This window comes from Paraburkholderia sp. BGA-UO-ETr-F21 (assembly GCF_059567925.1).
Window position 1 is genome coordinate 114,677 of record NZ_JCAQOY010000003.1, and the last position, 47,896, is coordinate 162,572.

Annotated in this window: 45 protein-coding genes and 1 pseudogene (1 of these 46 only partly in view); 15 read left to right on the forward strand and 31 right to left on the reverse strand. The window is 59.7% G+C overall.

The genetic code is table 11. The features are described 5' to 3' along the window. Window positions 1–414, forward strand: partial view of a putative bifunctional diguanylate cyclase/phosphodiesterase gene (locus AC57B1_RS01130; protein ID WP_408183400.1) — the 3' portion only. 1,296 nt of this gene lie to the left of the window's left edge; the window shows 414 of its 1,710 coding nt (coding positions 1,297–1,710); its start codon lies off the left edge, out of view; it ends in the stop codon at window positions 412–414. A gap of 125 nt (window positions 415–539) precedes the next feature. On the opposite strand, the gene AC57B1_RS01135 is transcribed toward AC57B1_RS01130, so the two are convergent. Further along, window positions 540–755: a hypervirulence associated TUDOR domain-containing protein gene (locus AC57B1_RS01135; RefSeq protein WP_408297101.1), complete on the reverse strand. Its 216-nt coding sequence runs from the start codon at window positions 753–755 to the stop codon at window positions 540–542. 187 nt (window positions 756–942) lie between these two features. Here AC57B1_RS01135 and AC57B1_RS01140 point away from each other — a divergent pair, with 187 nt between their 5' ends. The 3 genes from AC57B1_RS01140 to AC57B1_RS01150 all read left to right on the forward strand — a co-directional run bounded on the left by AC57B1_RS01140 (window position 943) and on the right by AC57B1_RS01150 (window position 4,260). Beyond that, a complete protein-coding gene (locus tag AC57B1_RS01140; protein ID WP_408345212.1) occupies window positions 943–1,752 on the forward strand; it encodes a mechanosensitive ion channel family protein in 810 nt (269 codons plus the stop codon). Between the two features lie 145 nt (window positions 1,753–1,897). After that, window positions 1,898–2,581 (forward strand): biliverdin-producing heme oxygenase, encoded by a 684-nt coding sequence (locus AC57B1_RS01145; RefSeq protein ID WP_496416314.1) that lies wholly within the window; start codon window positions 1,898–1,900, stop codon window positions 2,579–2,581. Window positions 2,582–2,601: 20 nt separating this feature from the next. Next, a complete protein-coding gene (locus AC57B1_RS01150; protein WP_408345218.1) occupies window positions 2,602–4,260 on the forward strand; it encodes a sensor histidine kinase in 1,659 nt (552 codons plus the stop codon). Window positions 4,261–4,354: 94 nt separating this feature from the next. Here AC57B1_RS01150 and AC57B1_RS01155 read toward each other — a convergent pair whose 3' ends face one another. From AC57B1_RS01155 to AC57B1_RS01170, 4 genes are all read right to left on the reverse strand, one after another. Then, window positions 4,355–4,792, reverse strand: coding sequence for a response regulator (locus AC57B1_RS01155; RefSeq protein ID WP_408345375.1), 438 nt, complete (start codon window positions 4,790–4,792; stop codon window positions 4,355–4,357). 10 nt (window positions 4,793–4,802) lie between these two features. Then, on the reverse strand, window positions 4,803–7,178 hold the full coding sequence (locus AC57B1_RS01160; RefSeq protein ID WP_496416315.1) for an ATP-binding protein: 2,376 nt from the start codon (window positions 7,176–7,178) through the stop codon (window positions 4,803–4,805). Window positions 7,179–7,252: 74 nt separating this feature from the next. Beyond that, a complete protein-coding gene (locus AC57B1_RS01165) occupies window positions 7,253–8,353 on the reverse strand; it encodes an extracellular catalytic domain type 1 short-chain-length polyhydroxyalkanoate depolymerase (RefSeq protein ID WP_496416316.1) in 1,101 nt (366 codons plus the stop codon). 90 nt (window positions 8,354–8,443) lie between these two features. Next, on the reverse strand, window positions 8,444–8,869 hold the full coding sequence (locus tag AC57B1_RS01170; protein ID WP_408345227.1) for a CopG family transcriptional regulator: 426 nt from the start codon (window positions 8,867–8,869) through the stop codon (window positions 8,444–8,446). A gap of 617 nt (window positions 8,870–9,486) precedes the next feature. Between AC57B1_RS01170 and AC57B1_RS01175 the strand changes: the two are divergent. From AC57B1_RS01175 to AC57B1_RS01185, 3 genes and pseudogenes are all read left to right on the forward strand, one after another. Next, window positions 9,487–9,648 (forward strand): annotated as a pseudogene (locus AC57B1_RS01175) (IS30 family transposase); the annotation flags it as partial. Between the two features lie 582 nt (window positions 9,649–10,230). Next, window positions 10,231–10,749, forward strand: coding sequence for an arsenate reductase ArsC (locus tag AC57B1_RS01180; RefSeq protein ID WP_496416351.1), 519 nt, complete (start codon window positions 10,231–10,233; stop codon window positions 10,747–10,749). Window positions 10,750–10,786: 37 nt separating this feature from the next. Continuing rightward, entirely contained in the window at window positions 10,787–13,996 is a 3,210-nt protein-coding gene (locus AC57B1_RS01185) for a sensor domain-containing protein (protein ID WP_496416317.1), read from the forward strand. Between the two features lie 175 nt (window positions 13,997–14,171). Here AC57B1_RS01185 and AC57B1_RS01190 read toward each other — a convergent pair whose 3' ends face one another. Both AC57B1_RS01190 and AC57B1_RS01195 read right to left on the reverse strand, forming a co-directional pair. Next, window positions 14,172–14,828: a hypothetical protein gene (locus tag AC57B1_RS01190; protein WP_496416318.1), complete on the reverse strand. Its 657-nt coding sequence runs from the start codon at window positions 14,826–14,828 to the stop codon at window positions 14,172–14,174. Between the two features lie 23 nt (window positions 14,829–14,851). Further along, the gene (locus tag AC57B1_RS01195) at window positions 14,852–16,858 is read right to left on the reverse strand and encodes an alkaline phosphatase family protein (protein WP_496416319.1); all 2,007 of its coding nucleotides are present in this window, start codon (window positions 16,856–16,858) and stop codon (window positions 14,852–14,854) included. Window positions 16,859–17,516: 658 nt separating this feature from the next. Here AC57B1_RS01195 and AC57B1_RS01200 point away from each other — a divergent pair. Both AC57B1_RS01200 and AC57B1_RS01205 read left to right on the forward strand, forming a co-directional pair. After that, window positions 17,517–18,041 (forward strand): arsenate reductase ArsC, encoded by a 525-nt coding sequence (locus tag AC57B1_RS01200; protein ID WP_496416320.1) that lies wholly within the window; start codon window positions 17,517–17,519, stop codon window positions 18,039–18,041. Window positions 18,042–18,238: 197 nt separating this feature from the next. Further along, entirely contained in the window at window positions 18,239–20,464 is a 2,226-nt protein-coding gene (locus tag AC57B1_RS01205) for a phospholipase C/P1 nuclease family protein (RefSeq protein WP_496416321.1), read from the forward strand. Between the two features lie 217 nt (window positions 20,465–20,681). Here the strand turns inward: AC57B1_RS01205 and pstS (AC57B1_RS01210) are convergent, their stop codons facing one another. Together pstS (AC57B1_RS01210) and pstS (AC57B1_RS01215) are read right to left on the reverse strand one after the other, a co-directional pair. After that, complete coding sequence (gene pstS, locus AC57B1_RS01210) at window positions 20,682–21,713, reverse strand: phosphate ABC transporter substrate-binding protein PstS (RefSeq protein ID WP_496416322.1); 1,032 nt, start codon at window positions 21,711–21,713, stop codon at window positions 20,682–20,684. A gap of 147 nt (window positions 21,714–21,860) precedes the next feature. Next, window positions 21,861–22,886, reverse strand: a complete 1,026-nt coding sequence (gene pstS / locus AC57B1_RS01215) for a phosphate ABC transporter substrate-binding protein PstS (RefSeq protein ID WP_496416352.1) — start codon at window positions 22,884–22,886, stop codon at window positions 21,861–21,863. A 275-nt stretch (window positions 22,887–23,161) separates the two neighbouring features. Here pstS (AC57B1_RS01215) and AC57B1_RS01220 point away from each other — a divergent pair, with 275 nt between their 5' ends. Together AC57B1_RS01220 and AC57B1_RS01225 are read left to right on the forward strand one after the other, a co-directional pair. Continuing rightward, on the forward strand, window positions 23,162–24,043 hold the full coding sequence (locus AC57B1_RS01220) for a GGDEF domain-containing protein (protein ID WP_496416323.1): 882 nt from the start codon (window positions 23,162–23,164) through the stop codon (window positions 24,041–24,043). Between the two features lie 459 nt (window positions 24,044–24,502). Next, a complete protein-coding gene (locus AC57B1_RS01225; RefSeq protein WP_496416324.1) occupies window positions 24,503–25,426 on the forward strand; it encodes an H-NS family nucleoid-associated regulatory protein in 924 nt (307 codons plus the stop codon). Window positions 25,427–25,496: 70 nt separating this feature from the next. Here the strand turns inward: AC57B1_RS01225 and AC57B1_RS01230 are convergent, their stop codons facing one another. The 3 genes from AC57B1_RS01230 to AC57B1_RS01240 form a co-directional block, all read right to left on the reverse strand. Continuing rightward, on the reverse strand, window positions 25,497–25,757 hold the full coding sequence (locus AC57B1_RS01230) for a hypothetical protein (protein ID WP_496416353.1): 261 nt from the start codon (window positions 25,755–25,757) through the stop codon (window positions 25,497–25,499). 52 nt (window positions 25,758–25,809) lie between these two features. Next, entirely contained in the window at window positions 25,810–26,118 is a 309-nt protein-coding gene (locus AC57B1_RS01235; protein ID WP_496416325.1) for a hypothetical protein, read from the reverse strand. Window positions 26,119–26,644: 526 nt separating this feature from the next. Then, on the reverse strand, window positions 26,645–26,941 hold the full coding sequence (locus tag AC57B1_RS01240; RefSeq protein ID WP_496416326.1) for a hypothetical protein: 297 nt from the start codon (window positions 26,939–26,941) through the stop codon (window positions 26,645–26,647). 644 nt (window positions 26,942–27,585) lie between these two features. Between AC57B1_RS01240 and AC57B1_RS01245 the strand changes: the two genes are divergently transcribed. Together AC57B1_RS01245 and arsC are read left to right on the forward strand one after the other, a co-directional pair. Then, on the forward strand, window positions 27,586–28,680 hold the full coding sequence (locus AC57B1_RS01245; RefSeq protein ID WP_496416327.1) for an ArsO family NAD(P)H-dependent flavin-containing monooxygenase: 1,095 nt from the start codon (window positions 27,586–27,588) through the stop codon (window positions 28,678–28,680). Beyond that, entirely contained in the window at window positions 28,677–29,099 is a 423-nt protein-coding gene (gene arsC, locus AC57B1_RS01250) for an arsenate reductase (glutaredoxin) (protein WP_496416328.1), read from the forward strand. Before AC57B1_RS01245 ends, arsC begins: the two co-directional genes overlap by 4 nt. Before the next feature lie 92 nt (window positions 29,100–29,191). Here the strand turns inward: arsC and AC57B1_RS01255 are convergent, their stop codons facing one another. Next, window positions 29,192–29,500, reverse strand: a complete 309-nt coding sequence (locus AC57B1_RS01255) for a hypothetical protein (RefSeq protein ID WP_496416354.1) — start codon at window positions 29,498–29,500, stop codon at window positions 29,192–29,194. 214 nt (window positions 29,501–29,714) lie between these two features. Between AC57B1_RS01255 and arsD the strand changes: the two genes are divergently transcribed. Continuing rightward, window positions 29,715–30,083, forward strand: coding sequence for an arsenite efflux transporter metallochaperone ArsD (gene arsD / locus AC57B1_RS01260; protein WP_496416329.1), 369 nt, complete (start codon window positions 29,715–29,717; stop codon window positions 30,081–30,083). A 13-nt stretch (window positions 30,084–30,096) separates the two neighbouring features. Next, window positions 30,097–31,851, forward strand: a complete 1,755-nt coding sequence (arsA, locus tag AC57B1_RS01265) for an arsenical pump-driving ATPase (RefSeq protein WP_496416330.1) — start codon at window positions 30,097–30,099, stop codon at window positions 31,849–31,851. Window positions 31,852–31,993: 142 nt separating this feature from the next. On the opposite strand, the gene arsB is transcribed toward arsA, so the two are convergent. The 18 genes from arsB to AC57B1_RS01355 all read right to left on the reverse strand — a co-directional run bounded on the left by arsB (window position 31,994) and on the right by AC57B1_RS01355 (window position 47,735). Next, entirely contained in the window at window positions 31,994–33,067 is a 1,074-nt protein-coding gene (gene arsB, locus AC57B1_RS01270) for an ACR3 family arsenite efflux transporter (RefSeq protein WP_496416355.1), read from the reverse strand. A gap of 2 nt (window positions 33,068–33,069) precedes the next feature. Continuing rightward, a complete protein-coding gene (locus tag AC57B1_RS01275; protein ID WP_496416331.1) occupies window positions 33,070–33,645 on the reverse strand; it encodes an arsenate reductase ArsC in 576 nt (191 codons plus the stop codon). Between the two features lie 314 nt (window positions 33,646–33,959). Continuing rightward, window positions 33,960–34,139 (reverse strand): hypothetical protein, encoded by a 180-nt coding sequence (locus tag AC57B1_RS01280; RefSeq protein WP_496416332.1) that lies wholly within the window; start codon window positions 34,137–34,139, stop codon window positions 33,960–33,962. An 8-nt stretch (window positions 34,140–34,147) separates the two neighbouring features. Continuing rightward, a complete protein-coding gene (locus AC57B1_RS01285; RefSeq protein ID WP_496416333.1) occupies window positions 34,148–34,639 on the reverse strand; it encodes a hypothetical protein in 492 nt (163 codons plus the stop codon). A 231-nt stretch (window positions 34,640–34,870) separates the two neighbouring features. Further along, window positions 34,871–35,119 (reverse strand): hypothetical protein, encoded by a 249-nt coding sequence (locus AC57B1_RS01290; RefSeq protein WP_496416334.1) that lies wholly within the window; start codon window positions 35,117–35,119, stop codon window positions 34,871–34,873. 97 nt (window positions 35,120–35,216) lie between these two features. Next, entirely contained in the window at window positions 35,217–38,036 is a 2,820-nt protein-coding gene (locus AC57B1_RS01295; protein ID WP_496416335.1) for a phage tail tape measure protein, read from the reverse strand. Continuing rightward, on the reverse strand, window positions 38,029–38,472 hold the full coding sequence (locus AC57B1_RS01300) for an HK97-gp10 family putative phage morphogenesis protein (protein WP_496416336.1): 444 nt from the start codon (window positions 38,470–38,472) through the stop codon (window positions 38,029–38,031). The genes AC57B1_RS01295 and AC57B1_RS01300 overlap by 8 nt, the downstream gene beginning before the upstream one ends. A gap of 384 nt (window positions 38,473–38,856) precedes the next feature. Further along, window positions 38,857–39,693, reverse strand: a complete 837-nt coding sequence (locus AC57B1_RS01305; protein ID WP_496416337.1) for a hypothetical protein — start codon at window positions 39,691–39,693, stop codon at window positions 38,857–38,859. 52 nt (window positions 39,694–39,745) lie between these two features. Further along, the gene (locus AC57B1_RS01310; protein ID WP_496416338.1) at window positions 39,746–40,072 is read right to left on the reverse strand and encodes a hypothetical protein; all 327 of its coding nucleotides are present in this window, start codon (window positions 40,070–40,072) and stop codon (window positions 39,746–39,748) included. 634 nt (window positions 40,073–40,706) lie between these two features. Further along, complete coding sequence (locus tag AC57B1_RS01315) at window positions 40,707–41,540, reverse strand: hypothetical protein (protein WP_496416339.1); 834 nt, start codon at window positions 41,538–41,540, stop codon at window positions 40,707–40,709. Between the two features lie 372 nt (window positions 41,541–41,912). After that, window positions 41,913–42,326 (reverse strand): hypothetical protein, encoded by a 414-nt coding sequence (locus AC57B1_RS01320; RefSeq protein ID WP_496416340.1) that lies wholly within the window; start codon window positions 42,324–42,326, stop codon window positions 41,913–41,915. Between the two features lie 70 nt (window positions 42,327–42,396). After that, window positions 42,397–43,281 carry a hypothetical protein gene (locus AC57B1_RS01325; protein WP_496416341.1) on the reverse strand — a complete coding sequence of 295 codons (885 nt, stop codon included), beginning with the start codon at window positions 43,279–43,281 and terminating at the stop codon, window positions 42,397–42,399. 30 nt (window positions 43,282–43,311) lie between these two features. After that, on the reverse strand, window positions 43,312–43,569 hold the full coding sequence (locus tag AC57B1_RS01330; RefSeq protein ID WP_496416342.1) for a hypothetical protein: 258 nt from the start codon (window positions 43,567–43,569) through the stop codon (window positions 43,312–43,314). Between the two features lie 29 nt (window positions 43,570–43,598). Continuing rightward, a complete protein-coding gene (locus AC57B1_RS01335) occupies window positions 43,599–44,162 on the reverse strand; it encodes a hypothetical protein (RefSeq protein WP_496416343.1) in 564 nt (187 codons plus the stop codon). 144 nt (window positions 44,163–44,306) lie between these two features. Continuing rightward, window positions 44,307–44,507, reverse strand: coding sequence for a hypothetical protein (locus AC57B1_RS01340; RefSeq protein ID WP_496416344.1), 201 nt, complete (start codon window positions 44,505–44,507; stop codon window positions 44,307–44,309). Further along, on the reverse strand, window positions 44,504–44,899 hold the full coding sequence (locus tag AC57B1_RS01345; RefSeq protein WP_496416345.1) for a hypothetical protein: 396 nt from the start codon (window positions 44,897–44,899) through the stop codon (window positions 44,504–44,506). The genes AC57B1_RS01340 and AC57B1_RS01345 overlap by 4 nt, the downstream gene beginning before the upstream one ends. Further along, window positions 44,896–47,394 (reverse strand): DUF3987 domain-containing protein, encoded by a 2,499-nt coding sequence (locus tag AC57B1_RS01350; RefSeq protein WP_496416346.1) that lies wholly within the window; start codon window positions 47,392–47,394, stop codon window positions 44,896–44,898. The genes AC57B1_RS01345 and AC57B1_RS01350 overlap by 4 nt, the downstream gene beginning before the upstream one ends. Beyond that, window positions 47,391–47,735 carry a hypothetical protein gene (locus tag AC57B1_RS01355; protein WP_496416347.1) on the reverse strand — a complete coding sequence of 115 codons (345 nt, stop codon included), beginning with the start codon at window positions 47,733–47,735 and terminating at the stop codon, window positions 47,391–47,393. The genes AC57B1_RS01350 and AC57B1_RS01355 overlap by 4 nt, the downstream gene beginning before the upstream one ends. Between the last annotated feature and the right edge of the window lie 161 nt (window positions 47,736–47,896).

Sequence of the window (47,896 nt, forward strand, 5' to 3'; positions counted from 1 at the left end):
CCGTCATACCTCGAGGTGGAAATCACCGAGGGTGTCCTGCTCGGCGACACCGAGCAAGCTTTGCAGACGCTCTTTGCGTTGCGCGATCTCGGCGTGGAAGTGGCGGTGGACGACTTCGGCACCGGCTATTCGAGCCTCGCGTATCTGACGCGTTTTCCGCTGAATCGCCTGAAAATCGACCGCTCTTTTGTGATGCGCATGAGCACCGATCCACAGTGCGAGGCGCTGGTCGGCGCGATTATCGCCATGGCGCATGCGCTCAAACTGCGCGTGACGGCCGAGGGCGTCGAAACGGCGGAGCAGGCGGCGCAACTGGAAGCGCTCGGTTGCGATGAAGCGCAAGGCTTCTGGTTCTCGCGTCCGATTACCGTGGGCGCGCTGCGCAATCTGCTGAGGCCGTTGGGCACACACTGAGGCGCGCGCTTGACGGCGGCTCGTTAGCGGGCCAGCAAGTTTTTCCGATCACGGCGCCATAGCTCGCATTTCAATCCATGTGCTTAGCTATCCGTATTAAATGGCGTCGGGCACACGCGTCTTATTCATTTCCCGATCCGGTGCAATGCGTCGCCGCGATGAACGGCCCGCTTGCCGCTTTTCTCACTTTCCACTTCGTAATGCGGATCGGACTTCGACGCATTGACGGTTCTGCCGTCCACGCTCGTATGGGAAGAAATGACACGTACGACCTTGCCATGCGTGACGCCTTGCGGCGTATTCCAACTTACGCGATCTTCCGGCTTCAGATGTTGAGACATGAGGCGCTCCTGTGCGTGGGCTAACGCGGCTTGAAATCCCCTTGCTTACAAGGCTTTGCATGATTGCACTGCTTTGGTTCGCAACATCGAGCAAACAGCGTGCCTCCGCCCACGAAACGAAGGGGGCAGGAACATATCCTGCTTCATGCGTCAGGATATTTCTATCGCAACGGAACGAAGACTCAAGATGAATGATCTCCTTACCCGACTCTTTCACTTCCAGCCGTCGTTGCTCGTCACCCTGACTCACGACGCCCTTCATATCGTGCTGGCTGTGCTGATCCTCGTGATCGGCTGGTGGCTGTCGAATCACGTCGGCGCGATGTTCGCTCGCGCGCTCGCGCGTACGCATGCCGACCCGACGCTCGCGCCGATGCTGGCGGCCATGAGCACCTGGGCTGTGCGCGTGCTGGTTTTCATCGCGGCGCTGAGCGAGGTCGGCATCGCGACCGCCAGCGTGCTCGCGGTGCTCGGCGCGGCGGGCCTCGCGATCGGACTCGCGCTGCAAGGCACGCTGCAAAATATCGCTGCGGGGATGATGCTGTTGATGCTGCGGCCGTTTCGCGTCGGCGACGTGATTGAAGGCAGCGGCGCGGCAGCGGGCATCGTGCGTGAAGTGGGGCTTTTCACCACGCGCATCGAGCGCGGTGACGGCAACGCGGTGTTCGTGCCGAACAGCCAGATCTGGAGCAATCCGGTGATCAACTACAGCAGCGGCGGCACGCAGCGTATCGAGGTCGAAGTGGGGCTCGCGCAGCGCAAGGACGTCGACGCCGCGATCGGCGAATTGAAGAAACTGGTCGCCGACGAACCGCGTGTGTTGAGCGGCGCCACGCTCGCGCCGATCGTCACGGTGGCGGACTATCCCGACGATGGCGGCGCGACGCTGCGCATCGCGGCATGGGTTCGCACGCCGGATGCGTCGCTCACCAGCGACGACCTGCACGACCACGCACAGGCCGCGCTCGAACAGGCCGGTTGCCCGGTTGCCGCTTAGTGTGCGGCGCGCATCGATCGTGCTGATTGATGGATGCACAACGATTGCCTCGTGGCTGGAACACACCACAATGCGCGAGGCACCCCGTGCAAAACGCGTCTCGCGCCACCAGACAGCCGCCTCTATAATCAGACTCTGCTCATTCATGTTGAACCGGACCCGTTTGATCGACACACCTGAATCCGCCAGCCGCTCACCGAGCGGAGAGGACGGCGCAGACGGCGCAGTCGGAGTGCTGGGCGCGCTGCGCGCCGCGACCGCGCAACGTCATGAACTGCTGCACGAGATCATGCCGCTGTCGGTGGACAGTGTGGCGTTGCGCGACTACCTCGCGCATCTGGCGATTCTGCGTGACTGGTTGGCGCCGCTCGAAGCCTGGCTCGACACTTTCAGCGACGGTCCGCAATCGCCGGCGTCGCCGGCACGCATGAATCGCCTTGCGCTGATCGACGCTGATCTCTCGCACGAATCGATCGAACCGCAAGACCGGCTCGGCACGGTGTCATCGAACACCACGAGCAACTGGCGCGGCGACGCCAGCGCGGCTTACCGCTGGGGCATCTGCTATGTGATCGAAGGGTCCCAGCTAGGCGGCGCAGTGTTGTACGCGCGTCTGCAAGCGCGCCTCGCTCCGCATCCTCTCGGCTATCTGAACGCGGGGCGCGAGTCGCTCGGCGCGCGCTGGCAGGCTTTCCATCGGGCGATAGCCGCTGAAGTCGACACACCCACGCTGATTGACGAAGCGTGCCGCGGCGCGGCCGATGCGTTCGACCGTTTGATCGAGCTCGCTCGGCACCGTGTCACGGCTGTCTGCGTGAGTGCCGATTGAAGCGCGACCGGAACACGCCTATGGATAGCCGCCACCAGGATTCCTCCTCGCCGTCTCACCAGTTCGACGCAGCGGTCGCATTCGAGGCGCTGCCCGATGCCTATCTGATTCTCAACCATCGGTACGAAATTCTGCTCGCCAACGCGCGCTATCTCGACCTGACGGGGCAGTCGTTGAGCGATCTGCAAGGTAAATCGATTCTCGACGTGAATCAGTTCGGACCGGCAGAACAGCGGGAAGCGCGGCGCGCATGGCTGATCGGCGCATTGCGCGATCTGTCGCCGGGCGACTCGAAATGGTCGCCGCTGTTTCGCTACGAGATGCCCGAGCACCGTGACGCCAAGCCCAATGGTGAGGCAGCAGGCGAGCAACGGGTGCCGCGCTACTGGAAAATCAAGGCGAGCCTGCTGGGAGCGCGTCATGGGCCAGGCGGCACGATCGCGCTGCGCGTGAGCGAAGTGACCGAGCGGGTCTCCGATTATGAACGCGATCAGCGCGAACGCGCGAAGCTGCGCTCGCAAGCGCAACTGCGGCAGCTCCTCGCCGATGAAGCCAAAGCGCAATTGCGCGAGCATCAGGAGCGCTTTCAGATTGCCATGGCGTTTTCGCAACTGGGCGCATGGGAGCTCGATCCGGTAACCGGCGCGATCGAATGCACCGATCAATGCAAGTCGAACCTGGGTCTGGATTCGAACGCGTTGCTCACTGAGCAGCGCCTGTTCGGCGAAGTCGTGCATCCCGAAGACCGCAGCCGGTTGCGCGACGCGATGAATCATGCGCTGGCGGCTCACGACCATTTCGAAGTCGACTTCCGCATTGGCTGGGCGAGCGGCGCGGTCCGCTGGATTCTGGTGCGCGGTGTCGGACGGTTCCTGCCGGATGGCACGTTGAGCACCGTCATTGGCTTCACGCTCGACATCACGTCGCGCAAGGAGGCGGAGCTCGAGCAACGCGAGATCGCCGCGTCCGAGAAACGCGCGCGTGAACACAGTGAGCGCCTTGCCATGGCAATGGATCATTTCGTTACCACGGTCAGCCACGAACTGCGTTCACCGCTCTCGGCCATCATGTCATGGACCGACCTGTTGCAGCGCGCGGCCGATCCTTCGCATCTCGCGCGCGCCACCGGCGTGATCAGCCGCAACGCACGGCAGCTCTCGCATATGGTGGACGATCTGCTCGATAGCGGCGCGATCGTGACCGGAAAACTGTCGGTCAATTTGCAGCCCGTCGATCTCGGCGCGCTGGCCGGGATTGTCGTCGAAGATATGCGCATGCATGCCGAAGCCAAGGGCCTGCGGCTGATCGCGGACGATCTGACCTCGGCCATGGTGCTCGCCGACGAAGGCCGGATGAAACAGGTGGTCTGGAATCTCGTGTCGAATGCGGTGAAGTTCACCGCGCAAGGCACGATCGAACTCTCGGTTCGGGCGGACGGCGAGCGCGTCGAACTCGCGGTGCGCGATACGGGACTCGGTCTGGATGGGGAGTCGCTGGAGCGGATATTCGACCGCTTCCAGCAATTCGGCGCTGACGGGTCGGGACGCGTGGCGGGTCTAGGGTTGGGACTGTGGCTCGTCAAGAACCTGGTGGACCTGCACGGCGGCACGATCACCGCTGAGAGCCCAGGCTTGGGGCAGGGCGCGACGTTCCGCGTCAGGTTGCCGGCATACCGCTAGGCGGCTCAGTTTCGCGCGGTGTGCCCGGCTTTGCTATTTGGGCTTTCCACGCCGGCAAGCGCCGGCGCTTCGATGAAGTCGCCCGGCGCGTTGGTCAACGTGGGTATGGTGGCGGCTCGTTCAGCACAGCCCAGAACATGCCGAGGTCGTTGATGGCGGCCATGAAGTCGTCGAACGCGACCGGCTTTACCACGTAGGCATTCACGCCCAGATCGTAGCTGCGCAACAAGTCGCTTTCTTCCCGCGACGAAGTCAGCATCACCACCGGAATACGCTTGAGGTTTTCATCGCTGCGCACGGCCTTCAGGACTTCGTGACCGTCGATTTTCGGCAGCTTCTTGTCGAGCAGAATCACGGCGGGATTGTCTTCCGAGCGATTCGCCCATTGCCCTTCGCGGCGCAAATATTGCAGCGCTTCCTCGCCGTCGCGCAGCGACACGACCGGATTCGCGAGGCGGGTTTTCTCCAGCGCGATCAGCGTGAGTTCCACGTCGTTCGGATTGTCTTCAACCAGCAGGATCGGTCTTAGCACGCTCTGTCCTTCATTTCGGTTCATCTTTCGACTCTTTCGGCACGGGGCGAAAGCGCTTGCCCGGTGACAATGCAGTCAGCCGTGCCACTGCCGCCGCCGCGGACTCTTCGCCCTGGCTTGCGTCGGCAATGAATACATGAGGCAGCGAGAAATACACGGCCGCGCCTTTGTCGATCTCGCCGGTCGCCCAGGCTTTACCGCCGTGCCGCTCGACAATGCGTTTAACGCCAGCAAGCCCGATGCCCGTGCCGTCGAATTCTTCAATGCGATGCAGCCGCTGGAACACGCCGAACAGTTTGTCGACGTAGCGTATGTCGAAACCGACGCCGTTGTCTTTGACGAAAAAGACGTCCTGGCCAGCCAGTTCGCCTTCACCCGCATAGCGGCCAATTTCGATTTCCGCGTGTTCGCGGGTCGCCGTGAATTTTACCGCGTTCTCGATCAGGTTCCGAAGCACCACGTGCATCAGCATGGCGTCCGCGTTGACGTGACCCAGTGGGCCGACGCGCCATGCAATGTTGCGCGAGGGCGCATCTTTGACTTCGTCGGCGATCAGAGCGTCGGTCATGACTTGCAGATCGACCGATTGCGGACGCAGCGCCGCGCGCCCCATCTGCGAAAAAGCCAGCAGATCGTCGACCAGTTTGCCGCCGAAGCGCGCTGACGAAATGATTCGCTCGACGAAATGACTGCCACGCTCCGACAGACGCTCGCTTTCCATTTCGCGCAGCAGATCGGCGAACCCGACGATATGCCGCAGCGGGGCGCGCAAATCGTGCGACACCGTGTACGAGAAGCCTTCGAGTTCCTTGTTGGCGCGCCCGAGTTCGAGCGCCAGTTGCGCGAGTTCTTCCGCGCGACGCAGCACGATGCCGAGCAGCGCGGTGCGGAATTCGACGGCGATTTCGAGTTCGGCAGGACGCCAGGCAAGTGAGCGTCCGCGCACGGTATCGGTCCAGACGTCGAAGCTCTGGCGTGGCGAGAGCGAGGCGGACAAGCCCGCCAGCTTCGCGCGCGGATCGCCCGCCCATTTGATCGTCTGAACGACTTCTTCGCGAAACCACAGCACGTAGTTGCGAAACAGCTTCGAAATCGACACGGCGAGCAGGCCCGCGTAGTGCGGATTGGCCGGCAGGACGGGGCAGGCCGTGGCAAGCGAGTCGGTGTCGAAGGTGTCGTCCACTCGCGTGTCGAGCCACTCGACGAGCTTCGCGACTTCCGGCTCGGAAGGCGTGGTGCCGACCAGCAGCACGCGCCCGTCGAAGACGATCGCCGCGCCGTCCGATGCGGTCAGCCCGAGCAGATCCTTCGGGTCGTTGGCGAGCGCGTCCGTGAAGCTGTCCGTGTTGGCCATCGCGGCCAGCAGGCGCGCGAGCGTGCGACGCAGTTCGAGCCGGTATTGGGCTTGCGCGTGTTCCTCTTTCGCTTCGATCTGCAGCGACAGGATCTGCGCGATATGCTCGCACGCGGTGCGCACCTCGAAGGGCGGCACACGCGCGCTGTCGTGATGGCAGGAGATCAGCCCCCACAGTTTGCCGCGCACCACGATCGACATCGACATGGACGACAGCGTGCCCATGTTCTTCATGTATTGCACGTGTACCGGCGAGACGCTGCGCAGCGACGCGTAGGTCAGATCGGTCGGTTTGCCTGTCGAGGGATGCAGCGGCGGGACCAGCGGCGAGGGCCGATAGTCGGCGTCGGCGATCAGGCGAATGCGGTTGCGCACATAGAGCGCGCGCGCTTGCGCAGGGATGTCCGAGCCAGGAAAGTGCTGGTCCGCGTAGGAGGCGTAGCCCGGTTCGACGTGCTCGGCGATCACTTGGCCGCTGCCCGTGCTGTCGAAGTTGTAGACCAGCGTGCGGCCGTAACCGGTGATGCGCTGGACTTCGTCGGCGGCGAGTTGCGCGAGGCCCTCGACGGTTTGCACTTCCTCGAGACGGTTGATGAAGGTGCGCACCAGCGGGTACATCGACGAGAACACGTCGAGCGTGCCGCGCGCGGGCTCCAGCTCGACGATCGCGATGCCCTGGTGACGATGCACGATGACTGCGAACGGCGTGGCGCGCGCGCCGTTGGCATTGGCGCGCGGATCGCTCATCGAGCCGATATAAAGCGGGATGCCGTCTTCCTGATGCGTGGCCAGCGCCTCGACGATGAGCGCTGCCCATTCGTCGCCGACGATCCGCGCAATCGGCTGGCCTGGCGCTTGCTCGGCGGGCGAGCCCGTCAATGTTGCGACGTTGGCGCTGACTTGCAGCAGCGTGCCGTCGGCCGCGATGCTGAACAGAAAGCCGTGCGGCTGGATGCCGCCTGGAATGTGGATGGGTTCTCTCGCGCAGTCGGCTTCGACTGTCGAAGACGCGGAAGATGTGAGGTCTGCCATGCGTGCTCCACGAACGGTACGCTGCATTTTCGCATAGCAGGCGTGCGTTCGTGGTTCGCTGCTAACAGCGTGACTCAATCGCGGCGCGGATGGGCGAGAAAGAATTTCAGCATTTCATCGGCGGCATCGGGGCCCGACGGGTCCGTGTACGAACCGCGCTGACTGCCTCCGGACCATGCGTGACCCGCGCCGTGAATCGACCAGTACTCCGCTTCCACGCCGTTCGCCGCGACATGCCGTTGTCGCGTGTAGGTGCGCTGGCTGCTCGCCGCGCCGGATTGCGCGCTGACGGTGGTGGTGCCGGCGTCGAAGGAGGCCACGATCTCGGCCGCATTCGACGGATGCACCGTCGCGTCCGCATCGCCATGAAACACGATGAGCGGACGTTGCGGTGCGCCGCGCGCCCGATTGCGTTGCGTCTTGCCGCCTTTCATCGCGCCGAGCGCCGAGGGCAAGTCCTTCGCGCTGCCGTAGGGGAGACCCGAATGCACGCCCGCCGCCGCATAGAGATCGGGCGAAGTCTTCAGCATGATGTCCGCCATCGCACCGCCTGCCGAGAGACCTGCCACATACACGCGCGCCGGATCCACGCGATAGCGGCCCATCACCTCGCGCGTGATGCCGGCGATCAGCGACGGCTCGCCCTGATCGCGCTGCTGATCGGTGGGCTTGAACCAGTTCCAGCATTTCGAGTGATTGGCCGTGTGGGTCTGATTGGGATACACGACGATGAAGCCATGACGCTCGGCCATTTCGTTCATGCGCGTGCCGGCGGCGAAGTCGTCGGCGTTCTGCGTGCAGCCGTGCAGCATGACGATCAGGGGCAACGGTTCACCGTTGTAGACAGCCGGCACATAGAGCTTGTATTGGCGTTGTCCGGCCGCGTTGCTGAACGTATGCGTGCTGAAGGTGCCTGGCGTGTCGGCGTCGAATGCCGGTGCGGCAGGGGCGTGCGGAACGGGGCTCGCTTGCGTTTGCGCCTGCGTCCACGCTTGCGTCCATTCGTTCACGTTAGGCGGCGTGTACGGGGCTTGCGCGTGGTCCGCATGGGCCTGATTCGCGTTGTTGCCCGAGAGCGCGCGCTGAACTGCCGCGGTGGCTTCCTGCGGGCCCTTCGTGCGCAATAGCTCGAAGGCGTCTTTCATTGATTTCAGGAAATCTTCGTTCATCTTCATGATGGTTTGCATTGACCTGTGTGGGGCGTGAAAGAGCAAGGCGACCGATGGGTCACTGCGTCAGTCACGGTCATGAGTCGAGTGTCGTGCCTAGCTGATGCGGCCGGCAAGCGCCGCCTTGACCGCGGGCGATGCGTGAAAGGCGCCGAGCACCACCACCGATGCAATCGTGGCCGCCGCGAGTTCGGGCGGCACATCGGCTGCGATGCTGGCGAGGCCGAGCACATGAATGTCGAGTTGTTCGTGCGCGGCTTGCGCCGCTTCGAGATCCTGCCGGGAGAAGTGTTGCAGCCCGAGCACGAGCGCACGTCGCGTCACCGTTTCCGAGACCACCTGCGCATGGATGGCGAGCTGGTTGCGAATCGCCGTGCGGATCAGATCGGTGCGGTTCGAGTAAAAGCCTTCTTCGACCAGAAGATCGATCTGGCCGAGGTCGATCGGCCCCAGGTTGATGGTGATTTTTTCGGTCTCGCCGCCTTTGGGGCGGGAGGTGTCGATGAGGCTGAGTTTAGGCATTTTTACTCCGGGAGGCATCTTGAGGCCATCCATTTAACATCCAGTGGGATGGTTATACGCCTTTTGGCCAGAGGGGGTCAATGAGAATAAAGGGGGGTCGTTCGGGGGATGGCGCTGAGTGAGTGAATGCGCGCGGCGCGTTTTGTAGCGCCGAGCGAGATTGCGGGAGGGAGTGATTTAGGGGCCGATTGCTGCTGCTTGTGCAGAATCGGCCGTTCCGACAGTGGCGCGCGTGTTTGAATGGCGCGCGGCGGGCGCTACCGGTGCGCTCGAAACTGGCACCGGTTGGGTGATGCGGTCTTTAAGGTGTGTTGAACGAAACGGCGGAGTCTGACAGAGACTTTTACATCAAAACAATATCGTACTGTTTTGGTTAGAATGAAAATATCTATAAATATCAATTGGTTGTAGGCGAAAAAGCGCATAAAAAACGCGCCAGCTACCCATCTAGCTACCAATCGGGGCCGGGTATCAAGGATAAAAGGCCCGCACGGAACACTCCGGCGGGCCTCGATAACTGCTCCAGCTTAGAACCGGGTCAGTCGTTCTCGTCCTCGTCATCGGTGAGCCGCTCATGGTGGTAGGGCATTAGCACTGCGGCCGCCTCGATCCGCNTGCCGAAGGGCACTGACCTCTCGATCTACAGTCAGGACGAACTCGACGCCATCGCCGACAGCCTCAACAGCCGACCTCGCGCTACCCATGCATTTCATTCGCCATTCGAGGTCTTCGAACGTATGCTTGCAACCGCGTCGATAACCTCAGCTTCCATTCATTAGCCCCCTGTTGCGCTTCACTCTTGAAACCGCCCAGTCAATCCTCACCCCGGCCATTGATCCCGGTGTTGCGCTTCGCTCTTGAAACCGCCGTGCCATTGTTCATAAAACATTCACTAAATAAACCGCGCATGACGCCGTAATCAAGTCGCCCCCATGCGATATACATAAGGTGTGTTTTCGGTAGGCAGTACCCTGCAAGTTCGGGTCTTGGCCGGGTCGGTTCTGGTAGGTCCGCAATGCGCAATCTCAATGCCATACGGCAACTTGTTCTGGTCACTCCCGCAGCGGCCCTTGCCGGTGCCGCGAGCGAGCAGGATGCAGGCATTGACGAGCCAACGCCGCAGTGACGTAGATGGACCAGACGAAGACCGCAACGTTTGCTCAGAACGGTGTTGAGGCGGCGAGTGCCCTCGAAACTCAGGCGCAACACCTATGCAATGTGGGAATTCCCATTCTGACAGGAGCGCATCCAGGATGCGACAAGAGACTCCAATCGATGCCCGAAGCGTATGCAATATCCCCAGTGGAAATGAACCCACGCTGACACAGGCCACCGGCTTCGGTGCAGACGAGGCGGCGGACGTGCCCGATAGATATAAGGTATTGTTCCTCTGCAAGGAGAACTCGGCCCGAAGCATCATGGCAGAGGCGCTTCTTCGCGAACTCGCTGGCGACCGCTTCGAAGTATTCAGCGCTGGGTCTGAGCCCGCAGCCGAGATTCACTTGCTCACCATCGCTCAACTACGCCCCGGCATATCCGACATCCATCTGTTGAGCCCTAAGAGCTGGCTGGAATTTACCGGTGCGTGGGCTCCGCGACTGGACCTGGTTATTGCCCTGTCCGACTCCGTCGCGGAATATCACGCGCCAGCGTTTCCCGGCGCGCCCGAGTTCGGCGATTGGCGCTTCGCCGACCCGCTTGCCGAAGGCATGACTGACGAAGAGCGAGAACGCTCATTTGAGCGGGTCTTCTGGCAAATCCTCCGCCGCGTCGGGCTCTTCGCTGCCTTGCCGCGATATTTGAAACGCCCCTCTGACCAGAGACTGAACAATGGACGCTGCCCGTCACAAATCGACTTCCATCCGTCAGCGAGTCGTTGAGGGCGCAGCCAATGGTCAGCGTCGCTGGAGATGACTTATGTTCAAAATGAACGCCAACCGCGCGCAAAGCTCGGGGGCGCAGGGCAATTTGGGCGCGCGGAGCCGCGGACTTTCAGAAACCGCGCGGAGAACACTGCTTTCCATCCTGGCGGTCTGTCTGATTCTCGCGGCAATTGCCGCGAACACCATTCTCGCACTTCGCCAAACTGAGGAGCAGGACAGTGCCTTGCAGGCGCTGCAAACGTCCAGCAGATTGAAGCGGGACCTCGACCAGCTCCAGCAGATGATGCTCGATGAGCACGGCGAACTCTATACCCTCATTAGCACAAAGCCCTTCTACAGACGTTCTGCATACATCTTCCCATTGCGCGAATTGCTTGAACTGACCAACGATGTCCGCGATGCATGCAAGCGAAGAGCGACCTGCCTGTCACAACTCGACGACCTTGACGGTATGCTACAGCTGCTCGGAGAGCGAAGCGATGCACTATCCCAACGGGCCATGCAGCATCCCGGCAGTGTCGGGCTAGGCGACGCCGGATTGAGCGAAATCGACGCCTATTTCTACAGCGTTCTCGAACATGTAGTGGAAGTCAGAATGCAGGCTGACGCGGCTACTGATACAGCGGTAAGCAAGTCATCACGAGACGCCAGGTCGGCCTCAACCGCACTGCTACTCTGTGGACTGACAGCTGCTGTCTTATTGCTCGCGTTGATTTACCGGAACTCGCGCATAGCGGCTGAATTACGTTTGACGCTTCGCCAGGCCGACCAGGCGAGAGCGAAATATCAACGATTCTTCGATGAACATCCGCTGCCGATTTGGGTCTTCGACGATGAGTCGTTAGAAATTATCGCATCCAACCGCGCGGCCCAGCGCACGTTCGGCTACTCGGAGGCCGAATTGCTGGGTATGTCGTTGGGGGATGTCCGCCCTGACGAAGAGCGCGTCCGGTTTAACGAGGCGATGGCACAACGCCACGATGACGACGGCGACATAACCCGTTCGGTGGGCGTCTGGACTTACAGAACTAAAGATGGTGAACGCCTATCGATGGATGTTCATCACCTGAGTCTGGAAACAGAAGGCCATAGGGTGACCCTCTCGGTCATGGTCGACGTCACTCTCATGACGGTCGCACAAGCTGAACTTTTCAAATCGAAGCAAACGCTCGAGTACGTTCTCGACCATGTACCTCAGGGGATTGCCTGGAAAGATGCCAACCATCGCTATGTCGGTGGTAACGAGGTTTACGCGCGGGATGCTGGGCTCAAATCGCGACACGCCTTGATTGGGCTGAGCGACCGTGACCTTCGATGGGGTGACGACCCCGATGCGGTGATTGCCGAAGATGCGCGGGTCATGGCCGGTGAGCTGACATGGAAGCACCTGGAGCGTGCGGCTATAGCCGTTGACGGGTCAGAAGTCTGGATTTCAGAAACCAAGCTGCCCTTGGAAGACCAGAGTGGAGCGGTTATTGGTGTGCTCAGAGCCTATGAGAACATCACGAAACGCCGGCACGCCGAGGTCGCGTTGCGTTTGCAAAGTAGAGCCCTCGAGGCAAGCATTAACGGCATCATCATTGCGGAAGTTCGCGCTGGCCGGCACGTCATCATGTTCGTCAACGAGGCGTTTGAACGCATCACCGGCTACGGGCAGGCTGACGTTCTGAATGCTGACTGTGACGACCTTTTCCGCCTGAATGGAGAACCAGATAAATGGGGCGCCGTCCGGCGTGCCCTGAATGACGATACGGAGGCGAATGCGACCCTGCTCTGTACGAGGAAGGATGGGAAGCGCTTCTGGAACAACATCCTGGTCGCTCCGGTTCGAGACGAAGTTGGGACGGTAACGCACCACATAGGCGTGATGAGTGACGTTTCGGCGCTCGTCGAATATCAGCAGCGTCTGGAACACCAGGCGCGATATGACTCGTTGACTGAACTGCCTAACCGGACCCTGCTGGACGAGCGACTTGCGGAATCGATTGCGCGAGCGACCGCCACTGAAGGAAGCGTGTCAGTGCTCTTCCTTGACCTCGACCGATTCAAAGAGGTCAACGATTCCCTTGGGCATCGCGTCGGCGATGCACTGCTTGCACGCGTTGCCAAACGCCTGCAACGGCTCGTGCGCGCAACCGACCTCGTGGCGCGCTACGGCGGTGACGAATTCATTATCGTCGCGGAGCGCTCAAGTGCAGAGCAACTGATACCTATGCTCGACAGACTCGTTGCCGCCATGTCTGAACCATTCAATATGGGCATTCAGGAGTTATACGTCGAGGCCAGTATTGGAGTCAGCACCTTCCCCCAGGACGGACCGGACGCGGACACCTTGATTCGCAATGCTGATGCGGCCATGTACCTTGCAAAAGCACACGGGCGTAACGGCTACAAGTTCTATCGTGCTGAACTGAACGCTGCAGCGGCCGAGAAATTGCAACTTTCGACGCAGCTGAGGCGAGCGGTCAAGACGCAGGCGCTGCAACTGGCGTATCAACCTCAGGTAGACATGCTGACAGGACGCATATTCGGTGCCGAAGCGTTGCTGCGCTGGAACGACCCCGAGTTGGGAGTGGTCTCGCCAGCGACTTTCATTCCGATTGCGGAAGAGAGCGGGTTGATTCAGGTCATCGGGGAATGGGTGCTCCGCACAGCCTGCCAGCAAGCGAAATCCTGGCTCGACCAGGGCTTGCCGCCAATTCGGATTTCGGTGAACGTTTCTCCATTGCAACTGGAGCGTTCAGATTTAGTGACGGTCGTGAAGAAAGTGCTGCAAGATTCGCAACTGGCCGCCCATTATCTTGAGCTTGAAGTCACGGAAGGTGCGCTCATGCGCAACGCCGACGACGCAGCACGGACTCTCCGGGAACTGCGAAGCTTAGGCGTGAAAATCGCCATTGATGACTTCGGTACCGGATATTCGAGCCTAAGTTATCTGAAACGCTTCAGCGTCGACCGAATCAAGATTGACCGTGCATTTGTTCGGGAAATCGGAATTGACGAAGAATACGAAGCGCTGACACTCGCCGTGATTGGCATCGCTAAGGCACTGAAATTCGACGTGCTGGCTGAAGGCGTTGAACTCGACGTCCATAAGCGCTTCCTGATAGGCCACGGTTGCACCGAAGCCCAAGGCTTCCTCTACAGCCCAGCCGTGAGCGGCGGACAGTTCGCGGAGATGCTACGCAAATCGGATGAGGCACTTAAGCTGCATTCTACTGATGTAGTGGAAACTACGCAGTAAGCGTCAGCCTGGTAGCGTCGGTGCCGACCGCGTTTAACGTAGTTTATCGCCCGAGTCGCCTGACCAAACTGAGGTCCTCACTCTGCGCCGTCCCGCTGAACGGTCGAACCGTTACGCAACGAACTCAGATAAGAGCCTTATATAAGACTCTTGGAATCTGTGGCGCATATCCTCTTCAGTCCGCACTGGGCGCCAGCTCCTCGTTGGCATCAAAACGGATGTAGTCGCGGGGGTTAAAGGCGACATCCGCGTCGCGCACATTATCGTCAACGGTCACGACTCGCCATGCCTCTCGCCAGGCTCCATCCCTTGACTTCAGAGTTTCTGCGAGCGGGAGGCCGACCCCGTGAGACCAGCAAATCTGCGCCTCTCCATTCTGTTGTTGCAGGAGGTACCAGTCGCACCTCATCCCTGCCTGTTGGTCAGCGGGGCGGGACAATCTGGAAAGCCGGTAAATGCCGCCAGGTTGTTTTATCGCGTGAGCAAGTTGATTCCAGTCATAGAAGACGCCCAGCCGGTTGAGGTTGCTACGGTCGACTTCGTAGAAGAGCTTGCGTGCATGGTCGACCACTTCATAGCGTGGCTCCATGTCGGGGTTGCCGGGCTGCGCTATCTTCGTTGCGTACACCGACAGGCGTTCGTCCGTGTCACGTCTCACGGCGCTTTCGCCTTCGCGCCATACTTCTACGCGATGCGCGTTGGCGTGTTCGTCAAACCAGACTGCGACAAAGTGTTGATGTTCCGGCGGTGTCGCATTGCTGAATACGCTGGCCCAGGTCAGCGAGGGTGGAGCGCTAACCGCGGCGAGAACGGGAAAGCCAATTGCGGCCACCAGTGACGCGAGCCAAAGCCGCCTCATTGCCGCACCGCCTCAGCGGAATCGAAATAGGTATAGGTCTTGCCGCTGACCGTCAGTCGCCTGGTCTTCAGGAGGACCTTGTAGCGGGTCTTTGTTGCGTCGACATCGGTACCGTTCGGATTCGTGGGCAATGCCATCCGGATGCCCTGCGCTTCCCGCGCCGACTCGACCGTTACTTGCGCAACGTTGTATGCCTCCGCATGTTGCGCATCTCTGGTCGTCAGTGCCTCGAGCAGCGGGCGGCCATCTGCCTGGGGGAGCGGCAGGCTCATCAAAGTCGCGACCGTCGGTGCTACGTCCACGTTGCCGGTGGGCAATCTGTCGGTCATGCCCCGTGCGAAATCAGGGCCGCTTGCCACAAGGGTGTTGTGCACATCCGTTGTCCCGAAGGAACCATGCATGCCCCGGTTGATTTGCATGCTCTCGAATTCGATGCCCGGCATGCCGGCAATCGATACCTTGTCGTCGGACACATAGCTTGCGACGATATCGGGTCCGCGCCCCGCGTTTTCTACCTTGATTGTAGATAAAGGAACGGTGCCTGGCACGTCGCCGTAGCGCGACGACACAAAGACCGCACCGATTTCCTCACGACTCTGGAGAAACCTTGCAGCGCTTCTGACGGTCGTCGCGTCATGGTCCGGCACGTACACGTAATCGCTGCCGCCATTCGCGGCAATGACTAGCGCCCGGGGCGGGAGGGTAGCCGGCACCTTGAAGCTGCCCGTCGTGTACTTCGCGTTGGGCGTGCCGCAGACAGCACCTGTCGCGTCGTTCTGAGTCGGGTACACCGCAGTGCCGTCCGCCTTGATACCTGAGAGTGTCGGGCTCAGGATGCAGCCGCTGCCGTCATACGCAGTAAAGCCCGCGCGCGTAAAGAGGTCGGCTAGACGTACGTCGCCGGATATGGAGTACCCGTTGTCCGGGTCAACTTGCCCCGGCCTGCCGGCTACGATGCTTCGCAGAGGAAACAGCGCCGAGGGCCCCGAAACGCTGCTGTGCCCGTGGTCGCTCATGACAATGAGGTTCGTCGTCTTATCGAGGCCGAGGGCTTTGAGCTTACCTTGCAGTTGTCCGAGAAGGATGTCCTGCTGCTTCAGCGCGTCATGATAGTTAGCGGTACCAGGCCCGTATGGGTGCTCCGTGCTATCAGGATTGCGGAACCAGACCAACGAGAGGTCCGGCTTGCGATTGGGCAGAATATAGTTGAGGTACACACTCATCATGTACGCGTTGGCCGGCGCGGGTGGCGAGCCTGTCCTGTCGGTCGGGTCGGCAGTGACCTTGTCTGCCATTTTCACGGTTGCTCTAGCGGCAGTCGGGTCGCCGTTGTTGCTTGCAAGTTTGACCGTCCCGGGCGCGTACGCGAGCGGCGTCGTCTTTGGCAGGGCAAAACCCGCTGATTGCAGTTCTGCCACGAGCGATGCGGGGAATACAGTCTTCTCGTCAAGTATTACGCCACCTCGCTTGCGGTCCTGCAGGAAAGCGGGTCCGGACTTTCCAATAGCCGCTGTCTTAAGTCCGGCCGCTTGCGCTGCCTCGAACAGTGTGCTGACGGATAGCAACTGACCGTTGTAATACGCGTCCAGGTCCTGTAACACACCGTAGTCTTCAGTGAAAACCGGCTGAGTGAAATCCACCGAGGCACCTGCGCTGCTTGTTCCCTTTGGTCCTTCCTGCCAGAGCCAATTGCCATAGAAACCCGTGGTTTGCGGGAAGCTACCCGTGGCGATGCTTGCGGCGTTCATCATGGTGAACGTCGGATAGGTCGAGTGGTTGTCGGCGAAGTTGACGCCGGCTTGACGCAACGCGTAAAGGTTAGGCGTGTCTTCCTGGGTAATGGAATCGGGGCGCAGGCCGTCCCATACAAAGATAATCGTCCTATTGTGCGGATTCGCGCCACTGGTCATCGGCAGCGATGCGCAGCCGGCGAGCAGCAGACCTGATACGGCCGCGACGGCGACGAGTCGGTGCACGCTCCAGTGACTCTGTTTGTTTTGCATCTCAGGCCTCGACCTTTTCCGGTTTAAATCGCCATTGGATTACATCGATGGAGTGTGTCAGTTCCGTGACGGCGGATGCGACCGCCAGGAACCACAAGCTGACTCGATGCCGCGCTAGTGGGGGAGGCCTATGAGGGGTTGCTCGGGGTGTTCGCCGTCCGAATCGGTGCTACGCGGATACCGCGCATTGAATTCTGAGTGCATTCGTCTGAGCAAAGCGATATAGCCGTGCCCAAGATTGCTTGGAAGCAGTCGGCTTGCTGCCATGTTGGTTTCATCCCACAACAGTTCGAAGCTCTTGCATGCGTCGGTGAATGAAAGCCGACTGGCCAAAAGCGCCTTGAAGTCTGCTGCGATAAGGCCCACGGACCGGTACCGTGCCGGTCGAACAATTACCTTCAATGTCATATCTTGCAATCGGAAAGTGAAGCCACGTCTTGAGGACTGGTAGCAGGAATTTAGAACGGGATTTGCCCCAAGGCTGGGACGTCCATTGCTTAAAGGCGCGAGGCCGCCGCTGTCTTGCTGCTGTCGGGCCAGCATCGGTGGGAATGTTGGGGAGAAAAAAGGTCGCCACAGAAGACTTGTCACGGATACGCAAAACCTCGCGGGCACAATTGTCGCAAAACTTATTCGCCAGAATATGACGGGGGCTTCCATGGTTCAAAAATACAACGTACTGTTTTTGTGTCGTGCAAATTCCGCACGTAGCATCATTGCCGAAGCATTGCTGCGTGAAATTGGGGGCGACCGGTTCAATGCGTTCAGCGCGGGTATTGAGCCGGCTGCTGATGTGCATCCGTTGGCGCTTGAGCAACTGCGCCCAACGATTACTGCGGTGGGCAAGCTACGGCCGAAAAGCTGGGAGCAGTTTGTCGGCTCCTCTGCGCCGGAATTGGACATGGTTGTTGCGATGGGTGATGAAGCTGGGGAGATGCATGCGGCAGGGTTCTCCGGTAACCCGACTTTCTGTCGGTGGAACTTTGCTGACCCGCTTGCGGAATCGGCAAGCGAAGATGAGCAACGGCGCCTGTTTGAGAAGGTCTTCCGCCAGATATTGCGTCGCATCAGCCTGTTCGTGGCGCTTCCCCTGCATTCGATGAAATCAGCGGAACGCCGGGCCGTGGTTAATGCTATGGACGACCATGCACCGCCATCCAACGCTCCTGATAACAACGCCTGAACAGTCAAAGGCTGGCTGAGTAACCAGTTGTCTAGCCGGAGGATATTAGCGGGGGCCGCTGCAGTTACGCTGAGCGTTCGTGAAGCTGTCACATCGACCGTACACCCTTGTGTAAGAGCGCGCGAAGCTGACTGTTTCGTGTCCGGCGATGCGCACCTTAAACGGCCACTCCCGGTCAAACACGGCAAGGTGATGAGATGAGCCCACTGTTCGCGCAGCAGAACTTCCAGAGTCTCTCATTGAAGGATTTGCTCGAGGCCCGAGACTTGTATCATTGGCATCTGTCCAACAAAGCGAATGTTGTGGGCACTGCGGTTGGCCTCTACCTGATTCGGAAAGACGACGCTTGGCCCAGTGACCACGCAGCATCCGGCGATACCAGTTCGCCTAGCGGAAAGGGCATTCGCACATTCGATAACTCCGAGGTGCGTCCGTATTCATGGCCTGCGGTCATTGTGCTTGTACGGGACTGGGTGGATGCGACAGAGTTTGGTCATGGCAAGCTCGACCCAGACCACATGGTGCCGCGCACGCTTTATATGCCGGATGGTCGCGCGATTCCTGTGTGTGTGGTCGCGGTGCAGGAGACCGAACCGTCGAAGGCTGCTCCGGCCGATATACGTTGGCCCTCGACTTATATTGGTGGCGGATGCCCGCTCCTTGCGGACGCACAGGGTGTCGAGCGCACAGCAAGTGTGGGATGTCTCGTCACCGATGGTCATACAACATATGCGCTCACGAATCGCCACGTTTGTGGCGAGCCGGGAAGTCTTGTGAAAGCACGACTGCGTGGCGCGGTCGATGAAGTTGGCATAGCGTCCGAGCGACAACTGACGCGAGAGCCGTTCACTTCGGCCTTTCCTGAATTTCCCGGAAACCGCAGTTACCTCACGCTCGACATCGGCCTCGTCGAAGTCCACGACGTTAACGATTGGTCGAGCCAGCCATTTGGCGTCGAAGGGCGAATTGATGAAATCGCGGACCTTAATGAACTGAGCCTGAGCCTTCAGTTTATCGACCAGCCTGTGACTGCATTCGGCAGCGCTTCCGGATTGCTCGATGGAGCCATTAAAGCCCTCTTCTATCGACACAAATCGCTGGCAGGCTACGACTATGTTTCACAGTTCCTCATTGCACCGGCAGTGGGCTCGGCGCAAACCCAGGCTGGCGACTCGGGCACGGTGTGGTATCTGAAGTCGGGTGATAAAGAAAACGCCACGTTGCATCCGCTGGCGGTCGAATGGGGCGGCCAGTCGCTGCTTGAAGCCGACCGGCGCCTGAACTATGCGCTGGCGACAGGGCTAAGCACTGCGTGTCAGTTACTTGATGTCGACCTCGTTCGCGACCACAACACCGGTGCAAATCCATTTTGGGGACAGACAGGTCATTACAGCATCGCGACCGCTGCAATTGAGTCAGTGGAAAAAGGTCCGTTGCAGGACTTCCTGAAGGCGAATATTGAGCGCATCAGTTTTCGGCCGAATGAACTGACGCCAGCGCAGATTCGCGAGAAGCTGGCTAACGGCGAATTCGTCGAGCTCGCTGATGTACCCGACCTTGTATGGAAGAAGACGCCAGACCGCGTGCCGGGCGGTCGGGACTATGTGCAGAACGCAGGTCCCGAGCATCCGAATCACTACGCTGACATTGACAAGCCCGATGCGGACGGCAAGACCCTGCGCGATGCGACATTGAGCAGTATCGAAAACATGAGTGTCGCGGTATGGTCGAAGTGGTATGCGGATGAAGGAGAAACGGACAGCAGGTCAGAGGGTTTGTTGCCGTTCCGGGTGTGGCAGATATTCGATGAAATGGTCCACCAGTTGAAAGCGCGGGACGATACGAAATTTCTGTGTGCCGTCGGCGTCCTCGCTCACTATGTAGGCGATGCGTGTCAACCGCTTCACGGGTCATATCACTCCGATGGATATCGGGACGCTCCCGGCGCGACATCGAAGAAGTGGCCAGGTAAGGGCGTTCATTCAACCTATGAAGACAAGATGGTCGACAGGCATTCGACGGACCTGCTGGCGCAAATACTTCCTCAAGCCAGGGAATTCAACGGTTCGATTCCCGCTATCTCGGATGGGAGAGACGCAGCATTTGCCACAGTAACGCTGATGGGGAAGGCTGCTGACATTCTTCCTCCGAGGAAGCTCATTGACGAGTACATTCGCCTCGGCGGCGGCAGTTCAGCGAGCGTTGTCGACGGACTGTGGGAAGCCTTCGGAACTGATACCGCACAGCTGATGGGAGCTGGCGCTCGGTACCTTGCTGCGATGTGGGAGGCCGCATTCGCACAGGCAGATACATCATTGCCGGCGGGAGCTCGCGTGATATCGGAAGCGGAATTGGCCAAAGTGTATCAGGACAAGGAATTTGTGTCCTCTATGACATTGGATAAGATTGCGTCGTTACTTTGAGTGACGTGGAGTCCGATACGTTGCATAAAGCTCCATATCGCGAGAAATCTATGCGACGAGCGCCGACCTTGAAATATTAGACCGGCGCTCACCGATGAGACGCGCCACGACAGCACGGTGCGGCAGTACAGAAGGACCTTGCGTTCTGCCGAAGCCATCCAGGGCAAAGCATGACTCTGTGAGGGGAACATGTCTCCCGGCTCCGTATTCGTCAGTATCATTCAGTCACTGGCTTGCCAGACGCATCTTTCACCTTCGAGCGCCATTGCGTGCGAATCTCCGTTGTTACAGAATCGGGGAGCGTGATGTAGTCAAGGTCCTGTGCAGCCTGATTACCGTTTTTGAAGGCCCAATCAAAGAACTTCAGTGTTTCCTTCCCGTGGTCAGGCTTGTCTTGCGCTGTATGCAGCAGCACAAATGTTGCCCCGACGACGGGCCACGCGTCTTTGCCGGGTTCGTTTGTGAGAATCTGGTAGAAAGTCTTTGACCAGTCGGCACCGGCGGCTGCAGCCTTGAAGGTTTCCGTCTTTGGCTGAACTATGGTGCCCGCAGCATTCTTCATGGCGGTGTATGCCATCTTGTTCTGTTTTGCATATGCCCATTCGACGTAGCCGATGGCACCGGGCAATCGTTGGACAAACGCGGCGACCCCATCATTGCCTTTGCCTCCGGTTCCGGTCGGCCAGTTTACTGTCGCGCCTTCGCCAATCTTCTGTTTCCATTCCGGATTGACTTGTGCGAGATAGTGGGTCCAGATAAAGCTGGTCCCCGAGCCATCGGCGCGCCGAACCACGGCGATATCCGCGTCCGGTAGTTTGACACCCGGATTCAATGCCCCGATAGCCGGGTCGTTCCACTTTTTGATTTTTCCAAGGTAGATGTCGCCAAGCACCGGGCCTGACAATGTCAGCTCACCAGGCTTCACGCCCGGGACATTAGCGACTGGTACCACGCCGCCGACCACAGTCGGAAATTGGAACAAGCCGTCCTTTGCCAGTTCGTCGTCCTTCAAAGGTGCGTCGGAACCTGCAAAGTCTACTGTTTTGGCGATGACCTGCTTCAAGCCGCCCGACGACCCGATACCTTGATAGTTGACCTTCCCACCACCGGACTTCTGGTAGGCATCGGCCCACTTTGTATAGATTGGTGCAGCGAAGGTGCTGCCGGCCCCGGTGATGTCGGTAGCGAGAGCGGGGGCGCCGGAAAGCGCGCCGCTTAAACAGGCAACTGCAATAAATGCGGGTTTCATGAGCGATGTCTCTGAAAGATTTGTAGGGACGCTCGACCGAAGCTAAGCTCACTCAATGTCAAATTAGTGACCACTCCAGCCGGACTGTGTCTGGCCAGTTTGTTGCTTGCCGCTGGCGCCTTCGACCTCAACGACCGCGCGCTCAGACTACGGTATGGCGACCGGTCTGCCAAAAACGTCCTTTACCTTGGCTCGCCATTCGGAGCGGATTTCGGTCACAGCAGATTCCGGTAGGGGAATGTAGTCCAGGTCCTCGGCGGCCCGGTTGCCGTTCGTGAATGCCCAGTCGAAAAACTTCAACGTTTCCTCGCCATGGTCGACCTTACCTTGCGTCACGTGCAGCAGCACAAAGGTGGCGCCCATCACCGGCCATGCATCCCTACCGGGTTCGTTCGTCAGAATCTGGTAGAACGTTTTGGACCAGTCGGCGCCGGCAGCGGCAGCCCTGAACGTTGCCGCCCCGGGCTCGACCACGGCGCCGGAGGCATTCTTCATGGCCGTATACGCCATGTGATTCTGCTTGGTGAAGTCCCAGGCGACGTAGCCTATCGCGCCAGGTAGACGTTGTACGTATGTGGCTACGCCTTCATTACCCCGGCCACCGATTCCATGCGGCCACCGCACGGTCGCTCCTTCACCAACCCTGCTCTTCCACTCATGATTGACCTGCGACAGATAGTGCGTCCAGATAAGGCTCGTGCCAGACCCATCTGCTCGACGGACTACGGCAATGGCGGTGTCTGGCAGCTTCAACGCCGGATTCAATGCGGCGATGGCGGGGTCATCCCAGTTGATGATTTTGCCGAGGTAGATATCGCCGAGCACAGGGCCAGACAACGTCAACTCTCCCGGTTTAATCCCCGGAAGATTGACGACCGGTACGACGCCGCCTATGACGGTCGGGAACTGCAATAAGCCATGCTTCTGCAATTCGTCGTCAGATAGCGGCGCGTCCGACCCTGCGAAGTCGACTTCTTTTGCCATGATTTGTTTTAGACCTTCCGAGGAGCCGACGCCATGGAAGGTGACCGTGCCTCCGCCCGACTTCTGGTAGGCGCTCGCCCATTTCGTGTAGATGGGTTCCGCGAACGTGCTGCCCGCACCAGTTATGTCTGTAGCCCTTGCGGCGAGGGTAAAGAGCAAGCCGGCAACGCCAGCAATTAAAGTCGACATCGGGCTCACTGACACCTCGCTTCAATGGAAGTCGGAATTGTTTGAGCAAGACATGCGGGTTGGCTAAGGCGTGTCAGTCATCAAAACTATTGCGTCCGCACCTTCCCTGCCCCGCGGGAGGTCCGCTGGATGCTGCACTGCGCGGCTACCGCCTGAGTCGATGGAGGCGGGTTAAAACCCATTACAGGACGGTGACGCCGACTATGCAAATTGAAACGGCCTATCGCCGGTCACTTTGTCCCGGATTAGTTTGGGTTTCAGAAGTGGTTCGGTAGATGTGTCTAGTTCTAAAAACGCAGGATTCCACCTGCGTACCTGTCGCAAACGTCAACGTCAGAATTGCTCTGTTATCGGCGTTTCCTGCGTATGCCCGTCTTGCCATCGGCTGGACATTGCTCAGGTTGCGCCCCCCGGGCAGACCGAAGTATTGCTATCAGTCTTTGTCGGATGCGGCGCTCCTCGGTGCTGCTGTCGATGCATCGCGCAGTATCGCCTGCGTGGTGGGATGGGAGCATCAGTCCACCTTCCTGGCACCGACGCCGACGAACATTGCATTCCTCGGCGTTGCCATACCGGCGCTGCCATGTCTTTCGATAGGTGTCGTCATGCTTGCTCACGACCGGATGGCTGAGGGTATGGAACACCTGGCAAATGTCGACGGACTCACTGGTGCGCTTGTGCGCCGTGCGGTCCTTGCCCGGGCAGAGTCACTGCTGGAGGAGGCCAGAAAACAGGACTTGCGGCTGGCTATTGCAATTCTGGACCTCGACAAGTTCAAGGCAATCAATGATGTACACGTACATGCCGGTGGCGACCATGTGCTTGCTCATTTCGCATCCTCAATCTCAGGCGGCTTGCGCCGCAGTGATATCTTTGGCCGCCCTGGCGGCGAGGAATTCGCTGTTCTGTTCCCGGCGACAGGGCAGGATGACACCGTTCGTCTGATGGTCCAGCTTCGCGTGCGAGTCGGGGTGTCACGTCTTGCTCTTGCGTCAGCCGAAATCTCGTACACCTTCAGTGCCGGCGTAGATGAGTTCCAGAAAGGCGACACGTTGGCGAACATGTTAGCGAAAGCCGATGCTGCGCTATACGCGGCAAAAGCCTTGGGCCGGAATTGCGCTGTTGGTACGCGGTCGGCCGACGGTCAACGCATTTAACGTGCACAAGGCGAGCGCGCGAATCAGCGAGCCGACGGACCTGTATGAGAACCGCTGAATTTCAATTCTTTCTTCCCCTCTGCTTGCTCGCAGAACGCCTGCTGTGTTTCCCGCTAATTTAGGTAACCTTGACATACAACTGAATGCGCCCTCTCTGTGAAGGATGGCCCGCAAAGGGCCTTCGTCAGGCGGTCAGGATGCCCCGTCGGGAATACTGGGACAAGCTGACCTACTTCCCGCCTCACTTTTGAGGAGCTCGATTGTGCGGCGATGGGAGTACCGATGGAGCACCAAATAATGTTCGCGGCAAGGACAAGCCGTGAACGGACCACATTGAAGGCAATGGAGCGCGACGACGCAGTCCTGTGATTTTCGGTGATACGCCGCTCCAGTCAATGCACTAGCCTTTTCTAACGCGACCGTGGCATATTGCGGCCACATTCACATGGAGGCCACCTGATGGCAACGACTTTGGAAGCAATTCAAGCACGGCTGAAAAAACTGCAGGCACAGGCTGACGCATTGCTGACAAAAGAAACCGCGAAGGTCCTGGCGACTATTCATCGACTGATGGAAGAGCACGGCCTGACGGCGGCCGACATTGGCGGGCATGCTGGCGGCAAGCGGCGCGCGAAGAAGGTCGGAGCGAAGACTGTTGGCAAGCTGAGTGTCGCCGTCGCCAAATATCGCGACCCGAAGAGTGGCGCTACATGGTCAGGCCGGGGCCGTGCGCCCGCATGGATTGCGGGCGCGAAGAATCGCGACAAGTTCCTCATTGAATCCAGTTCGGCGACGGCGAAGCCAACTTCTGTCAACAAAGCGAAGGCTGCTGGCAATTACGTTCGCGGCCCGCAGCCGGCGATGTACAGGGACCCAAAGTCGGGCGCAACGTGGAGCGGTCGCGGGCGTGCACCGGCGTGGATTGCTGGTGCGAAAGACCGGTCCAAGTTTTTGATTGCAGGCGGCGCTAAAGCAACTGCTGCGACGACTGCGGGTACTGCGAGCAAGGGGAAGCCTGTCGGCAAAAATACGGCGTCGAAGTCAGTTGGTGCGCCTGGTGGCACGGGGCAGCCGAAGGGTCAGCAGCCGGCTAAGTATCGCGACCCGAAGTCAGGCGCGACCTGGAGCGGACGTGGTCCGGCTCCGGCGTGGCTAGTCGGTGCGAAAGACCGCACGAAGTTTTTGATTGATGGCGCCGGCGCAGCGGCCGATGCAAAACCGGCGGTCACGAAGGCTGTCGCCAAGAAGGCCCCGACTGCAAAGAAGGCCGTGAGCGCGAAAGTTCCAGCTAGGAAAGCGCCAGCGAAAGACACGCCGCGGCATAGCGTGGCCGAGCCTGCTCCGGTGACTTCAGTCGAGCCGAGCGCCGAGTCGGCGACCTAAACGATGTTGTCAGGCGCCCGGTGGAGCAGCATTCTGTTGGTCTCACCGGGCGTACCGAGCCGACGACGTCTTATTGGAACTGTCCTGTCTGACGTTGCGCCGCTCGCTGTTGTGCTTGTTGCTCGGCTTGCTGTTGAGCGTGCTGCTTCGCCAGATGCCTGCTGACCACGCAGCCGCCGACCGCGCCAACTACAGCGTGGTGCCCCGCGTAATGTCCTGCGACTCCGCCCACCACGGCTCCCTTGAGGCAGCCCGCGGCATTTGCCGTTCCTGCTGACGCGAAGGCCAAGGCCATTGCAATCAGGGCGATTTTTATCTGGCTAGCTTTCATTGCAAATACTCGGCGGTTGAATTTTCCAGATGTGGCGCCTCTTGGCGTGCTTTCAATATCCCCGCCATTCACGCTCGCGCCACTCGTGTTCACGCCATTCCTGGCGGCGCCATTCACGTTCACGCCATTCGCGACGTTCGCGCCATTCTCGGGCTCGCCAGTCGTCATCCCCGCCGTATGCAACGGCGACTGGCGGCGGACCATATACCACGGGAGGCGGCGGTGCGTAGACGGGCTCTGCTGGCGCATAGACTCCGACCGGAATGCCGATGCCCACGCCAATGTCGACGTGCGCCGACGCGGCGGTGGATGCTGCCAACGCGACGAGACCGAATGCAAATCCAACGATTTTGTTGTTCATTTTCCCTACTCCCCCGCACATTCGAGTGCGATGTCAGTGGCTACGGTTCGGAGTGTAGGAGGGCCCGTTGGACACATGTGCAACGGGGGAGCGAGATTCGTAACATGGCATTACTGACACCCGCGACGCGCGCGCAGAGGCGTCAGCACTGGGCAGGCTTCGTCCAGGTGCGCTTCTCAGCCACCGCGAAACTGTGGGTCGATGCTGTCTCCTTCTCGGCGATGGTTGACCAACGGTTTCGACGAGTTTGGTGCGCGACCTTGCGTAGGGTCGCCAACTCTGACAATCCGGCCTACATGCGATGAGGGCGATTTGCTGACGGCGCGCCTCATCGATTTCGCCTTTGTGCGGTGGCAAAACGTTCCAGGTTTTGTGCAGGTTGCCGCCTCGGCAGAAGAGACGTATCGAGCAACTTGCCGTAGTCGGGCTGCTCGCGAAACTTCGTGGCATACCACGCAGCCGGATTCGGCTCGCATTGTTCCTCGGAAAGCGCGGCCACCTTACGTATCAGTTCGAGAACTATCTCTCAACCAGCGGGGATGCGCGATGAACGCGATACGCCTGCGTCGAGGAGAAGCGCGTAGGCGCCTTTGTTCGACTGCATCGAACAGGCGAGCAAAATGAGCAGGCCGAGCATTTTTTCCCCGGACAGCTTGTTGTATTGGGTCTTTGGCTTTGCAGGGAAGATGTCCCAATGGGACAGTTGCCCTGCAAGCCGCTGTGGTCCCGTGCTGATGGTGCGCCATCGACGGAGCCAATATCTATCGACAATATTACCTGTCTGCTCGTGCGCTGCTAAATTTTTAGATGCTGCGTCGGCCAAAGCTATTCGCTAGATATGTCTTTAACCTCTTCTTTAATCTGAGAGTTTCTTCGACATATAAAGCCATAATTGGATGGAGCTCTTTTTATGGCGGGCTGCTGCGGGAGCGCAGTGCTCTCCGTAGCAGACGCAAATAGCGGAAAGGTTGTCCAACCGTGCACTTTGCTCTGACGGTTCCGACATCAGGTTTACAGCTCCTCGTGCATCAACGTGCCGAAAGTGAGTGTCTGTTAATCATGCATCAAGATTTCAGATAACCCAAGAGTGAGAGGGGCTGACACCGTGCAGCTTTCGTACGGCATTCACGTCCACACCTGGCTCGTCGTGTCGTCACTCTGTCGGGAGAGCGCGTTGGCAGCGCTCGGCAGATACCTCAATTTCAAAAGCTGTTACGCGTGAGGCATGGGATATCTGGCGCAGCAACTCCTTGAGTTCCTGCAGCGCGATGTGCCGCTCGGCGCATGACATGCCAGCCATGCCGGCATAAAGCTCTAGCCCCCCGGTCTATGAGTAGCTGCAGGCGTGCGGCGGATGGTCCGAGGCCGCCGGCAATCTCCCATAAGCCAGAAAGCGCTGCGCACCTCGCTAGTAGTGTTGAGCGCGACATATCCGGTATTATCGAAGTATCACCTGGACGAGTATCTATGTCTAACAACAGTGTTTCGGTAGCCAACCAAATCGATGTCGCCATCATTGGTGGTGGTCAGTCCGCCTTGGCGGTTGCCTATTTCCTGCGCCGTGCAGGTCTCGGCTATGTCGTACTTGACAACCAGCGAGCCGCGGGTGGGGCATGGCGGCATGCATGGGATTCACTTCACCTTTTTTCCCCAGCGAAGTGGAGTTCGCTACCGGGATGGCTGATGCCGGTGACCTCGGAGCAATACCCGTCGCGTCAGCATGTCATTCGCTATCTCACTGAATACGAGAAGCGCTATGAGATTCCGGTGCATCGCCCAGTGCAGGTAACGGCGGTGTCCCATCGCAGAGATGGGCTCCTTGTATCGACGGACCAAGGTGTATGGCTTGCAAAAGCAGTTGTCAGTGCCACTGGCACATGGAGCGGCCCTTATATTCCAGATTATCCAGGGCGACAGGACTTCGACGGTGAGCAGGTGCACTCAGCCCATTACAAGAGCCCGGATGCGTTCCGCGGCAAACGGGTGCTGGTCGTCGGAGGCGGCAACTCCGGCGCACAGATACTCGCCGAACTGTCGCGGGTTTGTAATGTGACCTGGGTTACGTTGGAAGAGCCGACGTTTCTGCCGGACGATGTCGACGGGCGCGTGCTGTTTGAGCGCGCAACAGAACGTTGGAAGGCGCATTTGGAAGGCCGCCCGGACCCGGCGCCTACCGGTGGGCTCGGCGATGTCGTCATGGTGCCTCCAGTTCGCGAGGCACGAGAGCGTGGTGTCCTGAAGTCGGTTCGCCCTTTCGCCCACTTCGTCAATGATGGCGTCGTCTGGGCGGACGGGACTCGATTGCACGTCGACGCAGTTATATGGTGCACCGGGTTCCGGCCGGCGCTTAAGCATTTGCGGGCCTTGAACGTGGTCAATGCCTCGGGCAGGGTCGACGTAGTAGACGGCCGCTCAGTTGTTGAGCGCAGATTGTGGCTTGTTGGCTATGGTGAATGGTGCGGATTCGCGTCAGCCACGCTCATTGGTGTGATGCGTAGCGCACGCTCCACCGCATCACAGATTAAAGACTACCTATCTTCCCTTGCGGAGCAAACGGCATGACTGTCACGATTTACCACAACCCCGATTGCGGAACCTCGCGCAACACCCTTGCGATGATTCGCAACGCCGGCATCGAACCGACCGTTATCGAGTATCTGAAAACGCCCCCATCTCGCGCAACGCTTGTAGACCTCATCGGGCGGTCGGGACTTGGCGTGCGTGATGTAATGCGCCAGAAGGGCACGCCGTATGCGGACTTGGGGCTGGATGACCCGCTGGTCAGCGACGACCAACTCATCGACGCTATGCTGGAGCACCCCATTCTCATCAACCGACCGCTTGTCGTGACCGACCACGGTGTGTGGCTGTGCCGCCCATCTGAAGTTATTCTCGACATCCTGCCCGAAGCCCGCTCGGTGCCATTCGTGAAAGAGGACGGTGCGGTTGTCGTCGACGAACATGGACATCGTGTGAAGTAGTTCGCCCATCCAGCGGAGTGCCTAACGGATGGACCGACTGAATAATCACCCTCGACTTCTGTGATGAATGGCAGCAGAGCGGTTGTCTGCCATCAACCGCCGATGAACGACATTTCGACTTTGGACCGGTTGTCTGTGGCGCTGATTTCACCACGTTGCTCTGAATAACGGTCGGCCCTCCGCATCCATTGGTTAGCAACCAGCTGACGCACCTCTTCATCGGTGTGGCTGTTTCGCATTGGGGCGCATGTGTCCAGGCCGCGAGAGGCGAACAGACAGGTTAAGAGCCGACCGTTCGCAGACAACCGTAGTCGTCGGCTCAGAAAAAGTGAATACGGCCGGCAATGCGCCGGCCGTACCCGCGTGAACGCGTGACTCGACAACAGAGCGTGTGCAGTCATCGTGTACAAGGCTACATGTCAGCACCGGCGTTCCCTTGACGCTTGTCAACGAAGCGGCTGCAGTCGATGGGCAAGTGATTTGATTCTCCACGCGAGGAAATGTCGTTCCATCGTCTGTGACTTGACTGAGGTCAATGACGCGTCCCTCAAAGGGACGAGCATGACGGAGTGGACCCGGCTGCAGTCTGGCCGACAGGCAGAAATCGTGGGAGCAATGATGAGTAAACTTGATGTGTTCGAGCCGGCTATGTGCTGCGCTACCGGTGTCTGCGGCGTGGACGTAGACCCGGCGCTTGTTCAGTTCAGCGCCGACCTTCAGTGGCTTGCTGAGCATGGTATCGAAGTCGTTCGGCACAGCCTTGGACACGATGCGGCAGCCTTTGCGGCAAATCCGGAAGTGGTACGGGAGCTGCATGCGGGTATGGACCGCCTGCCCATCGCAACGGTGGATGGCCGGATTATCTCCGTCGGGGTGTATCCGTCACGTGCCCAGTTGACTCAGAAACTGGGCCTCAAGGTTCCCTCCGCCGACAAACCCCATATCAGAGTCGGGACCTGCAGTTGCAAGCCCGGCGAATGTTAACCGGCGCACCGATATGACACTTCCTGCCGTCACAACTCGCCATCTCTTTTTCACCGGCAAGGGCGGCGTCGGTAAGACGTCGCTCGCCTGCACAACAGCGCTGCAGTTGGCTGAAAACGGTAAGACCGTGCTGCTCGTCAGCACCGACCCGGCATCCAATCTCGATGAGGTGCTTGAGACTCAACTTTCCGGGCGGCCGACGCCAATTGCCAAGGTTCCCAACCTCCACGCGCTGAACATCGACCCGGAACTCGCTGCGGCCGCCTACCGCGAGCGTATGGTCAGCCCTTATCGAGGCGTGTTGCCCGATGCGGCAATTCGCAGCATGGAGGAGCAGTTTTCCGGTGGTTGCACCGTCGAGATAGCGGCGTTCGACGCCTTTGCAGACTTGCTGGGCGGTAGTGCCACCGCGAATGCGTATGACCACATCATTTTCGACACCGCACCCACGGGGCACACGTTGCGTTTGCTGACACTGCCGTCGGCCTGGAGCAACTTCCTGTCGACAAACACAACCGGCAATTCGTGCCTCGGGCCTTTGGCAGGCCTCGAGCAAAACAGGCAACTGTATGCAGCGGCCGTTGCCGAACTGACCAACCGCGACCGCACTACTGTGGTCCTGGTGACCCGGCCGGAGGCATCTGCATTCCGTGAGGCGGAGCGAACCCGTATTGAACTGGCCGACCTCGGGGTTCGAAACCTTGTGCTCGCTGTCAATGGTGTTTTCAAGGCTGTTTCTTCTGACGATGACATTGCTTGCGCGATGGAAGAACAACAGGCTGCAGCCATAAGGGCAATGCCGCTGGGTCTCGCAGCACTTGCGCGAAGCGAAACGGGCTTCATTCCCAAGGGATTGGTTGGGCTGACCGCGTTAAAGGCGTATTTGCACCCGGAGCAGATTGCCGCGCCCAGGACAGATGCCTCGTTGAGCATGAAGTTGCCTGGCGGCCTTTTGCCGCTCATTGACGACCTTGAGAAGGCGGGGCACGGTCTTGTCATGACGATGGGCAAGGGCGGTGTCGGCAAGACGACGGTAGCTGCGGCAATAGCACTTGAACTGGCGCAGCGCGGCCATGCAGTCCTGCTTTCGACCACCGACCCGGCCGCACATGTGGCGTGGACTCTCCAGGAATCGCTGCCGAGTTTAGCCGTGAGTCGCATCGACCCGGAGCTGGAGGTCAATCGTTATCGCGATGAGGTTCTTGCCAAGGCCGGTGCTCATCTCGATGCCCAGGGAAAAGCGATGCTCGAGGAAGACCTGCGCTCGCCGTGTACCGAGGAGATAGCGGTTTTTCGCGCATTCGCGCGAACGGTGGATGAGGCCCGAGGCGCTTTCGTGATACTCGACACTGCCCCGACTGGACATACCATCCTGCTGATGGACTCAGCGGAGGCCTATCATCGCGAAGTCATGCGCACCGAGGGTGATATGCCAGAAGCGGTGCGCCAGCTTCTGCCACGTCTGCGCGACCCCGATTTCACGCGCGTTCTTATTGTGACGCTCGCCGAGGCGACGCCTGTTCATGAGGCGGAGCGACTGCAAGCTGACCTCCGGCGAGCCCAGATTGAACCGTATGCTTGGGTCATTGACCAAAGTCTGCTCGCAAGCGGCACCCACGACCCGGCACTCGCCGAACGAGGGCGCTACGAGGTGCCGTTCATAGAGCGTGTGGTGACGCAGGACACAAGGAGGGCTGTGCTGTTGCCGTGGCAGGCGACTCCGCCCGTTGGTCTACACGGGCTGGAAGAGCTGGCTCGCGGACATTGACCATAAAGCGGTCGTAGCGGACAGCATGCGCCGGCAGTCGCCGGACCGTGTGTCGGCCCGTGCTCACACGAGCACGAGGCCGTTCAACATATGGCGTATAGATTTCGACTGGCGGAGTCCCGGCATGAAGGCTACTGGGTTGTCACGCTCCCCGTTCGTACCAACGTCGCGACGCGTTGACCACTTTTACAACGGCCAGCATGACCGGCACTTCGATAAGAACACCAACCACAGTCGCGAGTGCTGCTCCCGATTTGAGACCGAAGAGGCTAATCGCCGTCGCGACCGCCAGCTCAAAGAAGTTGGATGCGCCAATCAGGCATGACGGCGCTGCAACATCATGAGACACACCGAGCTTCCGGTTGGCCAGATAGGCGAGTGACGAATTGACGACCACCTGAATCAGGATGGGCACCGCCAGAAGCAGAATGACCAGCGGTTGCGCGATGATTTGCTCGCCTTGGAATGCAAACAGCAGCACCAGCGTCAACAGCAGTGCGGAGATGGAGAACGGTCCGATTTTCGCCAACGCGCTCTGGAAATGCTGGTCGCCCTTTCGAAGCAGAAACTTGCGGAGTATCTGGGCGATGATGACCGGGATGACGATGTAGAGCACCACCGACGTGAGGAGCGTATCCCACGGCACTGTGATGTTGGAAATGCCGAGAAGCAGTCCCACGACCGGAGCAAACGCAAAGACCATAATCAGGTCGTTGAGCGCAACCTGCGACAGCGTGAAATACGGGTCACCCTTGGTGAGTTGACTCCAGACAAAGACCATCGCCGTGCACGGTGCTGCAGCCAAAAGAATCAGACCGGCAACATAACTATCCAGCTGGTCGGCGGGCAACAGCGAAGCGAACGCGTGTCGCACAAAGACCCACGCCAGGAAGGCCATTGTGAATGGTTTGACCGCCCAGTTGATGACGAGCGTCACACCGATGCCCTTCAACTGACTGCGGACTTTTCCCAGCGAAGCGAAGTCGATGCGAAGCAGCATCGGAATAATCATTACCCAAATCAGAATCCCGACCGGGATGTTGACGTGGGCAAGTTCGAGCGTGGATACAGTATGCACAGCACCGGGCAACAACTTGCCGAGAACGATGCCGGCCACGATGCACAGCGCCACCCACACGGACAGATAGCGTTCGAAGAATCCGATACCGCTGGGCGCCCGGGGAGTGGCTTTCGCAGTGGTTTGACTGCCTGCCATCATTACTCTCCCTTCTCGCGCAGCGACGTACCGATGCTCTGCATTTGCTGCTGGATGGCCAACCGGTCTAGTTTTTCGAGCGGAAGGTTCGTGAAAAGCTCTATGCGCTTCTTCATCTGCACGAAGGCCTGCAAGAATGCCTTGCGCTTGTCGTCGTCCGAACCTTCGGCCTTCGACGGGTCTGCCACGCCCCAATGCGCCTTTGCCGGATGGCCCGGCCAAATCGGGCAGACTTCGCCCGCGGCATCGTCACAGACCGTGAAAATGAAGTCCATTTGCGGCGCGCCGTCCTCGGCAAACTCGTCCCAGCTCTTGCTACGCAGCCCTTCCGTCTGAATACCCTGTGAGTTCAGCAGGGCGATTGCATGAGGGTTTGGCGCCGTTCCGGGATGGCTGCCTGCGCTGTAGCCGACAAAACGGTCGCTCGCGAGCTGGTTGAGCGCCGCCTCCGCAAGGATTGAGCGTGCGGAGTTGTGGGTGCAGAGGAATATCGTACTGTTTTGGTTAGAATGAAAATATCTATAAATATCAATTGGTTGTAGGCGAAAAAGCGCATAAAAAACGCGCCAGCTACCCATCTAGCTACCAATCGGGGCCGGGTATCAAGGATAAAAGGCCCGCACGGAACACTCCGGCGGGCCTCGATAACTGCTCCAGCTTAGAACCGGGTCAGTCGTNCGGAGTCTGACAGAGACTTTTACATCAAAACAATATCGTACTGTTTTGGTTAGAATGAAAATATCTATAAATATCAATTGGTTGTAGGCGAAAAAGCGCATAAAAAACGCGCCAGCTACCCATCTAGCTACCAATCGGGGCCGGGTATCAAGGATAAAAGGCCCGCACGGAACACTCCGGCGGGCCTCGATAACTGCTCCAGCTTAGAACCGGGTCAGTCGTTCTCGTCCTCGTCATCGGTGAGCCGCTCATGGTGGTAGGGCATTAGCACTGCGGCCGCCTCGATCCGCGTCTCCATCTCGACGCCCGGGTGATTCATCACCGCCAGCAGGAACTCGTGCGCATCTTCGGTGTGCGGGATTTCAGCAAATGCCTTGGCCTGGTTGCTTTCCATTTGACTTCCTATTTTCCGTTGTTGACGATCAGGCGCGGTGGTGGCGGAGAGGCGGCGAATTTCCCCGCGGCGGCCTTCTTCGCGGCATCGGCCTTCGATTCCTTCTTGCCGCCTTCGCCCATTTTGGCATAGAGGAACGGCAGCGTCGCCGACGCGGCGCGCACCTGAAGCATGGTTGCCTCGACGCGGCCGAGCGCGATGTCCTGCATCAACGTCAGCATGTCGCGATCGCCGATTTCGACCGGCACCGCTTTCGTGCGCTTCAGCGCACCGCCGTGCGCCTGCGGCTCCATTTCCTCTTTCTTGGCAGAACGGCGCGGCGCCGCATCCTTTTTCACTGCAGCCTCACTCTTCGGCTTTCGGCCCGCACCGGGCCGAGCGCCTCCGCGGGCGCCTGTCGAAGTTTGATTTTTCGCGGGTTTGATTTCTCCGCTCTGAGCCTTTGGTTTACGACCAGCTCCCGGTCGCGAACCCCCGCGCCCATTGGGTTTGACGGTCATTTGATTTCTCCTTTTTTGATTTCCGAGAGACGTTTAAAGGGGGATTTTTTCTCTGCATGAGAGAGCGCTCGGTTTCCCACCATACGCAACGCCAGACTTTTCACCCCCCCCCACCCCATGGGATGGCCAGGGAGCGCGCGCCTCGGCTCTGTGGCGGGCCCGCGCAGCCTTGGCAATGCAACGCAGACCAGCGGCGACGTGGGACGCTGGGGCGCCCCTTGGGCGGTGCGGCTAGTCCTTCGGCACCAGCGACAGTATTGGTCTCGCAGACGGCGCCTGCACCTCGCGAAGCGCGATTGCGATGGCCTTGGCGTCGCCACCATCGGGGTTGTCACGTAATCCCTCGGCATCCTTGGTCATACGCAGCGCCTGCGCTATGGCCTCGCTGGCGCCCGGGTGTAGCTCTTCCAGCACGCCAAGAATGGCGTTCAGTAGATAGCGGTTAGCGATGGTTTCAATCTCGACGTCGGTCTGGCTCATGGGATTTCCGAAAGTGGCATTCGGTTGCGGGATCATCGTGGAGTCTGTCATGCCGTGGCGACACAGCCAAGAGCTGCGGCGCCACGGCGGGCACTGGTTAGAACCCCACTGAGCCGTTTTTCATCTTCCAGGCGTAGCCGCCTTGACCGCTCATGTTCCTGAGCATCCGGGTATCCACTAGCGCCTTTACTTGCGATGAGAGCCAGACGGCATCCTCCTTTGAGAACCCTTGGCTGCCGCCGGTGGTGTTGATCGTAATGCCGACGTTTGTGCCGCTATTACTTCCGCTCGACGAAGTGATGGCGTGATTCGGGATGATGGTCCCCGAAGTTCCGGGGTTGAACAGCTCCGGTCCCTTCTCGCCGACGAGATACGTCGTGCCGGCGTCCACCGGGCCGCCGGTCGCGCGCGCCGGTAGCAGACCCGTTAGCCCCATGAGCGCCGACGAATAGCCCGAGCTTGATGCGCTGGATGCAGCGCTTGCCGCCATCGAGGTATTCGCCAGCGTGCCGAAACTGTTCGCGAAGCCACCGCCGCCAATCCAGTTGGCCGCCATGTTAAACAGCCCTGACAGCTCCGCTCTTGCCTGCATACGCACCATGTCCTGAATGATGCTATCGATCAGGCTCCGGAAGTTGAGCTTGCCGGTCGTCGCGAACGTGGCCAGAGAATCCTCCATGCTTTTTGCCATGCCGGTGAACATCGAATCAACCTGCGATGCCACGTTGTTCGCGCTGTCGGCGTAGTTCTGGATCGCACGCGATGCACCGGTCGTCCAGTCCTGATTGGCGGCAAGAATGTCGGCCGACGACTTACGGGCGATGTCGACGGAGTCGCTATAGTAGGCCTGCGTAGCAGTGAGCTCGCGTTGGTATTGGCTGGGATCAATCCGTTTTTCGGTTAGCGACTTGTCGAGAGCCGCCTTCTTTTTGTCAAAGTCTTCCATCAGCTTGATCTGCGTCGCATAGTCGGCATTTGCGACGCCGCCCATCGACATGCCAGCGAGTTTCATGCTCGCCGCCGCCTGCTGCGTGCCGAGTTGGTCCGCCAAGCCGTCTGTATATGCCTTCACAGCGCGGTTTTCTCGCTCCGACGCTGATTGAATGTCGTCGGCGAACTTCTGATAGTTGGCCGTCATCTGCTGCTGCAGGCGGGCGATGTCGTCGACGTACTTGCGATAGGCCTCAGTATTTTTCTTTCCCTTCGCCAGCTCTTCCTGCTGCTTGTCGAGATCGATCCGCTTTTGCAGCGCGGACTGCTCGGCGACGTAGCTTTGAGCCAAAGCTTCCTGCTCGTTGATCACGCCGTCCGCACGCAGAGCCTTGATATGTTCGATCGATGATCGCGTTGCATCTTCGATCATCTTTTGCTGTGCCGTCAGGTCGGCAATGCTGGCGTTGATGCCGTTATCGGTGTTGCGAGCCTTCCTGGCCGGCGTAATCGCCTGAGTATCGAACGCGATCATCTGCCGGCGTTGCGCCTCGAGCTGCGCGCCTGCGCCGGGCGTATATGCACCCGAATTCTTCAGCAGCTTGATCCGATTGTCGATGATGTCGTTGTCCCGCTTTAGCGCCTCGGTCAGCTTCTGCTGCGGGCTCAGCGCCCGTTCGATCTGTGCGGCGACTTCCTTCTGGGATTCCGCCAGCAGCACCTTCATCCGGTTGTTTTTGTCAGCGGCCGCCTGGTCGGCGTTGTTTGCGTCGACGATCTTTTGCTGAGCGGCGATCAGCGGCGCATAGTCCGTGTAGTCGTAATTGGCCGTTTTTCCACTCTGCTGGGCGGCCTGCTTCGCCTTGAGGTCGTTCAGCTTGTCAAGGTCCGTCGAGTTTCCGGACAGCGACCGCGTGTAGCGCTGCCATGCCGCGGTGACGTTGTCCCAGAATCCCACCATGGCGGAGGCATGGATTTTCGTGTTGTTGGCGATGTCCGCCATTTCCTGATTGATCAGGATGGTGAATGCCTCATGCTTCTGGCCGGTCTTGTTGAGCGAGTCGATGAGCGACATTTGTGCGTCTGTCATCGTGTGATGAGAAGCCTGATAGGCTTCGGCCGCCTTCTGCACATCCTCCTGCTGTTTGATAACCCCCTCGAGCACCTTGTCGAACGAATCGCCGGTTGTCTTGGCCATAGCCTCGGCCACGGTCGCCACTTGGGGAAATACGTCTGCCGAGATCTTGCCGCTTGCGACCATCTGGTTCAGATCATCGGTCGCAGTGCCGACGCCAACGCCGAACCGGCCGGATAGAGTCTCGGCAAGTGCCTGAATGGACTCGCGCGTCTGGGCTGCGAAACCCATCGTCGTGTTCATGGCGTTGTCAAACGCTTCCGTGCGGTTATTCGCGTCTTCGATCGCCTTGTACATCAACGCGCCGGCCGCGGCGATCGCAACGAACCCCAGTGCGACCGGATTCGTGAGGTACTTGATGGCGTCCAGCCGCTCGCCCATCACCATCATGGAGCCACCGAAGCGCGACCAGTTGCCCTGCGCCATTTCATGCGCCAGCACGATCATTTCCCGGCGCGCACCAGACGCGCTGTGGCCGGCGCCGGCCGTGGCCGCGCTGGCTGCCTCGATCTTCGCGATGTACTGTTCGGCATCGCCAGCGACGCCCAGCTCTGCAGCGCGCAGACGCATCATTTCAGCCTGCGTCTTGCCCGCCTGGTCCGCCTGCTTCTGAAGCGCAGTCAACCAACGCTCTGCAGACGCTGCGGATTTGTTGAACGCATCCTGCGCCGCCTGCCCCTGGTCTTGGAGCGCCTTACGGGAATTATCGATGGCGGTCACTGAATTCGTAACGCGCTGTCGCTGCGTTTCTATGCTGGCCGTGAAACTTTCTACGCTCTTGCGAGCGCGTTCCATCGATGCGGTCAGGCCGGATGAGTCGCCGGTGAGCCGCACTACTGTTTCGTTAGACATGCGTCAACTCCTTTACTTTTTGGTCAATTACGGCACTAAAGGCATCCGCCGCGGCCTGCTTCATTGCATCGTATGCGGGGCGCAGAAACGGATTCGCAGCCTCTTTCGACGAGCCCTTTTCGGTCAACTCAAGAAACCGACCATAGAAGGCATCCTTGCTCCACGTGATCAGATACGTGGCTCGCAGCCCGGCAACAGACCGATCCTTGTCGTACGCGAGAATGATGTGATCGCGCAGAAAGCCGGGATAAATCAACGTTCCGCCGCGCGTGTATGCCTTGTCCGCGACCGGCGCACGTAACTTTGCCTCTGCCAGGATGAGGCGTGCGCCGGCGACTGTCGCCTGACGCAGCATCGATTCACTTGCCACCTGCTCAAGGGCGTCGATGGCCGAGGTCAGCGCGGCCGCGTTTTCAATCGTTAGTTTCACGGCCATCAGCCATCTCCATATGAGTNCGCAGAAAGCCGGGATAAATCAACGTTCCGCCGCGCGTGTATGCCTTGTCCGCGACCGGCGCACGTAACTTTGCCTCTGCCAGGATGAGGCGTGCGCCGGCGACTGTCGCCTGACGCAGCATCGATTCACTTGCCACCTGCTCAAGGGCGTCGATGGCCGAGGTCAGCGCGGCCGCGTTTTCAATCGTTAGCTTCACGGTCATCAGCCATCTCCATATGCGTTCGCCATCACTAAAATATGATTCGCACTACTATTGACATTTTATATGCTTATGTGCTTGTGGTCACAAATACTTGATCGTATGCGCCGAAGCAAATGAAAAAGCCAGCTCGAAGGCTGGCTTTGATGGTTTGTTGACCGTTGTTACATCCCGGTCGACGATGCTCCGCTGGCGGCACTGGGAGTTGCCGCCGCCTCCTTGTATCCCTCGGCGATCGTGTCGGCGATCGACTGAATCTGTATGTTCTGAATATAGGCGTCGGGCGTGCGACAGTCTGCTCCGAAATGCTCTATGCCGGGGGAGCTGGCTATGGCCTCAACCTTGGGGCCCCCAAACAGAAACGCTACGCCGTACTCGCCGATGAACCGCAGCGGCGCGCCGTCGGTTGATGCATCCAGCATTGCGCTAATTAGTCCCCTTGAGGCCGAATACTGGGTATCGCATGTGGGAATCGGGCGCACCGCGAAAACCGCCTTTCCGGAAACCGCCGCCCGCTGCGCAAAGACCGTCAAGTCCTGGATGAACTGGTTGATCGCCGCCTGCTGAGCGGGGTCCGTGGCCGGCGTCACCATGTCATCAAGCTGGAAATTTACGATCATCCATTCGCTGGGGTCAGTCTTGAATTGGTCCGGCGTCGGCGGCAGGCCGTTGTCCTGGCCCATTACTATCTGGTGCAGCGTCGTACCGTTCATCACCTGCGCGGTGACGTTGGCTGTCACGCCGCGCGCCGCGAGTGCGTCCTGAAGTGTTTGCACCGTAGCTTGCGCGTCCGATGCACCGGCGGCCGGCGTGGATGCAGCGCGCGCTACCGCAGCCAACTGTGCATGAGCAGTCGCGCCTGACGAAGCCGACACAAGCGGCTTGCCGTACATCGAGATTGTCAGTGCCTTGCTCACCGGCTGGGCGCTGTCGCCGCCACCGCCGCCGCAGGCCGTCAACGATACGGCCGCAACGAGGATTGCCACCACGATTTTTTTCATTTGATTCCCCATTTGTTGTTTGATCTTATTGCCCGGCAAAGTTTACGCGGCTTTAGCTGGCTCCGTAAAACAGTGTGCCGTACTGATAGATGTCGTATTGCGTGCTGTTCTTGGGCGCATACGACCAACTCAGAATTCCTGTTGCTGGGTCAATCGAAAAGCGAGGGGTTATGACGCCGCCTGAGAGGTATCCGTCTCCGCACGTGTTGCCCGGCTGAAAAGACACCCAGCCGCCTTGCTTCAGGATGTCATTGGGCGGCAGGCTGCCGTTAGGAACTGACCCGTCCAAATACACGGAGTCGACAATCCGCATCACGCGGTACGTTGCATCGAGAATGATGTTCCCGTTGGCATCGAAGCACTGGAAGCCTATTGGCATTTACCTACCTCCGGCCGCGTGCCGCGCGTTCCAGCGCTGTCAGGGACGAGAGTCGCTGCGCCGCTCAATGTGGGCGCGCCGTTGCTGTCGAGCGTCCCAGCAATTCGATTGACGCGAGCCGCCGCCGCGGCAAGATCGGCCAGAAACGTTGCGTCGAGCTCGAGCAGCGGCGCGATGTCGGCGTCTGAAAAAATGAGGCTGCCGGAAAGGTCAACNGCTCGCAGCCCGGCAACAGACCGATCCTTGTCGTACGCGAGAATGATGTGATCGCGCAGAAAGCCGGGATAAATCAACGTTCCGCCGCGCGTGTATGCCTTGTCCGCGACCGGCGCACGTAACTTTGCCTCTGCCAGGATGAGGCGTGCGCCGGCGACTGTCGCCTGACGCAGCATCGATTCACTTGCCACCTGCTCAAGGGCGTCGATGGCCGAGGTCAGCGCGGCCGCGTTTTCAATCGTTAGTTTCACGGCCATCAGCCATCTCCATATGAGTTCGCCATCGCTAGAATATGATTCGCACTACTATTGACATTTTATATGCTTATGTGCTTGTGGTCACAGATTATTGATCGTGCGCGGCGAAGCAAATGAAAAAGCCAGCTCGAAGGCTGGCTTTGATCGTTTGTTGCCCGCTGTTACATCCCGGTAGAGGATGCTCCACTGGCGGCGCTTGGGCTTCCCGCCGCCTCTTTGTAACCTGCGGCAATCGAGTCGGCAATCGACTGGATTTGTATGTTCTGGATATAGGCATCAGGCGTGCGGCAATCCGCCCCAAAATGCTCGATTCCGGGCGAACTGGCGATGGCCACAACTTTGGGCCCGCCGAACAAAAATGCCACCCCGTACTCGCCAATAAAACGCAGCGGTGCGCCGTTGTTTAATGCCTCGGTCATTGCGCTACTAAGACCCATTGCTGCCGAGTATTGTGTGTCGCAGGTGGGGATTGGATTCACGGCGAATACGGCCTTGCCGGAAACCGCCGCGCGCTGTGCGAACACTGTCAGGTCTTGCGCAAATTGCTTGAGAGCCACTTGTTGAGCGGGGTCGCTGGCCGGTGTCACCATGTCGTCGAGCTGGAAATTGACGACCATCCACTCGCTGGGGTCGGTCTTGAACTGGTCCGGTGTCGGTGGCAAGCCGTTGTCCACTCCCATGACAATCTGGTGAAGCGTCGTGCCGTCCATCACCTGCGCAGTGACGTTGGCTGTCACGCCGCGCGCCGCGAGCGCGTCCTGAAGCGTTTGCACCGTAGCTTGCGCATCCGATGCGCCGGCGCCCGGCGTGGATGCAGCCCGCGCTACCGCGACCGATTGTGCATGGGCAGTCGCGCCGGACGAGGCCGACACGAGCGGTTTCCCATACATTGAGATTGTGAGCGCCTTGCTCACCGGCTGGGCGCTATCGCCGCCGCCGCCGCACCCCGACAACAATGCCGCCGTGAAGAGGACTATCGCCATCGCTTTTTTCATTTTCACCCTCGAATTTGTTTTCTCGCCTGATTGGCTTTCAAAAGTTTACACGGCATTAGCTCGCCCCATAGAAGAGCATGCCCTTTTGGTAGATGTCGTATTGCGCGCTATTTTTCGCGGCGTACGACCAACTCAAGATGCCGGTGTTTTGGTCAATGGAGAATCTCGGGGTTATGACGCCCCCCGACAAATAGCCGTCGCCACAGGTGTTATCCGGCTGAAAAGACACCCAGCCGCCTTGCTTCAGGATGTCATTGGGCGGCAGGCTGCCGTTAGGAACTGACCCGTCCAAATACACGGAGTCGACAATCCGCATCACGCGGTACGTTGCATCGAGAATGATGTTCCCGTNGGCATCGAAGCACTGGAAGCCTATTGGCATTTACCTACCTCCGGCCGCGTGCCGCGCGTTCCAGCGCTGTCAGGGACGAGAGTCGCTGCGCCGCTCAATGTGGGCGCGCCGTTGCTGTCGAGCGTCCCAGCAATTCGATTGACGCGAGCCGCCGCCGCGGCAAGATCGGCCAGAAACGTTGCGTCGAGCTCGAGCAGCGGCGCGATGTCGGCGTCTGAAAAAATGAGGCTGCCGGAAAGGTCAACCGCCGTGCGGGCGATGAGAGCCGCGTCAGCATAGCTATCACCCGCCGGCGCGCCGCGCACCAGATCGAGATAGCTGTCGCGCTCCGCACCGGACATTGAGCGCAAGCCAAGCATGTCTCCCAGGCCGGTGATTGCGACGTATTCGGTCTTGCGGTTTCGCGCCGCAAGAATTTGCTCTTTGGTCAGCATTTGATTGAGTCCAGTTGGTTGTGTGAGCCGTGCCGCCATCAATCGACGGCACGGATTCCGCATCGTCAGATCAGACGCGCAGTCCCTTGAACACCCGCTTCGCCGTCGTCACTGCCGCGGCCGCCTTCCCGGTGGCCGAAGTCACCGCGCGGGCGGGCGCGGGAGCTTTGTGTTGGCGCGCAGGCTCCCGCACAACACGCGGCGCCGCCCCTGCCTTGGGCGCGGCATCTGCCGGCAAACCGTTCGCGCGCAGAGTGTCATCGAGACTCACTCGCTCCTTGCTCAGCTCGACCTCGCCTTTCTCATTGAGCCGCGGGCAGGGGAGCGCGAATGCCTCCAGCTTCGGCTGAAACTCGTGAGTCCATGCGGTCAGGCGCTCTGCCACCTCGGCCGAAGTCAACGGCAGCAGCGCCATTTCCTTGATGGATGCCTGCGCTGCCTCGATCTGCGCCATGAGCGCATTCACCTCTGCCGTGTTTGACGCGTATTCGACCGTTGTTCCGCCTGCCCACGACTTGTGCTTGTACTCGGTGATCGAACCCAGGTGGCGGAGTGCCTGGTGTTGGTTGCCGAGCAGGTCGCCGAAGTCACGCAGGCGACCATCGGCCGTTTCCATGAGCTCAGCCAGCAACGCACTCCTCTCTGCATCCCGGATATGGGTCGCTGCATATTCAGCGCCGCCGGCCTGCATTTGAAGCTCCCAGGCGCGCCGCTGTTGCTCCTCGGATTCTTCGCGGTGACGGATTGCTGCAGCGTGTGCCTTTCCCGCCTCCTCAATTGCGGCTTCGTGGCGCTGCGCCACCGTGTCGAGCTTCTTCCGGAGTTCGGCGCGATGCGCTACGGCAGCCTGTTCGGCGCGATCAAGGATGGACTCGATTTCCGGGCTTTTCAGGATTTCGCGGATCCGCTTTTCGTCGTCCTTGTTCAGGTCGGCGCGATTGAAGAATTTCATCATTTCGTATCTCTCAAAAGGTGGGGTTGTGCGTTATTCCGGGAGAGCCCAGCCGGTCACGGCGTTATGCAACTGGATGCCAAACGTCGAGTCGTACCAGTAGTCCGGACCTCCGTCCGCGCCAGGGGCAAAACGGGCCGTTCGGAACGGCGCCCATGTGTTCTGCGCGTGCGGGCTGTTCGTGTCGATACGGACAATGACGGTAACGCCGCCGGCGGCGTCGAGCGAGTCGCCGAGCTGCGCTTTGGCGGTCGCAGGGTCATTCCAGGTGATCGGTGTTGTTGCTGCCATATTGATGCTCCTGTCGGGTGACGGTTTGATTAGTCGTGGATACCGGCGACGCCCCGGATGCGCTTTGCATACACTTCCAGTGCATCCGGCACGGTCACGTTAGGCTCGATGCTAAACAGCAAGGATCCGCTGAAATCCTCGAAGCCTGCTGCCGTCAGATCGCGACACAAATTCGCTATTTCCTTCTGAGCCGCCGCCATCTGAAGAGCGGCTTTAGCGACCTTCTCTGTCGCGCGGCGAACGTCATCCTGTTTCATCCGCTTGGTGGTCACGCGCTCACGCAAGATCGACATTGCTTCGTGGTGGGGCGTCACGCCGCGCTGAAGAACCTCCAAGTCAGCCTTGGTTTTGGCGTTGTCCGCTCGCATCTTTTCAAACTCAGCCGCAGCCGAGTTTTCGACAGACTCGCCGTTGAGCACCTGGAGAGCCAAATCGCGTGGTGAAGCCGCCTTCTCGACTTTGAAGGGGCCATCGGCCAGGGCGAGGCGCTGCGCGCTTTCAAGGCGGTTCAGCTCGTCGATGCGGGCGCGCATTTTGTTGACAGTGTCGAACGCCTCTTTGTACTCGGGCGACATTTCATAGATCGTTTGCATTTTCCGTAATCCTTTGCTGTGTTGAGGTTGGCATTTTCTTGAATGCCAGATTAGTACTACTTAGGGCTGTATCCGGTGCATTGGTTTCGCTCGTTGCACCGGACGGGCTACGTCTGGCGGTCCACTGCCAGCTCTAATGCGTGTTTAGGTGGCGTCAGTGCGCGCCAGCAGGGATGCAGCCACGTAAATAAGCGTCACGCGGCCGCCCTCGGTCAGTTCATTCGCGCCGTCCTGCAACTCGTCAATCAGCGCTTGGGCCAGTACCGCATCGTTGCTCGGTACGCGATACCGGCGGAAACGCTCGGCCACGTTGTCCAACAGCTTCAATTCCTGCTCGATGTTCATCGGTCAAACCTCCAGGTGCGTTTATCGACAGCTTCGCGCGCCGCCGCCGCGGCGGTCGCTTCCGTCAGTCGTTGGTTGAAATGGTGCAGATTGGGCAGCAGATCGGCGAGCGGGCCGCGGATCGCCCGCGCCAGCACGTCGTCGCGATGTTCGTCCGGCCATTCCTCCATGTCGGCCAGCTTCTCGATCAACGCCACGACCTCGGTACGAAATCCCTCAACGTCGGCCGCGGTGAGGTAAGGCGCCCACGGCCAGAATTCGCCAGATGCATCGGCAGATGCGCTTTTCTCTGTACGCACCCGGGAGGCAGTGTCAAAAGTGACAGAAGGGGCTTTTGGCACTTTTGGCGGTTCCGTCTCCGACTTCAAGCGAGCAAGGTATTTGTTTGTCATTTCCGCACCTCCGGGTGAATGCGATAGACGGATTTTGCGCGGCCGCCGGTTTCGGTCGATTCGGCCACCAGATAGCCGTACTCGATGAGCACGCTGATTGCCTTCGCCGCCGCGTCCCGGTTCTCCAGCTCTGACCAGTGATTGCGGTAGACATCGCGAGCCGTGAAACCATCTTGCAGATCGCCCGCCTTGATGCGCTTGAGAAGCGCCTTCGCGCCGCTCACCTCCGCGATCAGCACAGAGCCGTAGGCGCGCTCCGCGTGGCTGCGCAGGTATGACGCCCACGCAAGCGCCTGATTCATGGCGTAGTCCGTTACCGGGCCAGTGCCGCCGTTGGCGAGGTGCAGCACGAGTGCGAGCGACGGGACCAGCTTCCGGTATTTCGCCAGGTGCGATTCCATCGCCGGGTGCAGGTCGCCACTGCGCAGGGCGTTTTCATGCTCCGTCCGCCACTCAACGAAAATCTCCATGGCTTCGGGCGAGAGGCGCAGAAACGGCGGGTTGCCGTCCGGCTCGCCGTCAGGTCCAGCCGGGATTTCAGCGAGCCACGTCTCTACCGGATCAGCATCAATGAGGCGCTTGAATACCGCGTGCGCCGCGTGCTTCGCCTCGGCATCCGGCCAGCAATCGACGTTCTCCCACTTCTCGCGCGGCACGTCGGGCCAGACAAGCACGCCGAAACGTTGCACGAGGCCATCGTCTGCTGCGCCGCCGCCGATTGCACTGCGCAGGTACTCGGACAGGCGCCCGGGCTGCGTCGAGCCAATGAGCGACAGGCAGACAGCCTCGATGCGTTGGTGTCCGCGCATGATGCGGTCGACAACGTAGCCGTCATTCCCATTCCAGCCCGTCAGATAGAACCCGCGAGCGCTTTCCTGCCCATCGCGATCTAAGCCCTTGAGCAGGCTTACAAGCTCGTCACGAAACACTCCTACGCCCTGCGGGTTGTCCGCGCAGATCTCGCCCAGTTTCTCTACCGTCGCGTCGTTGACCAGGTATCGCGTCAGCTTTGGCGGTTCCAGCGGCTCGGACTCGTGCAGGCTGACTGCCGCATCCGGGTTCTTCTTGAGTGCCGCCATCGCCTTCTTCTCTGCGGCGTCCTGACGCATTTTGTAAAGCTTCGCCTCGGATTCGTGCAGCGCCAATTCATCCTCGAATCGTTGGCTTGCCTCCATGTCGAGCCGCTTTACCGGCGCCAGCACGGCGCTCATCGCCGGCGACTTCATGACGCCCGGCCGGCCCACGATGCAGACCCACTGATTGGCGTACTCGGTCCAGTCGTCACGCTGCTTCGGACGCACGCCCACGCGGCGACCAATGGCAATACCGAGCGCGCCAACGATGGTGGCGCCGATGAAATCCGGCGGGCATTGCACGCGGTTAGCGATGTCCTGCGCCCACGGTCGAAGGCTCTCGGGTAAGAGAGCCATATCGAAAGGCTCGACGGGTCGGAGTGAATCCGGCAGTGACTCGATTTCTCCCCATCCGTCGCGAGCGGCAGCGCCTGAAGCAACGCCCCCGGGCGCAGTCGCGGCATCGATGCATCGACGCAGAGCGTCGAGACCATCGAGGGCGTGCAGGTCGTTGAAGTCGCTGGAGCGCTCGGGGCGATCCGGGCCGAAGTCGGGCACGGCGAGTAATGCGCCTACCGCGCGCGCCGCCTCCGTGGCCTTCGTCATGCCCGGATTTCCCGCTGTCTCGGTGTCGTCGTCGGCGCAGATCACGATGCGCATGTGCGGATACTTGGCCCGCCACGCCTTCGCCACATTCAACAGGTTGCCAGCGTTCATCGCCGCGGCTACTGGGTAGCCGGTCGCCTCGTGCAGCGAACAGGAGGTCGCGAATCCCTCGGCGATCAGCAGGGGCGTACTGGCGTTCGGCTTGGCGCCGGCTGTCACTGCCGCAAAGCATCCGCTGATACGGCCGCCAGTCTGGAATATCTTGGCGCCGTCTGGCTGGATGTACTGGCTGGAATGATGCACGCCGTCGACATCCTGGATTTTGATCACGAGCTGCTGGCGCAACTGCTTCGCGCCGTACGGTTTGATCTTCTTCGCGCAGACATATGCGTGGTCGGTGTGCACCTTGCCGCTTTCCTCCCATAGCTTGTGCGCCGTAGCGGCGGCTTCGGCCTGGGTGCGCTCATGCTGCGCCGCGGCTTCTTTCGCTTGCTGCTCACGCGCGGCCCGCCGGCGGGCGCCCTCGGCAGGGTCGAGCGGCTTGAGCGGCTCGCTTTCGGCGTAGCCGTGGGCGATCGCTTCCTTGAACAGGGTGGCAATCGTGATGCCGCCCGCCTTGAACGAACGCCATACCGCGCGCGCATCGCTCTCGCTGTAGGCCTTGCTCATTTTCGACCAGTCATCCCAGAGGTCGAAACCTGCATCGCCGAGCTCGGCCTTGACTGCCATTCCCATCTGCACCCAGGTATCCCGGCTATCGGCCGGAACGTGGCTCAGCGCAGCGCGGATGCGGTCCTCTTCTGTATGAACGCTCACTTGTGCCCTCCTGCATTGCTGCTGAAGGTGGGAGCAAGTCGGCGCGAATGGTCGTTGTAATCGTCGCGGATCCCTTCGAAGCTTCCGGCCTGTTCGTCGCACGTGCGAATACCCAGACTCGCGAGGCGATGCGCAAGGCTATGCTCTGATGTTGCGCAGCGGATAGCCTCGAACAGCGCGGATGCGTCATAGAAGGCATCGACGGCCCACGCGAAATTGCCGGATGCTCTGTCGATCAGGTGAAACATCTCTTTTGCGCGGTCCTTCTCTGCGGCACGCGCCGCGCGAATTTCAGCCTCAATGTCTGCAGCGCAGCGCAAAATAACCTGTGGCTTAGCCATGGCGCACGCCCTCCACGGTGATTTCAAGCTCGTACTGAACGTCTTCTCCTGCGGTGCAGGTAATCGTTTCGCCAATCTGAGCCAACAGCGCGGCCTGCTCGCGCTCGTCGCGCAGGATGCAACTTTGGATGAGCGTGAAAAGCACATGAGCGCGCGCAAAC

What these genes read in the sequence shown, in the direction of transcription:
- AC57B1_RS01135 (WP_408297101.1), bottom strand. Translation starts at nt 755, where the DNA reads ATGTCTCAACATCTGAAGCCGGAAGATCGCGTAAGTTGGAATACGCCG.
- AC57B1_RS01140 (WP_408345212.1), top strand. Translation starts at nt 943, where the DNA reads ATGAATGATCTCCTTACCCGACTCTTTCACTTCCAGCCGTCGTTGCTC.
- AC57B1_RS01145 (WP_496416314.1), top strand. Translation starts at nt 1,898, where the DNA reads ATGTTGAACCGGACCCGTTTGATCGACACACCTGAATCCGCCAGCCGC.
- AC57B1_RS01150 (WP_408345218.1), top strand. Translation starts at nt 2,602, where the DNA reads ATGGATAGCCGCCACCAGGATTCCTCCTCGCCGTCTCACCAGTTCGAC.
- AC57B1_RS01160 (WP_496416315.1), bottom strand. Translation starts at nt 7,178, where the DNA reads ATGGCAGACCTCACATCTTCCGCGTCTTCGACAGTCGAAGCCGACTGC.
- AC57B1_RS01165 (WP_496416316.1), bottom strand. Translation starts at nt 8,353, where the DNA reads ATGAAGATGAACGAAGATTTCCTGAAATCAATGAAAGACGCCTTCGAG.
- AC57B1_RS01170 (WP_408345227.1), bottom strand. Translation starts at nt 8,869, where the DNA reads ATGCCTAAACTCAGCCTCATCGACACCTCCCGCCCCAAAGGCGGCGAG.
- AC57B1_RS01185 (WP_496416317.1), top strand. Translation starts at nt 10,787, where the DNA reads ATGTTCAAAATGAACGCCAACCGCGCGCAAAGCTCGGGGGCGCAGGGC.
- AC57B1_RS01195 (WP_496416319.1), bottom strand. Translation starts at nt 16,858, where the DNA reads ATGCAAAACAAACAGAGTCACTGGAGCGTGCACCGACTCGTCGCCGTC.
- AC57B1_RS01200 (WP_496416320.1), top strand. Translation starts at nt 17,517, where the DNA reads ATGGTTCAAAAATACAACGTACTGTTTTTGTGTCGTGCAAATTCCGCA.
- AC57B1_RS01205 (WP_496416321.1), top strand. Translation starts at nt 18,239, where the DNA reads ATGAGCCCACTGTTCGCGCAGCAGAACTTCCAGAGTCTCTCATTGAAG.
- pstS (WP_496416322.1), bottom strand. Translation starts at nt 21,713, where the DNA reads ATGAAACCCGCATTTATTGCAGTTGCCTGTTTAAGCGGCGCGCTTTCC.
- pstS (WP_496416352.1), bottom strand. Translation starts at nt 22,886, where the DNA reads ATGTCGACTTTAATTGCTGGCGTTGCCGGCTTGCTCTTTACCCTCGCC.
- AC57B1_RS01220 (WP_496416323.1), top strand. Translation starts at nt 23,162, where the DNA reads ATGTGTCTAGTTCTAAAAACGCAGGATTCCACCTGCGTACCTGTCGCA.
- AC57B1_RS01225 (WP_496416324.1), top strand. Translation starts at nt 24,503, where the DNA reads ATGGCAACGACTTTGGAAGCAATTCAAGCACGGCTGAAAAAACTGCAG.
- AC57B1_RS01230 (WP_496416353.1), bottom strand. Translation starts at nt 25,757, where the DNA reads ATGAAAGCTAGCCAGATAAAAATCGCCCTGATTGCAATGGCCTTGGCC.
- AC57B1_RS01235 (WP_496416325.1), bottom strand. Translation starts at nt 26,118, where the DNA reads ATGAACAACAAAATCGTTGGATTTGCATTCGGTCTCGTCGCGTTGGCA.
- AC57B1_RS01245 (WP_496416327.1), top strand. Translation starts at nt 27,586, where the DNA reads ATGTCTAACAACAGTGTTTCGGTAGCCAACCAAATCGATGTCGCCATC.
- arsC (WP_496416328.1), top strand. Translation starts at nt 28,677, where the DNA reads ATGACTGTCACGATTTACCACAACCCCGATTGCGGAACCTCGCGCAAC.
- AC57B1_RS01255 (WP_496416354.1), bottom strand. Translation starts at nt 29,500, where the DNA reads ATGACTGCACACGCTCTGTTGTCGAGTCACGCGTTCACGCGGGTACGG.
- arsD (WP_496416329.1), top strand. Translation starts at nt 29,715, where the DNA reads ATGATGAGTAAACTTGATGTGTTCGAGCCGGCTATGTGCTGCGCTACC.
- arsA (WP_496416330.1), top strand. Translation starts at nt 30,097, where the DNA reads ATGACACTTCCTGCCGTCACAACTCGCCATCTCTTTTTCACCGGCAAG.
- arsB (WP_496416355.1), bottom strand. Translation starts at nt 33,067, where the DNA reads ATGGCAGGCAGTCAAACCACTGCGAAAGCCACTCCCCGGGCGCCCAGC.
- AC57B1_RS01275 (WP_496416331.1), bottom strand. Translation starts at nt 33,645, where the DNA reads ATGGGTAGCTGGCGCGTTTTTTATGCGCTTTTTCGCCTACAACCAATT.
- AC57B1_RS01280 (WP_496416332.1), bottom strand. Translation starts at nt 34,139, where the DNA reads ATGGAAAGCAACCAGGCCAAGGCATTTGCTGAAATCCCGCACACCGAA.
- AC57B1_RS01285 (WP_496416333.1), bottom strand. Translation starts at nt 34,639, where the DNA reads ATGACCGTCAAACCCAATGGGCGCGGGGGTTCGCGACCGGGAGCTGGT.
- AC57B1_RS01290 (WP_496416334.1), bottom strand. Translation starts at nt 35,119, where the DNA reads ATGAGCCAGACCGACGTCGAGATTGAAACCATCGCTAACCGCTATCTA.
- AC57B1_RS01295 (WP_496416335.1), bottom strand. Translation starts at nt 38,036, where the DNA reads ATGTCTAACGAAACAGTAGTGCGGCTCACCGGCGACTCATCCGGCCTG.
- AC57B1_RS01300 (WP_496416336.1), bottom strand. Translation starts at nt 38,472, where the DNA reads ATGGCCGTGAAACTAACGATTGAAAACGCGGCCGCGCTGACCTCGGCC.
- AC57B1_RS01305 (WP_496416337.1), bottom strand. Translation starts at nt 39,693, where the DNA reads ATGAAAAAAATCGTGGTGGCAATCCTCGTTGCGGCCGTATCGTTGACG.
- AC57B1_RS01310 (WP_496416338.1), bottom strand. Translation starts at nt 40,072, where the DNA reads ATGCCAATAGGCTTCCAGTGCTTCGATGCCAACGGGAACATCATTCTC.
- AC57B1_RS01315 (WP_496416339.1), bottom strand. Translation starts at nt 41,540, where the DNA reads ATGAAAAAAGCGATGGCGATAGTCCTCTTCACGGCGGCATTGTTGTCG.
- AC57B1_RS01320 (WP_496416340.1), bottom strand. Translation starts at nt 42,326, where the DNA reads ATGCTGACCAAAGAGCAAATTCTTGCGGCGCGAAACCGCAAGACCGAA.
- AC57B1_RS01325 (WP_496416341.1), bottom strand. Translation starts at nt 43,281, where the DNA reads ATGATGAAATTCTTCAATCGCGCCGACCTGAACAAGGACGACGAAAAG.
- AC57B1_RS01330 (WP_496416342.1), bottom strand. Translation starts at nt 43,569, where the DNA reads ATGGCAGCAACAACACCGATCACCTGGAATGACCCTGCGACCGCCAAA.
- AC57B1_RS01335 (WP_496416343.1), bottom strand. Translation starts at nt 44,162, where the DNA reads ATGCAAACGATCTATGAAATGTCGCCCGAGTACAAAGAGGCGTTCGAC.
- AC57B1_RS01340 (WP_496416344.1), bottom strand. Translation starts at nt 44,507, where the DNA reads ATGAACATCGAGCAGGAATTGAAGCTGTTGGACAACGTGGCCGAGCGT.
- AC57B1_RS01345 (WP_496416345.1), bottom strand. Translation starts at nt 44,899, where the DNA reads ATGACAAACAAATACCTTGCTCGCTTGAAGTCGGAGACGGAACCGCCA.
- AC57B1_RS01355 (WP_496416347.1), bottom strand. Translation starts at nt 47,735, where the DNA reads ATGGCTAAGCCACAGGTTATTTTGCGCTGCGCTGCAGACATTGAGGCT.